Origin of the sequence: Acinetobacter sp. ANC 4779 (assembly GCF_004331055.1) — a bacterium.
GTDB lineage: Bacteria > Pseudomonadota > Gammaproteobacteria > Pseudomonadales > Moraxellaceae > Acinetobacter.
Map to the genome: position 1 here is coordinate 115,343 of NZ_SJNU01000006.1, position 57,671 is coordinate 173,013.

Here is a 57,671-nt window from a genome sequence, read left to right on the forward strand (position 1 = left end):
TGCCGGACACTCGCTAGGCGGCTCCATTGCCACTGTTTATGCATCACAATATCCATTTGATACGCAAAGTCTGTTTCTACTCAATAGCGTAGGGGTTTACAAACAGGCCAATACTGCCTATACCCAAAACCCTTATTTTTTAAAGCATCTGATTGTGTCTAAACCGGGCGATCTGGACGATGTCATGGCTCAAGTGATGCAAAACCCACCGGACTTACCTATTTATTTTAAAAAAGCACAAGAAAAACTGCTGATTTCTCAGTCCGTACAAACTCGCAAAATGATTGACCAGTTGATTACGCTGAGCCGTATTTATACCCCTGAATCTTTTGCCCGAATGACACAAACTATTGAAGCACCCACACTCATCCTGTGGGGCAAGCAAGATAAAATTATTAATGTCGAAGCCGCAAATGAATTACAATCTTTATTAAAGCGTGCCGAAACCCCGGTTATTTTAAATAATGTCGGGCACATGCCTATTTTAGAAGCAGAACAACAAGTGGCAAACTACTATTTACCTTTTCTCGCAAAAACCCAAAAGTTAAAAAACCCACTTACTGATAAACTCATCCCATTAAATTAGCTTGCAGAGACAGTATGCCGAAACACCCGATGATTGAGCAATTGATTGAAGCTCATCTTGACTTTTTAGAGCAAGAGTTTTCACATACTGCCACTATTCAAAGCGAATTTTTAAATTTCTATCAGTGGTTTAGAAAACAAACCTTGCAGGATATCTGGTCATTTGAGCAAATCAATGCACTCTTGCAGCAGCAGGTTTTAGCTACCCCTGCAAGTAGTTTTTTAATTGAGCAAATTACCGAACATCTTCGCTTTGCCTTAATTCATCCTGCCAATGAAAGCACTCAAATTGTGGATGTGATTCCGGTATTGACTGTCGATAAAATTGCCCAATATGTCGCGAGTAAAAGTGCACATCGTCAGCGCCTGATCAAAACAGTAGTCAACAGCCCTGCTTTTTCAGCCATGATCACGCAATTAATTCAACATTCCATTCAGGATTATTTGGATAATTCGGTCATGGCAAGACGTGTTCCCGGTGTATCGCGTTTTATGAAAATGGGCAAATCGGTTTTAGAAACCGTAACGGACTCAAATCTGGATGAGACCATTGGTCATTATCTGCAAAAGAATATTTTAAAGCTCAGCCAAATGAGTGAGCATGTTTTAAATCAGCATTTTGATGATGAAAAGCTGTACCACTTTCAGGCCAATCTGTGGCATAAAATTAAAGACATGCCTTTAACGGTTTTGAAGAATTATATTGAAGTTCAAGACCTGCCGAATACGGTGGGCTTAGGACATGAAATTTGGGATCAGCTGCGCCAGACAGAATACCTAAAACAACAAGTTCATGATGGAGTTTATGCGTGGTATAGCCGAAATCAGCAGCGTAGTTTTGACCTGTTACTACGTGACTTGAATATTGATGAAGCATTAATTCAACATGAACTACAGCAATTATTAGCACCAGTGATTCAAAAGCTAGTTTCATCAGAATACTTAAGAGAACGTGCAAGAGCATATTTAGAAAAGTTCTATTATGCAGAAACCGCACAGAAGATTTTAAATATTCAGTCATAAAAAAAGCCGCTTAAAGCGGCTTTTTCTTTATTCAACTTATCAAAAATTGGCCACAAAACTGATGCCATAACGACGGCCATCTAAAACCTGATCGCCATCGGCATCTTCTGCTTTTTCATCCAGAATATTATAAACGCCAAATTTACCTTTTAAGCTGGGGGTAAACTGGTAGTTAAAGCCTACATCCAAGAATTGATATGCTGGTGTCGGATCGGACATGGTTGCACGACCTAAGTAAGAAGATGTTTCACTACGATAATGTAAGCGTGTCCAGACATCTAAAGCATCATTGATGTTGTAATCTACGGTGGCATTCAACATATGCTTCGGTATTTGGTTTAATGGCTGACCTTTTAACTCCCCTGATTTTTGCTCAGTTTCGGTATAGGTATAGTTGGTATTTAGATTTACCCCTTCAGCAAGTTCGGTGTCAAATGAAGCCTCTACACCTTGCATGGTTGCTTCATCTACATTAATGCGTGAACTGATAAAGTTCCACAAGCGGAGATTTCCCGTCGCTGCATCAATGCGATCAAAGGGGTCTGGACAGGTCCATGTTGCCGAATTACTGTTGCTTCCATTTGGAGATGAGCAATTGCGTATTTCTGTAATTTTATCTTTATATTCAGTATAGAATGCGGTTAATGAAGCTTTAGACTTGTCGCCCTGCCATGCAGTGCCAAGTTCATAGCTCAACGATTTTTCCGGTTTTAAATTATCATTGCCCATAATAAAGGCACTGCCTTTACCGGTCACCGAATGTACATCACCTGACGACTGTCTTAAGTCGGGTTGTTTATAACCGGTAGATACTCCACCCTTAAATGTCCATGCATCTGTCGGGTTATATACCCCATACAAACGGGGCGAGAAGTTGCCATCGTAATTTTCATCGTGATCGTAACGCAAACCCGTGGTTAAGTTAAAAGTATCGGTAATAGACCAAGTATCCTCTGCAAAAACTGCAAATGCCCAACGCTCTAATTCAGTCACAGGCATTTCTAAATTTTGATTGGTTGCTTTATCAACCAATGACTCGTTTTTAAAATATAGACCCGAAATTAAATTGTGATTACTCAACTGCCAATTCCACTGTGTATTGGCAAGCCATGTTTCAAGTTCAATTCCGCTTAAACCTGAAGTAGTATTTTCACGATCCGGATTTTTTGATTTTTCATATTGAATATAAGAACTGCTGTTCAACACATCGCTATATCGACCATTATGCGTTAAACCAAAGACTTCCCGATAATTTCGACCGTATGAATCTGCTCCCGTGCTGAGAATGGTTTGCCCCGCAGTAGATTCAGATTCCTGTTTGGTGAAATTTGCATCAAATTCCAGGTCATGATGATCATTGATTAAATAAGTCAGTCGAGAACTTAGACTTTCCACTTCCGTACCACGAAAGCCGCCTACATAGCTGTCTTCTTCACGTTTTTGCTTATTTAACCCAAGCTGCATGCCCAGTTTATTTTCAATTAAAGGCCCGGTTAGATAGACCGATGCATTTTTGATATCTCCAGAATGATTTGAATCCTGTAAAACTGTTCCCAGTTCCGCTGTTCCCGACCATTCATCACTGATTTTTTTGGTAATAATATTGATGACACCTCCCATCGCATCACTGCCATATAAAGTAGATGCAGGTCCCCGAATCACTTCAATACGTTCAATCGATGCAATCGGAGGCAAGATATTTTTTTCAAAGCCCCTGTCATCGCCATTTGGATTGACGTCTTTAGAATATTGACGTTTACCATTGACCAAAAATAATGTGTAACTTGAACTCATCCCCCGAATACTGACCGTTTGTGCAGAACCGGCTCCCGAAATCACCACCCCCGGCGTATTTCTGAGTACGTCAGTAATATCATTATATTGTCTTGCTTCTAATTCTTCCTTTGTAATCACTGTCATTGATGCAGGAGCTTTGCTTACATCCTGTTCATAACCTGCTGCTGTAACAACGATTGTTTCTAACTTGACCGGAGTAGAGACAGAAGATGTATTTTGATCAGCTGCAAATGTAACTGAAGCGAGAACAGATAAAATTGAAAGTGAGAGTACAGATCGAACAATACGCTTGGTCATTCAAGTTTCCCCAAGTGGCAAAATAATGGATAAGTAATGTAATTTTCGTTGCACAGTGTAACAAAAAAATATCTAAATGCAATTAATTATAAGAATCATTCTCATTTATTTCTAATTTCAGGCAAAAAAATAGCCTCTAATATTGAGGCTACTTTATTTAATTATCTGGACTTATTTAAAATAAGCACCTTCGGTATTGCTGTGGTCAGTTTGGTCAACGACACGTGACAACTCTGGAATATGTTGTTTTAAAGTAGTTTCAACACCTTGTTTCAAGGTCAAGTCAATTGATGAACAACCTTGGCAACCGCCACCAAATTTCAATACAGCAGTCAGGCCATGTTCTTCATCTTCAATAATTTCAACCAAGGCGCAGTTACCGCCATGTCCTGCAAGACCCGGGTTAATTTCAGATTGCAATACATACGTAATACGCTCTTCAATTGAAGCATCCGCGCCTACGCGTGGCACTTTTGAGTTCGGTGCACGGAAAGTCAATTGACCACCAAAACGGTCTTTATTGTAATCAATCACCGCATCCAACAAATATGGAATTGAAGGCGCATCAATATATGCAGCAAAGGTTGGATAATCTTGTTTATAGTCTGTAGGAATCACTTCTTCAGGTGCACTATATGCCATACAACATTCAGCACGAGGCGTACCTGCATTTTCCACAAAAATACGTACAGCAATGCCCGGAGTATTTTGTTTATCAAGCAAATCAAACAAATACTCTTGTGCCGTTGGCGTAATCAATAAATTTGGAATTTCTTCTGCAACTGCAGCGCTGATGTTATCAGTCGACATAATCATATTTCCTCAAGCTGAAGTGATCATTTTAACTGAAGATGCGGGGTAATAAAAAAAAATCAACTAAAATTGTCGGAATTATTATAAAAGTTCATCTTAACACTTCATTTAATGGCATTATTGGTTATAAATATTTAAAAGTTGAACTTTCACTTTATGCTAGATCTACCTTTTAACCATACTGTTTGCCTGATCCTGATTACAGTGGCAGTCTCACTGATTGCATTTTCAAATCAGAAGGTCATGAACCGTCTTATTTTTTGGCCCCCTGCAATGCAGCGTGGACAATATGACCGCTTTATTACCCATGGTTTCGTCCATGCCGATGGCGGACATCTGATCTTCAACATGATTACGCTATTCTTCTTTGGGAGTGTGATTGAAAGTTTTTACCGACAGTATTTTTTTGATCTGGGCTTTGTATTGTTCTACTTAGGCGGCCTGATTGTTGCCATTATTCCCAGTTATCTCAAACATAAAAATGACCATCAATGGGCAAGTTTAGGCGCTTCCGGTGCAGTTTCGGCAGTTTTGTTTGCTTATATTCTATTTGAACCATGGAAACTGATTTTTGTTTTCTTTATTCCTGTACCTGCAATTATTTTTGCCATTTTATACGTGGCTTACAGTATCTGGTCAGGCAAGCGTGGCAATTCCCACATCAACCATAGTGCGCACCTTTGGGGAGCTGCATACGGCGTAATCATGACCATCATTCTTGAACCACGTGTTATGCCACACTTTTTAAATAAGTTGATGCAATTACCTTTCTAAAGCTTATTGTTGAATGAGTAATATGCCAAGATGCTGAATTTTCAGCATCTTTTTTATGATAAAAATAAAATAATTCCTATTTGTTAATGATTATCATTTTAATTAATTAAATTCTTTGCTACCCTGTTGTCTAAATTTAAGCGAAGATTACTTGCGAATGAAAACCAAAGTATTATTTTTAAGCGCCATTTTGGCTTTAGTGGGATTGAATAGTTTGGCCCATAGCGCAGGTTTTAATCTAGTAACAGAAAAGCAAAATATTGCACTCAAACAAACACCGAAAAAAATTGCCGTCTATGAACTCTCCATTTTAGATACCTTAAATGGCTTAAACATTCAGGCTCAAATTGTGCCTAAAACCACATTTACAGGTCGCTTAGCCCAATATAACCAAGATCAGTTTGTTAAAGCAGGTACACTTTTTGAACCTGATTTGGCTCAATTAAAACAGTTGCAACCCGATTTAATTTTCGTGGGTGGTCGTTCAGCGAAAACACTGGAAAGCTTGCAACCGATTGCCGCAACGGTTGACCTTTCTCCCAAGACTGACCAGTACATGATTGATTTGAAAAATCGCACCTTGAATCTTGCAAAAGCCTTTAAGCGTGAAGATCTTGCGCATAAGAAATTAAAAGATTTGGATCAGTTACAGCTAAAAGTGAAGCACCAGACTGCAAATAAATCAGCAGTTATGCTCTTTGCGGCCGGAGATCATTATATGCCGCATGCAGCAAATGACCGTTTTGGTTTTATCTATGAGTTAACGGGTTTTAAATCTGTGCTTCCACTGACTGAAAAAACTGATGCTGCTCGTCCTGAAGCGGGATCAATTGAGGCTTTAGCGATACAAAAGAAAAATGCTGAACAGCTAAATGCGGCTATTCAACACAATCCAGATTATTTGATTGTGCTGGATCGTGGAGCGGTGAATACCCAGAAATATGCCAGCAAGGAAGGTATTAAAACCCATTCTGTTTTGGGTCAGTCTCAAGCGGTAAAACATAATCGCGTTATTTTTGTGAATGCCGATGCCTGGTATATCACTGGCGCAGGTCTGGACAATACTGCATTCATGCTGAAAGAAATCGCTGAAGGCATTTCTAAATAATACTGAGATGATAAAATTTATACATTAAGAAGCTTTGGCTCCTTTGTATTGGGTCTTTTGAAAAAGATTCACACAATTTTGTCATTAAATGCTACCCATCAAATCAATTTGGCATAGATAATGTAGACATCCGTATATTAATGATCAAAAAAACGAGATTTTTTGCATGTCCACTTCATTAGATGGTCTTCAATTTCCGATTAATCCAGCCAGCAATAAACCCAGCACCTCCCAGACAGGTAAGGAAATTATTGCTGAAGCTTTATCTATTGTTGACAACAAGTCATCAATGAATGCACTTGCGGAAAAAAACTGGCGTAAGCGTTATCCTGTCTATTTTAAAGCCTTGGTTGAACAAAGTATTCGTAACATCAATAATCCGATTACCATTGCAAAACAAGGCTTACACAAGGCCCATCACAGTTTTGACTTCTATAGAAATGGTCAGCGCTATTTGCTTAAAGACATCATGAAGGATATCGATACAGCCAATTTGCATACAGTTCAGCTAAAAGGCGAAAGTGAAACTGCCCCTGAATGGTATGTGCCTTATAAAGGTCAAAACCTGCAAGGTCAGGCTTTACTCGATCAAATTCAAATCTGGCAAGATGCAGGCATTATCGAACCTAGCCATGCAGATGCTTTGCGTGCTGCACATGCACATCCTGAATGGTTTGATCTTTCTGATCGCACTATGGTCTTATTTGGTGCAGGTTCTGAAGCTGGTCCACTGACTTGGTTGTCTAAATGGAAAGCCAATATTGTGGCGGTCGACTTACCCAACAGCCGTGTTTGGGACAGAATTTTAAAAACCATTCAACAAGGCAATGCAACTCTATATGCACCCTGTGCGGAAAAATTGGCAGAAGATACGCCAACTGCAATACTGAAAGAAAAACTGGGGGCGGATTTACTCACCCAAACACCTGAAATTGCCCATTGGCTGATCCAAAGCGAACATCAGCTAGACCTTGCAGCGATTGCCTATTTGGATGGCGAAAAGCATGTGCGCGTATCTATGGCCATGGACAGCATCATGCAGTTTGTCAGCGAGCAAAAGGCGGACACCAGCTTAATGTTCATGTGCACCCCAACCGATGTCTATGCCATTCCTAAAGAAGTTGTAGAAGCTTCAAATCTTAAGTCACTCCAGCGTTCAAAATCACAACGTATTCTCAGTGAAAGCATTTCGATGCTTTCTGCAAAGCACTTTTTCAAAAAAAATCTGGATGCATTAATTCGCTGTGAAAATGGCCATGACTATGGGGTTGCAGATTGTCTGGTGGTGGAGCAAGGTCCAAACTATGCTTTGGCAAAACGCATTCAGCAATGGCGTGCGATTTTGGCGCATCATGATGGACAACGTGTCAGCATCAATATCGCCCCTTCTACCACTACGCATTCGGTGACTAAAAATCCGTTATTGAAAGCCGCATTTAATGGGGCAAGTTTATTTGATGTGGAATCATTTCATCCGGAAACCACCAACGCGCTGATGGCCGCATTATGGATTTATGACTTGCGTCATCCAGAATCGGTAGCAAATCCGGAAACCCCTTTAGATCATCCCTTAGAGTTGATGATGAAAGGTGCCAATCATGGCGGTTTATGGCGTGTGGCTTATTTGGCCCGTACCGCGCTGCCTTTTGCTGCACTGTATGGTTTTGCCAATGAAAAATTTCCGCTTAAGAAGATGTTAAAAGTGTTTAATAAATAAAATTATTGGTGATTACTTTAGAATAGTAACCTTTCTCTTTTCAGAAAAGGAAAACACTTTTCATTGGAAATTTTTATAAAGAATAAAAAAACGCTGCAATTGCAGCGTTTTTTTTATTTCAAATAGATATTTTAAACAAACTGTAAGAACAACCAGAACAAACCACCCGATAAACAGATTGTAGCGGGTAAAGTGAATATCCATGCAGAAAGAATAGTTTTCACTGTCGCAAAGTTTAGTCCGGATTTATTGGCCACCATGGTACCTGCCACGGCACTGTTTAACACGTGTGTAGTGGATACTGGCATACCAAAGCCATCTGCTGCTGCAATGGTTGTCATGGCAACGAGTTCAGCTGACATCCCCTGACCATAAGTCATGTGGGCTTTACCAATACGTTCACCCACAGTCACCACAATGCGTTTCCAGCCTACCATTGTTCCAAGTCCTAGTGCCAGTGCAACCGCCACTTTCACCCAAGTTGGAATGTATTGCAGGAATGAATCTAAATTGTCGCGGTATTCTTTCACTGTTTTGGTTTGATCGGCTGACATTGCAGGAAGCTGTTCAGCTTTATCTAAACGCTTGAATGCCGTCGTGCTTAAGTACATATCATTACGAATAATCGAAACTTCTTTTTCTGGAATATCTTTTAAATCATTATATTGCGCTACACGATTACCCAAATGATCAGTCAGACTTGCCAAAGCAGGCACAACTTCCGGTGACATTTCCTTAGTCTGAATATAGCTGGTCAGGACTTGACGCGCTTCGCCATCTGAAATGCCGGAATGATTTGCATAAATAGCAGTCGCTGCTTGGTTAGATAATTGATCAAATGACTGAATATGTTCATGATCTAAATTCTTATTTAAAGAATAAGCCAAAGGCACACAACCAATCAAGATTAGCATGATGAGGCCCATACCTTTTTGACCATCGTTTGACCCATGCGCAAAACTTACACCGGTACAGGTGAAAATCAGGATGGCACGGATCATCGGTGGAGGTGGCTTATTGCCTTCAGGGGGTTGAAATAATTCTATTTGTTTTTTAAAGATTTTTTTCACTAATAAAAATACTATTGCAGCAAAAACAAAACCAATTAAAGGAGAAAACAACAAGGCTTTACCGACCTTAATCACTTGGTCCATGTCTACGCCACTGGCACCATTACCCATGTGCAGCAGGTAATTCATAATGCCCACACCTAAAATCGAACCGATTAAAGTATGCGAACTTGACGCTGGAATCCCCAGGAACCAGGTACCCAAGTTCCAGAGAATCGCAGCAATCAGCATGGCAAAGACCATGGCGAAACCTGCGCCAGAGCTAACATTCATGATCAGCTCTACCGGCAGCAAAGCAATGATGCCGTAAGCCACTGCCCCACTTGCCACCATTACCCCGAGGAAATTACAAAAACCTGCCCACATCACCGCAACAGGTGCAGATAAGGCATTGGTATAAATGACGGTCGCTACCGCATTGGCAGTGTCATGAAAACCATTAACAAATTCAAAGCCTAAAGCGATGAACAATGCAGTCGCTAAAAGAATAACCGAATATAAACTGAGTGTTGGAACATGGGCCAAATCGGATGAAAGTTGAAAGCCGATGTACACCAAAGTTGAAATAATAACCGTGAGAAACACCGGCATAAAAAATTTCGGTGTAGGAACATGCACATTCGTCGATTTCGCTGATGCGGATGGCACCTGATCTTGGACGGGAGGAATATTAGAATTCATGCAGACGGTTCAAGGAGATAATAAAATCCCCTTATTGTTCAGTTTAATTGTGACAATTATATGACAAAAGGCTGCCTTATAAAGCCAAATTTTCATAATTGGCTTAATTTAACCCATCCAACTTTATCTTGATGAGCGGAACTGTTTTAAATCCATCACTTTGCATTATTTAAAGCTAAAAATAGTTTGTGCCTCAATATTTCAAAATAAATGAATCCCTATATACAAGATATTTCTAATAATCAGATTGCCCAGCTGGTCGTTATCTGTTGCTGATCATAGCCTGCTGATATTTCAATTCGATGAAAAATTCAGCAGCAATGGGCTTATTTTAAGCTGTGCCTCACTATGTCGGCTGAATATTCCTCAAAGGCAGAGTAATTCTGCTAAAATGATGCCCATTTTGTATTCCATCGGATTGGGGTTATTTATGTCCACGCTTGCCACCCTAAAAGAGCTTCTCGCCAAACGCATCCTGATTATTGACGGTGCTATGGGTACCATGATTCAACGCCATAAACTAGAAGAAGCGGATTATCGTGGTGAGCGTTTTGCTGACTGGGCCTCTGACCTCAAAGGCAACAATGACCTTTTAGTTCTGACTCAACCGCAGATTATTCAAGGCATTCACGAAGCTTATCTAGATGCCGGTGCAGACATTATTGAAACCAACAGCTTTAACGGCACCCGTGTTTCGATGTCTGACTATCATATGGAAGAACTCGTTCCGGAAATTAACCGTGAAGCAGCACGTATTGCCAAAGCGGCTTGTGAAAAATATTCAACACCAGACAAACCGCGTTTTGTTGCCGGTGTGCTTGGCCCTACATCGCGTACCTGTTCGATCTCGCCCAATGTAAATGATCCGGCATTTCGTAATATTAGCTTTGATGAACTCAAAGAAAACTATATTGAAGCTGCACATGCCTTAATTGAAGGCGGCGCCGATATTCTGCTCATTGAAACGGTATTCGATACGCTGAACTGTAAAGCGGCTATTTTTGCCGTCAAAGAAGTCTTTAACCAGCTCGGTTATGAATTGCCGTTGATGATTTCCGGCACCATTACCGATGCTTCAGGTCGTACCTTAACCGGTCAGACTGCAGAAGCGTTCTGGAACTCGGTACGTCATGGTGACTTGTTATCAATCGGCTTTAACTGTGCCTTGGGTGCAGATGCCATGCGTCCGCATGTTAAAACCGTTTCAGACGTTGCCAACACTTTTGTTTCAGCGCATCCAAACGCAGGCTTGCCGAATGCTTTCGGTGGCTATGATGAAACACCTGAAGAAACTGCCGCATTTCTTAAAGAGTTTGCAGAAAGTGGCCTGATTAATATTACCGGTGGTTGTTGCGGTACCACTCCGGATCATATCCGTGCCATCTATAATGCGGTAAAAGATATTGCACCGCGCCAGATTCCCGAGATTAAACCTGCTTGTCGCCTTTCTGGTTTAGAGCCGTTCAACATTGATGAAAATTCTTTGTTCGTCAATGTAGGTGAACGTACCAATGTGACCGGTTCTAAAAAATTCGCACGTTTAATTCGTGAAGAAAATTATACCGAAGCTTTGGAAGTTGCTTTAGATCAAGTCCAAGGCGGTGCACAGATTGTCGACATCAATATGGATGAAGGCATGCTGGATTCGCAAGCAGCAATGGTGAAATTCCTCAACCTGATTGCCTCTGAACCGGATATTTCCCGCGTACCGCTCATGATTGACTCCTCAAAATGGGAAATCATTGAAGCGGGCTTGAAATGTGTACAAGGTAAACCGGTTGTAAACTCGATTTCCTTAAAAGAAGGTTATGACGAGTTTGTACACAAAGCACGCCTGTGCCGTCAGTATGGTGCTGCAGTTATTGTCATGGCATTTGACGAAGATGGTCAGGCTGACACCGCTGCGCGTAAACGTGAAATCTGTAAACGTTCTTATGATGTATTGGTGAATGATGTCGGCTTCCCTGCCGAGGACATTATTTTTGACCCGAACGTATTTGCAATTGCCACCGGTATTGAAGAACACAACAACTACGCAGTCGATTTCATTGAAGCAACCGGTTGGATTAAACAAAACCTTCCACATGCGATGATTTCTGGCGGCGTATCCAACGTATCTTTCTCTTTCCGGGGTAACGAACCGGTTCGTGAAGCCATTCATGCAGTCTTCTTGTACCATGCCATTCAAAAAGGCATGACCATGGGGATTGTAAATGCAGGTCAATTGGCGATTTATGATGACATCCCGGCTGAATTAAAAGCTGCAGTTGAAGATGTTGTACTGAATCAAAACCAAGGTGAAAGCGGTCAGGATGCCACTGAAAGATTACTTGAAATTGCGGAACAATACCGTGGCAAAGGCGGTGCTCAGCGCGAAGCGGAAAATCTGGAATGGCGTGAACAGTCTGTTGAAAAACGTCTTGAATATGCACTGGTTAAAGGCATTACCGCTTATATTGATGTCGATACCGAAGAAGCCCGTTTAAAAGCGAAGCGTCCTTTAGATGTCATTGAAGGTCCATTGATGTCGGGCATGAACGTGGTCGGTGACTTATTCGGTGCAGGTAAAATGTTCCTGCCGCAGGTGGTAAAATCTGCCCGTGTAATGAAACAGGCTGTCGCTTGGTTGAATCCGTACATTGAAGCAGGAAAAACCGCAGGTCAGACCAAAGGGAAAATTCTGATGGCGACTGTTAAGGGTGACGTGCACGATATTGGTAAAAATATTGTCGGTGTGGTACTGGGCTGTAACGGTTACGACATTGTTGATCTGGGCGTAATGGTGTCTGCAGAAAAAATTCTGCAAACCGCGATTGATGAAAAAGTCGACATTATTGGTTTATCCGGTTTGATTACACCGAGCTTGGATGAAATGGTTTTTGTTGCCAAAGAAATGCAGCGTAAAGGCTTCCATGTACCCTTAATGATTGGTGGTGCGACGACGTCTAAAGCGCATACCGCAGTGAAGATTGATCCACAATATTCAAATGATGCGGTGATTTATGTAGCAGATGCTTCACGTGCAGTCGGGGTTGCAACCTCTTTACTTTCTCCTGAAATGAAACCTGAGTTCATTAAAGGCTACCGTGAAGAATATGCCAAAGTGCGTGAGCGTATTGCCAACAAGCAACCAAAAGCGGCAAAACTGTCTTATGCAGCTTCAATTGCCAATGGGGTAAAAATTGACTGGGCGAACTATGTTCCACCTAAGCCAAATATTCTGGGTCAGCAAGTTCTAAAAAATTACCCGCTTGAAACGTTAGTTCCATATTTTGACTGGACTCCATTCTTTATCTCGTGGAGTTTGGCAGGCAAATTCCCTGCAATTCTCAATGATGAAGTGGTGGGTGAAGCGGCAACAGATTTGTACGAACAAGCGCAAATCATGTTGAAAGATATTGTAGAGAACAAGCGTTTTGATGCACGCGCTGTGTTTAGTCTGGCTCCTGCAAAACGTACCGCTGCAGATACGGTTTCAATTTACGATGAAAATCAAACTGCAACACACAAGTTTGAGCATACCCGTCAGCAGTCTGACAAAGTTTCCGGTAAACCAAACTTCTCTTTAGCAGACTTTATTGCGCCTGAAGATACCAAGCTTGAAGACTACTTGGGTGGTTTTACCGTATCGATTTTTGGTGCTGAAGAAATGGCGCATGAATACAAAGCCAAAGGCGATGATTATTCTGCAATTTTGGCACAGTCTTTAGGTGACCGTTTTGCAGAAGCTTTTGCCGAGCATTTGCATGAACGTATTCGTAAAGAGTTTTGGGGTTATCAAGCGTCTGAACAATTGTCGAATGATGAACTGATTAAAGAGAAATATGTCGGGATTCGTCCTGCACCGGGTTATCCGGCCTGCCCTGAACATTCGGAAAAAGCGACCTTGTTTAGCTGGTTAGATTCAACCAATGCCATTGGTACAGAACTGACTTCTAGTTTTGCAATGTGGCCGCCTTCAAGTGTCAGCGGCTTCTATTACAGCAACCCGCAGTCTGAATACTTTAATGTCGGCAAGATTGCACAGGATCAGCTGGATAGTTATGCAGAACGTAAAGGTTGGTCAATGGATGAAGCGAAGCGTTGGTTAATGCCAAACCTAGATGATTCGATTGAGATTTAAGACTTGATGTAAAAAATCCCCTCTGAATGAGGGGATTTTTTTTGAATCTCCCTCTTGCGAAGCAATACTTCTCATCTTTGGAAAAGATGGGAAATGTCATTTGATCAAAAGAATTATGTGACAACTCCTCCCTGAACAAAATTTAAAGCACTTCTTTAAATGAAGTGCAAGAAAGAGAAGTTGGGAGGGATTAAAAAATAGTGTAAATTCAACTATACTAAGTCATTAAAATTAAAATATTTTTTTCAATTATGGATCAACTTAATACTAGAGAAATAGCCTCAATTGCATGGGTATTCGCATTTCTCATAGCTGTAGTATTTTACTCTTTAAAAAAGGCCCATCTCAGATCTTCTCTTATAGCTGTAATTAAAAGCTTTTTCCAAATAAAAATAATTACTTCTATTTTATTAATTACTATATATCTAATTTTGATCTTAACCCTTCTATATCAACTTCAGATTTGGGATTTTAGCCAAGTTAAAAATACATTTTTTTGGTATATAACATTTGCTATGGCTACTTTTTTTAACATAAATTATATCAAGGAAAACTCGAAGACTTTTTTTATTAAAACGCTAAAATCATCAATAAACTTAAACATTTTTCTTCAATTCATCATTAACTTTCATACATTCAATTTTTTCTTAGAACTTCTTATAATTATTCCATTCATTACCATTTTAACTATCTTCAGTGTCATTGCTAATCAAAGTGTAGAACACCAAAAAGTTAAGAAATTTTGTGACTCGTTATTAGCTTTTATTTTTCTTATATTTTTTATCCATTTTTTCATTCAAATTTTCCAAAACTACTCAACTTTTACAAATTATCAAGCATTACAAGATTTCTTAACACCTATCATTTTGACAATCCTTTATTTACCTTGCCTTTGGTATTTTCTCTTATATATAAAATATGAGGAAATTTTCGTACGGCTTCATTTTTTTATTGATGATAGAAAACTTATTAGGATTACAAAATTCTTAATTATTCTTAATTTTAGAACTCAAAAAGATTTGATTGATGAGTGGTTTCATCACATCAAGTTTCATAAACTTGAGAACTATAAACAACTTAGTGATTCATTTATTCTAGTAAAAAACAGAAAAATCAAAAGAAAAAAGTTAACTTATACACCACTAGAAAATGGTTGGAATATCTACAAAGCTGAAAACTACCTAAGTGAATTCAAACTCGAAGTTAAATATAGAGATATTGGCGATAATACTTGGTTTGGTTCAAAATTAGTCAAATTAGATAATAATATCAACCCATCCACATTGACATACTATCTTCTAGGCGATGAAGATATGGTATCACAATTAAAAATTAAATTATTTCTATATGACATCAATCTGATTGAAGAATATGTAAGTATCTATAGCAAAGCGATAAACCATTTACTAAAAAACTCACTTCAAAATAATTTAACCCAAGATCACATAGAGAATATTTATAACATGGAAAATTTTTCAGATATTATAAAAAGTAAGGTTATTGAATTTCATTATGAAAAATTTACTCACTCAATCACACCAACATGCGAATTATCATTTTGTATAAAAAATCCCTCCTAACCTCCCTTTAAAAGGGAGGAACTCCTTGAATTCTATGTCGTCATTAAATTTGTGTGAAGTCCCCCTTTATCAAAGGGGGATTTAGGGGGATTCTAATAACCCAGTAATCACGTCATAAATTACTTGAACCACCGCATCCGTTTCGTTCAAAATCTGCTGATTATCAAACCTCAACACCCTCAAACCTAACTCTAGTAAAGCAACATCACGAATAGAATCGGCTTCTAAACCTTCAATTGTATAGTGCTGCCTACCATCACATTCAATCACCAAATTGGCTACTGGACAGTAAAAATCTACGATGAAATTTAAAATTGGTTTCTGTCTATAGAACTGCAAACCTAAAATTTGCTTGCCCCGAAGCCGTAGCCAAAGTAGTTTCTCAGTTTCTGTCATGTTGTTGCGTAATTCGCGTGAGGCTTGTTTTAAGTTTTTATTGTAGAGTTTCATTTTTATTCTCTTGTAAATCTCCCCTAACCCCTCTTTAGAAAGAGGGGAATGTCATTTGATCAAAAGAATTACGTGACCGCTCCTCCCTGAAGAAGATTTAAAGCATTGCTTTAAATGAAGTGCGAGAAAGGAAGAGAATCCACCACTTTTAACTTTTCAAGCCTGCAAATTCATCACTTTCTACAACATAATAGAGCCATAAACTTATCTCCAAAATCAATGACTATAAGTGTTTCAACGCACTAAAATGATTATTTAAAATCAGTAAACCGGTAAAGACGTATTACTCACCAGCTCCAGATAATTTCTTACCTGATTTCTACCATGGCGTTTAGCCAAATATAAAGCTCGATCGGCTAGACGAATGATCTGTTCTTTATTTAAACTGGTTTGAGAGAGTGCTACACCAAAACTTGCACTCACTTTTAAAATATCTTCTGTTTCTAGCTGAATTTCTTCCTGCTCAATTATTTTACGACACCGTTCTGCAATCTCAATCGCTTGCTGTAAATTTTGTTCTTTTAAAATCAGAATAAATTCTTCACCCCCAAACCGCCCCACAATATCCTGATCCCGTGTAATGGAAGATAAAATGGCAGCAACGCGTTGCAAAACCATATCTCCAACTTCATGACCATGTTGGTCATTAATCAGTTTAAAATGATCAAGATCCAGTAAAATTACAGCATAAGCTGTTTTTTTCTTGCGTTCTAAAGCGCTGAGTTGTTCACCAATATAACGACGATTAAACACATTCGTCAGCACATCAGTTTGGCTCATTCTTTTGATATTTTTTTCACGCCGACGCCATTGCGAAAGTAAAATTTCAAAAAACAAAATCGAAACCAGCAAGATCGGCAGATAAACTTCCGCCATACTTCCGATCCAGAATTCATTATGATAAAACTCGCCATCAGTAAGTACATCACTAAACACAGGCGCGTAACGAATCACGCCATTAAAAGTTAAGTAACTAATAATGATGATAAAAATAAGAGCAGGTATCGCAATACTATAAATAATTTTGCGTGAATAAAATACCAGTCCAATCAGGACGATATTGATAAATCCGGCAATGGTCGCGGGGCTGTAAATACCGATGGTATAGCCCGCATAAATCATCGCGCCCCCAAAGAACATCGGCGAAAAATAAGAAATAACTCTCCGGAATTTTCTATTTCTTTTATATCTGAAACTAAAGCCAGCTATAACGATAAAAATGATTAAAGTGATAAACACACTGATAATACGGATTAAAAAAAAGTCCGCATTAATCCAGACAGCATTTTTAGCGGAGAAATAACTGACCAGATACCATTTAATTGCACTGACTTGGCAAAATGCCCCAAAAATCAGTAGTAAAACCCCTTTATCAAAATTAGGCCAGTTAATAATTAAATTATCAGATTCGAGTAAATGAAACTTAAATCTGCCCCAATAATAAAAAATCAGCGTAGGTATTTTTTTAAACAAGTTCATAGACTTACTTACTATATTTATAATTTATAAAATTTTTATTGCTTTATATTTATAGCACAAAAATCATACAATCAAGACTTATATCCGCTGAATAAACAACACTCCGTCTAAATGATCCACTTCATGCTGCACAATCCTTGCAGGAAAACCCTTATAGATCGTTTCTATAGGTTCACCTTGCAGCGTTAAATAACACACTTTAACTGTTTCCGCTCGCGCCACTTGAGCACGCTCATTTGGGACACTTAAACAACCCTCTTCACCCAGAACAGTTGCTTCAGACCTTTCTAAAATTTCAGGATTCACCATCACCACCGCATCCATTTCAGGCGCATCGGGATAACGCAGGTTAGGATGTGAAGCGACAATAATCACCCGTTTAGAGACATAAACTTGAGGAGCGGCAATACCTACACCATTACGCTGCGTCATGGTGGCAAACATGGCTTCAGCAAGTTGATTTAACCACTCACTATTCAGCTCAGACTCTGCAACTTCAGCCGCTGTTAAAGTCAAAATTGCTTCACCACGCTGTGCAACAGGTAAAATAGTACTCATAGATTCTTCCCGACTTAACGATAAAACTAAATTCAATATGATTTTAAATCACAAATTTTGTATAAATTTTAGCGCTAAAAAGCAGACTTCGTATTCTATTTTTGATACGTGTATTTCACCTTTTCTGTAAACCCAGGCAAGCTATGCGACGTGAGATATTTTAAGCACATTTTAATTTTACTTGGTTATAATCATTTTCAAATTCTTTATAAATATAAAATAATGACTACCGCCCAACTGCTTCTCGGTGTTCTTTTTAGTTCTATAGGCTTAGGCTATTTCCTGTATGGAAAAAAGCAGAAAGTTACTGTGCCCTTAGTATGTGGCTTGGTACTGATGATTTTTCCCTATTTTGTGGAAAATACCACTATGCTCACCACAATCGGCATCATCCTCTCGATTTTGCCCTACTTCGTAAAACTCTAATATCCACACAGATCATGAAGTACTATTCATAAATTTAAGTTGTAGTACTCCAAAGAAAGATTGATTTTTCATATAAATAACAATTGATTAAAATCAAAACATTACTACTATTTGTACATGCGATGACCCATACAACCAGCACGGAAGCACCTGCACGTCTAAGCAGTGAAGATAAACGCACCCTTGGACTTTCATCCCTCGGTGGCGCACTCGAATTCTACGACTTCGTCATTTATGTCTTTTACGCCAAAATCATTTCTGAACTGTTTTTCCCAACTGGCTTAAGCCCTTTTTGGGCGATGCTGAATACTTACGGTATTTTTGCCGCGGGTTATTTTTTCCGCCCACTCGGTGGCGTGGTTATGGCACATTTTGGTGACCTGATAGGACGTAAACGCTTATTCAGCCTGTCGATTTTACTCATGGCACTTCCAACCTTAATGATTGGGGTAATGCCGACCTTTGAAAGCATTGGTTATGCGGCACCTTTATTGTTGTTACTGATGCGCGTGGTACAAGGGATTGCCATTGGCGGTGAAATTCCTGCGGCTTGGACTTTCGTTTCCGAGCATGTACCAGCAAAGAAAATTGGGTTTGCGAACGGGCTACTCACCGCAGGCCTATCTTTAGGGATTTTACTCGGCGCCCTGATGTCTTTATTTATTTCAATCAAGTTTTCAGAAATAGAAATTCATGATTGGGCTTGGCGCATTCCATTTATTGCAGGAGGTATTTTTGGTTTAGTCGCACTTTATTTACGGAGCTATTTAAAAGAAACCCCTGTATTTAAAGCGATGCAAGCACGTAAACAACTTTCCAAAGAAATGCCGGTAAAACAGGTTTTAGCAGAACATAAAACCGCTGTTGTGATTGGGATGCTCTTTACCTGGTTCCTGACTGGCTGTGTCGTGGTGCTGATTTTAGCGATGCCTAACCTCTTGGTCGGTGCTTTTGGTTTTGAACGCGCCGATGCCTTTAAAATGCAAAGTGCCGCAATTGTCATGCAAATGCTGGGGTGTATTGTGGCAGGACTGTTGGCCGACCGTTTTGGCGCAGGCAAAGTGATTTTATTCGGCTCCCTCGCTGTCGCGATTATTGCAGGTATTTTCTATAACAGCCTGGGACATGTCGCTCCCTCCACCGTGTTCATGCTATACATGTTGCTCGGTTTGTTCTCGGGAACTGTGGGCATGGTCTCTTACAGTATGGTGAAAATGTTCCCGGCGCAAATCCGCTTTTCGGGCATTTCATTTTCCTATAATGTTGCCTATGCCATAGCCGGCGGTATTACTTTGCCATTGGTGCAATGGCTAAGCCTGTATAGCAATATTGGCGCAATGTATTACATTTGGGTAGTCTGCGCGGTCTCGTTCTTTACTGCGATGCTTTATAGGAACAAATTTGAAAAATAGGATGTATCAGCATCTGCAATTTCTACAGCGCATAATCCGGTAAAAGATTAATCATTCATAAAAAAGCCCTTCGATTAAAGGGCTTTTTTATCTTCCTTAAGCAGAGAGATTTTTCTTTAATTCATCTTCAACAATCTGGATTTCCAAATCACTAAATTTACGAATTTCCCCTTCCGCATGTTTTTCCAGCATACCGGCAACCAAAGGAACTTTAACTTTTACCTGCCAGTTTAAGGTAATGTGAATTTTCTGGTCATCTCCAGTTACTGATCGTTCACAGTTGGCTTCTAAAGGCAGATTTGCTCCCAATTCTATGGTCGACGTTAAAGCTTCCAAATTAGTGATATCGGTACGCTTCAAACGGAAGGCATCTTTAAGCAGTTTTTTTGCGATATCCGGAATATTTACATCTAAATTATAGGCACGGCGTAAAGTATAAGTACCGCCATGAATCCTAGATTCAATAATTTCTAATTTTTCACCAGGAATACGTCTGCACACAGCTTCGTGCAAAGCTGTATCTGCTGCAAGTCGTTTAAAGTCGTCAATTGAAACGCCCTGAATTGTAGAGTTCACAGTAAAACGATGTGCCATCTTTCTATCCTTGTTTTTTATTGGTTGTTTTGAATACTTATAGACCATTCAATCATCACTAAGCTAGTGCATTTGGTCGCTGTTTATTTAATTGAATTTTAGTGACGCTGTCATTGACCGCCCATAACCAACTATTGATCGTATATGCCACAGCGTATTTCAATTTGTTCAGAACAGGAAATACTGAAGAAATGGTTCCTATATTCAATGATCGCATAAAACTGTTCAGCACCATCATCCAGCCCTGTCGCTGCCCATGTGCTGCCTTTGGGAAAATCATTGAGCCACTCAGCCTTATAAAAATCTGAGACTGAATCAAATTGAATATAGTGTTCAGGTGCTGCTTGAATCCGTGCTGCCATTTCATCAAATTGCTGCAATTGATGTTGGATAAAATCTATCAGCATATGCGCCATCCAAGCATGCTATCCAAAGCTATTTATACACCCTTAAAATGCGTGATGGCCTGTTTCTTTTTCACTTGTTGCCACTGCCACCAGCCAAAAGCCGCCAAGCCGACAAAGGCGGCATACAATCCCGCAGTCAGGAATAAGTCTTTATAAATAAACATACCCACATAAATGATATCGACGAAAACCCACAATACCCAGGTGGCAATATGTTTACGACTGGTCCAATAGGTGGCCAGTAAACTAAACGCTGCCAATTGTGAATCCAGCATCGGCACAGCTGCATCGGTAAAGTGCTTTAAAGTTAAACCGAAAATCAAGCCGCCCACTGCTGCAAGTGACATTTGCAGAATCACTATTTTACACGCAATCGGTTCAATCCGAATTTCATGATCTTGCTGTTTGCCCTTCAACCAGTGATAGAAACCATAAAAGTTCACCACTATAAAAAAGAACTGCAAGATGGTTTCGCCATACAGTTTAAATTCATAAAATAAATAAGCATAGAGAACAAAGGCTGCGAAGTTAAACCACCAGCACCACATATTCCGTTTAATGGTTAATGTCACACCAATAAGACTAATAATGACGGCAACAATTTCTAAAGGTGACATAGCAATAAACAGGTGAGCAAAGTGTGTTTGCTATTATGAAAAAAATAGCGCTGAACGCAAGATAAATTATACCAATTCAACCCTGTAATCTGACAGATAGCTAACCTTTTTCGCACTATGCCTATTCATTTCAATATGAATTGAAATTAGACTGCTTAATTGACAGTTTTCTAACGACCGTTTAAAAATATAAACAATGATCCAGATAGAAGAATAAAATGTCACAACAACAAGGAAAAGTCAGCCGGGAAATTCGCGGGTCGCTGTTTTTGATCGGACTCGACCGGGCGACAAAAAGAAATGCCTTTGATAGCCATCTGATTCAAGACTTGTCACTGGCCTTAACCGAATATGAAGATCATCCCGAGTTACGCTGTGCAGTCATCTTCGCTCATGGAGATCACTTTACTGCGGGTCTGGATCTGGTTGAGTTGCAACCGAGGCTAAGTAGCGGCATATTTAACTACGATGAACATCAGATCAATCCGTGGGGAACCAGCGGACGGCAGCGAAAAAAGCCGGTGATTGTTGCAGTGCAAGGTTTTTGCTATACCGCAGGTATAGAGTTGATGCTCAATGCCGATATTGTGATTGCTCAGGACAATAGCCAGTTTGCACAAATGGAAGTACAACGCGGCATTTTACCTTTTGGTGGTGCAACAGTTCGTTTTGTACAAGCTGCAGGTTGGTCTAAAGCTATGCGCTACTTGCTCACTGGAGACACATTCGATGCCCAAACGGCACTTAACTTAAACCTGATCAATGAAATCACCACTGAAGCGCCTCTTAACCTAGCGATTGAACTGGCAGAACGTATAGCTCGAGCTGCACCACTTGCCGTTCAAGCCACGCTAGCCTCTGCCAAAGAGGCCGCTGAACATGGTACAGAAATAGCATTTGCCAATTTACAACAACATCTTACTCCGTTATTAACCACTCAGGATGTACAGGAAGGTATTATGGCAATGCTGCAACGACGTGCGCCCGAATTTAAAGGTCAATAATTTCAAACTTAATTATTGATGGCAACCGATGATTATGCGGTCGTTAAAACTTAAGCCAATGACTTTAATCAAACATGGCTATGTGCATCTTTCATTTCGAATTTGTGCTCTTCCCCGAAACGGTCGACATGAGCATAAAACACCCCATAACGTCCAACATAATATTCCAAAGACTGATCGTAGAAAGTCCAGTAAATAGACCATTCTTCTAAATCCAGCTTGCGAATCTTGGTTTGGGTTTTGGCCGGCATTTTTCTTAAGACCTCTTCTTGAACCACAATCGCCTGACTCAAATTTCGTTCAGTTAAGTGGCGCTCAAAAAATATTTGGCAGACATCATCAAATAATTGTTGCTCGTATTCCTCCACTTCATCTACACGTGCTTCCTGAGTGGATAATGGCTTCATTGATGTAGATGCAGTTTTATCTAAATCGGCGAGCTGCTTGATTTTGAATTGTTGAAAATGTTGATTAATCTGAAATTTAAAAATGACTTTCCAGAGTCCAATAAACGCAATAAAAAGACTCAACCACAAGAGTATTTTCACCATAGCCACACTCTCACGAGTAAATAATTGTTATTTTTATATTTATAAAACAATTTGAGTAAAAATCATACAATTTTTAAAATTATATATTATGAAAAATTTTTCTTAAAAGACGTTTCCTTTCAGGTTGTCTATTGCCTATGCTCACTATCCGCTTGCGATCTGGCTCGCTTTGCACAGTCAATTCAACAAAAACCTTGCACGTCATGTGGACTTTTTTGCATGAGGGGTTGCACTCTATTCCGTGATTATGACTTCGAATAATCACCCGAATATAGAGCTAAAAATCCCCTCAACAGCGATCTTTTTACTACCTTAAAATAAAAAATAATCAACTTCAAAATCAACTATCTAGCTGATAAAAATGGCTTTCCCTCTGCACTGTTCAAATAAGCAGTTGTAACTTCGTTCACCAGCACAATCAATCAAATAAAAAATCCCGAATGAGATCCTCAACCGGGATTTTACAAAAAATTTGACGCCAACCACTTTTCATTATTCGATACGAATGATTTTACCGTGATCATCATGATGAACCATACTGATTTTTTGCTGACGTCCTTGCTCAATCTCCTGAACAGGTAAATCAAAATGATCACCATAATCGGTCATGGTTTTGACTGGAGTCTTGTTTACGACTTTGGAGGGAATAAAATTTGTCCACAATAATAATGCGACCACACAGGCCAATAATGCACTTATGCCATGTTCAATACCCAAACCAAAAGCTGAAAACAATTGATGAATCAAGTGCTGTTTTTGCAAACTCAAGACCCCAATCACAATTAATAATGGACGCCATAAAAACAGCCACACAGCCCACATCATGGCCGTAGAGGTATTGGAAGCATAACGTTTATGCCAGGGTAATAAACGGCGTAAATCAATAATTAAAGAATTATTTTTCATTCCGGATGCTCTGAATTATTGACGGTTGAGGTACGCATACCGCGATCTGGACTGACCCAGCGTGCACGCTTGCCATCCCTGCGCAACAACACTTTTGGAAATGCCACAATACTGGCCGACAGCGTAATTAACCAAAATACGAACGGATACCAGATCATCCAGAAATAATTTTTCCCCAGCCCCGGTTCATAACGACTGTCCATCCATTTGCTCAAAGCAAACTGCAACAAGCAAGTTGCCCCAAGTAACATGCCGGTTCCGTAAGGCAAAAATGGCGAACTGATCCCATTGATTCCAAGCGGAATAACAAAATGAATTAACCAAAGAATCGCCATAAACAGCATTAAATAAGACCACACCAGCGTCAGGATCAGTTCAAACAGCAAGGGCCATAAAAAATTCAGCTGCGGTTTAAACAGTACATCCATATTTTTAATTAAGACTTGTGCCCCACCCATCGCCCAACGCAGGCGCTGTTTCCACAAACCATTCAAGGTTTCAGGCATTAAAATCCACACCAAGGCATTCGGCTCAAAATGAATGTTCCATCCGGCGCGTTGCAACTTCCAGGTAATATCAATATCTTCGGTCAGCATGTCGGGTGACCAATAGCCGACGTCATGCACTGCACTTTTACGAAATGCAGTAATTACGCCAGAAACCGTAAACAGTCGACCAAAACTGCGTTGTGCACGTTTGATCATCCCCACGATAGAAGAAAATTCTCCGACCTGAATACGACCAATTAAAGTGGACCGGGTACGAATCCGTGGATTGCCTGTGACAGCAGCGACCGTTTCATCCTTCAGAAAATGACGCAGCATCCAGGTTGCTGCATGCGGATCGAGTAAGGCATCACCGTCGATGCCGAGCAAATATTCAGCCTCGGTCAACAAGCTTCCTGCCTGTAAAGCCATGGCTTTGCCTTGGTTCTGTGCCAAATGCACCACACGCAGCTTTTCATGCTGTGCAGCCAAACGGTTTAAGACGTCTGCGGTGTTGTCTGAACTGCCGTCATTAATCGCAATGACTTCGAAGTTTGGATAATCCAGTGCCAAGGCGTGAGTTAAGGTTTCTTCAGCGTTATCCCCTTCATTAAAACAAGGCACTAGCACGGCTACTTTGGGATAAGCCGCCAGTGGTTTTGGCTGTTGATATGGTGGATCTTGTCGTTCTTTCCAATAAAAAATCAGTGCACCTATCATCCATAAATACGACATGAACAAGGGATAATAAAAGACAAAGTGCAAAGCAGAATGCCAAAAGTGCTGGAGCGTTGACATATAAAATTCCTTTATGGAACAAGTTTGCTTGATTTCAAATCAAAGGCTTTGCGTAACACTTGCGTATTGGGATGATCTTGAATCGGATCATCTGGATAGTAAGCCACGTGCATTACACCTTGTTCATATAAAGATTGAATAGTTTGCGCCATCTCTTCTGATGGAACTTTCTGATTGGTTCGCCAGTTTACTGCCTGCAATTCAAAGACCGTTTTTTTGATTCCCTGTGGAAATTGCTTCACGCGATTGACAATATCTCGATAAAAAGCAGCGTTATTGGGTGCTTGCTCCATATAGGGCATCGCCATAATGGCGGTGAAATCGTAACGGTTGATGGACTGTTCTAAAGACTGTGAATACCAGTTTTCCGCATAGGGTTTTAATGCAACTTGCGCATATAAATTGCGTGCAGTGAGTAAAAAGGGTTGATATTGACGTACTTGTTGTGCCAGTTGCAGGGCAAAGTCATCAATGTATTTGGTTTTATAAGCGGTCCATTTTTGCAGCTCAGCATCATTGCTGCGAATTTTGGCTAAGTCGGTCGGCAAACCAATAGCTGCATAAGCTTTTAAGGCTTCAGGACTGGCATCTTCATAGTCCGACAATGTGGTATCGTCGTGGAATAAAATACCGTTAAAAGGCACAGATTTGGCCAAATCCTGATAAATCCCGCTAATGGTTTTGCGCGCCTCCGGTGAAAAAGGGCTTAAACGACGATAGCCCATATTCAGATGTTCTGAATCTTCCCTGTGCTGGGTTTCAACCACATCTTGGGACACTGGATTATTTTTAGGTAATTCCCAGGCCAATAATGGCATCCACGCATATACGCGCCCCACTTGAGTACGGGTCTGAATTTGCCAGGCAACACGGTTAAACAGGTCTGCGCGCATCGGCAAATAATGATTGGGAAAATATACCATATCCGCCGAGCCATTGGCATCAGGATCGGAAAAGGCCTGTAAATACACGGTATTCACTTTCATCGCCACAATCCGGTCCAGTAAATGATCGAGATTACGTTCCTGCTGAATCGGATCTTTGTCGTAAATGTAATCTAAATCGACATGCATAATTTTTTGCGGACGATTATTGTCGCCCAAATGTTGCTGTCGATTTTGGATTTCTCGCGCTAAATCTGCTGTGGTCATATTGCCTTCAATCAAAATACGATTGAGCTGCCCCAATGAACTTTTCGCCGAATCTGCGCCATCATCCAGACTGATGGCAACAGGCATACCCAACTGTTTAGCAATCTTTACGGTCTGCATATTATAGTGACCATAAGGCCAGACCATCACCCGTGGTGATTTCAAACCATGGGCAATGAGTAATTGGTTATTCTGTTTTAAATCATTGGAAATACGCTGTTGATAGTGGCTGTCATCTTCATAGCTTGCAGATTTAGCATTATATAACCGTGTAACAGCCGCAGGTTCCAGATTACCCTGTGGGTTACCTACAATCCCCCGATGCAAGTTATAACTATGACTGGCGATTTCCACTAAACCACTGTCTTGCATCTCTTTCAATTCTGCCCAGGACAGCATTTCTTTACGTTGAATCTGCTCACCTGAAAAATTAACATTTTGATCACTTTTAGGTTCTAACCATGAACCGACCACTGCCAGAACCACAGGAATTTTATTGGCTTTAAGAATTGGATAGGCATTTTGATAAAAAGATGCATAACCATCATCTACCGTTAATAAAACCGGTTTTTTAGGCAGGCTATATTTCCCTTGATGAGCTTGGATAAGCTGATCAACATTAATAAAGTGAAAACCATTTTTTTTCAGCCAATCAATATGTTGCTGAAATTGGGTGGTACTCACTGCATATTCAGGAATAAGTGCACTTTTAGTGTTGATAATTTCATGATAACCAATCACCGTTAGGGTTGGACTATGTGCTGGCGTTTGACTCCAGGCTAAATGGGGCATCTGCAATAAAACTGCAGAAAGAGAGGTGGAAAGCAAAGTTGCAAGCAAGCGAGGTTTCATTAAAAGGTGCTCAAAAAATCATTTTATTCTCTGAATCCCATCCATCGCCTATCCCTAGGGTGCTTTCCTTTTTATGATGTGTGACATTCATGAGTTCAATATGCTTTTTATCCCACTAAACTGAAATGAATCTTAAAAAATAATAGCGTGATGAAAATAAAAGTTTTAAAACACAACGACATGTCTATTTTTTAATCATTCCAGTAGACTTAAATAAACGACTTAGATTGATAAGAACATGGCTTTAAAATATGAATGCAGTCAGATTAAATAACCTACCTGTTGCTCTGATTAATGCTCCTGACCTCAGGAACGAAATGCTTGGTATTGGTCTCGACCTGTGTTCTTTGCAGCATAGAGCTGAACATCCGCTGCTTTCATCAGTTCGTGAATATCGGCATAGGGATGATTTTGATCCATCCAGGATACGCCCATACTCAAGGTCACATAGGGCTTTTGGTCAGGCCTATTTAAATGTTCTAACCGTGCTTGTCTTACTGCATTTAAAACCTTTCGCAATACATTTAACACCACCTCACTGGGAACATTATGCAGAATAATTGCAAACTCTTCTCCACCATAACGTGCTACATAAGCTGAAGGTGGCAAGGCGCGCTGTATAATTTTAACCAAATCCTGCAAGATCACGTCGCCCTTCAGATGGCCATAGTAATCATTATAATTTTTAAAAAAATCTACATCTAGCATGGCAAATGCCAAAGTATGATTGGTGTGATTTTTTGTTAGGGTAAATAAACGCTGAATTTCAGCATTTAAAGCACGCCGGTTAAATGCACCTGTTAATGCATCAATTTGAATTTGTAACTCTAACTGTTGATTGAGCTGATTTAATTGCAAGGTGCGCTCTTGTACTTTCTGATCTAGAGAACTATTTAGCTCGAGTAAATTATTGTTTAGTTGCTCAACATAATGAGTATGCTTCGCATAATTTTTGGATTGCTGAAACATAATGAGCAAGGCATAAAAACTCGTTGAAATAAAAGTCAGATTAAATGACTCGATTAAATTTAAGGTTAATAAAAAGTCATGTACAAATGTGACACATAATAAAATAACCGCCCATAAATTAATGCTGGAATACTTTTGTTTATGTTTCAGGTTTAAATAAAAACCATAGGCAAAATTACAGATAACAACCAGACTAAATAAAAAACTATAAAATGCTAAATACTCAAAAATTTCCGGTTCAGTAAATAAAGTGATAATAATATCAACAATAAATATCGACATTGCGACAAAATAAACAATTGGATGTAAATAACGCCAATTGAGCAAATGCATATAAGTAAGAAAAGATGCGATTGTAAAATAAGTAAACAGATACTCTAATCGTACTCCCCAAATCCAGCTAAGATTTGTAAATGTGGTATAGGCATAAGGTGCTGAAAATAAATTATGTAAGGCAAGGAACAAAATAAAAATGCCAAACACAAATACTCTAATGCTGCTACGATTAATTTTTCTTTGGAAAATTGAAAACATCAGGGTGAATATACTTAAGCCTAATACTGCTCCACATAATAGGCCAATACTCATCATGAGCTGCTGAAACTGCTGGGTAATGGTTTTCCCAAGGCCAATACGCATTGGATTTTCTAGACCGCCATGCAGAGGATTAAAATTTGAGGCTTGTATGGTGATGGTGAAATATTCTTTCTTCGCCACAAAAAATGCAATTCTGGATGCATTTTCAGTTTGATGACTAATTTTATCTTTTCCCACTTCACCCACACGCAATAAAAAATCCCCATTCAAATACATCCGGTAAGCACCGAATTGATTGGGAATAAAAATGGCGATTCGGCGTCCAACATATTCTTTGGGTAGCTTGAAATGCCCAATAAAAGTACCGTAGTTTTTATTGGTACCTGTCAGCTCTTTAAAGGAAATCGGTAAATTCACCGGTTCAGACTTTAACATTGCACTGGGTTTAACAATCAGCTGTCGAGGATAATACTGCCATGATCCTTTTAAGGGAACGGTACTGTTTTCAGTAAACTCAACTTGATTGAGCAATTTTTGTTGTAAATAATAAGATTCAGCTGCGGCATCATCCTGCGCCCATGCATGTTTTTGCCACGAGAAGACGCATAAACATGCAATAAGAAAAATTTTCAAAAAATGTATTAAATTATGGCTCTTATCCAAAAAGCGAATCATCCTTAAATTACGCTTAAACAATAACCAATGTAACGATAAAAAAAGAAAACTCAAACAATTTTTCATCTATTTTGCAAGATTCATCCTTGTATCTTGCAGAAGATTTATTCATCAGAAATCAATAAATATTAATCACGGGTTTTCACGTCAAACAATTCAATTTCAAAAATCAGGTTTGAGTTTGCAGGAATAATTTTGCCCATTTTTCGTTCACCATAAGCCAAATGCGCAGGAACCAGTAATTTACGCTTGCCACCTACTTTCATGCCCATAATGCCCTGATCCCAGCCCTTAATCACACGACCAGTACCAATCACTGTTTCAAAGTAATTGCCACGGTCAATAGAGGAATCAAACTTGGTGCCATCTTCCAGCCAGCCTGTGTAGTGGGTGGTAATCAGTGCGCCTTTAACCGCTTCCTTACCTTCACCTACTTTTAAATCAATAATTTCTAATTCATTTGTCATGGTCATTTACCTGATCGGAGTACTCAATTTTCAATGGCTATTATAAACTGGATTGCATTGATTTCCTGATGATTTAAGGTTTCAATATTTAAAAACTCAGCTCTTGAATATTCGAATCGTTGAGTAAATAAGCGGTCAGTTTTTTATGATTTTCAGCGGAGCCGATTAAAATCCAGCGGCCACTTATTCGATTTTCGGTTTTATGTTGCACACTGCGAACCACCTTCATGTCATAAGTTCTAAATAAATCTTCATATTGATCTAAAGTCTTGTGTTGATAAGGACAAATAATCCGATAGGTGCGGGCATGACTCCGGGCTTCTATACGTTCCTGAACATAGATCAGAAAAATAAGCACGATTAAAACAATGAAGGTGGCAAAAAGACTTAACAATTCATAACCAGCACCTGCAGCCATGCCCAATGCAGCCGTCATCCAGATGGTGGTTGCTGTGGTAATTCCGGAAATACGGTTTTCATCTTTAAAAATGACCCCTGCCCCGACAAAACCTAAACCGGTCAGGATATTGGCTGCAATTCGATCTGGACTATCAATACCAATTTTTAAAGACAGAATGGTAAATAGGCATGAACTGAGACTGACCATGATCATGGTTCTGAGTCCGGCAGATTTACTGCGATACTCACGTTCAGCACCAATGATGGCACCAATTCCCAAGGCAATCAGCAAACGATATAAATCATCAGACTGCATTATCTCCCCCTTTCATTGTTATTGTTTTAAGGTATACGCAATTTTGTCATCAGGATGCAAGCCTAAACCCGCATCCTGCTTATATTTACTGTAACTGTTCCCATTCAACCACAACTTGCGCATGCTCGCCAATCAGCGTCCATTCACCATCCATGACGTTTAACTGTAACTGCATGGTGCGTTGACATAATTGTGGCAGTGCATCTGTGGTTGCTGTAGAAAGCTTCCAGACCTGAACATTACTTAAGGTTTTTAATTTGCTGTTGCGCTTATACCATTCATCGACTGAAGAACCATAAGTTATCACTGCAACTTGCTTGCAACGCGCACTGGCTTTTTTAACTTTATCTTCATCTGGACTGCCGACTTCAATCCATTTGACCAATTGACCAGTTAAGTCTTTTTGCCACAAGGCCGGTTCATCGGTTTCAAACAGATCTTTGGTAAACTCTAAAGCTTCATCAGCAAAACGCGCATAGGCCAAAATGCGTACCATCAAACGCTCAATGGTTTCAGATGGATGTTGAGCCATGGTCAGTTGATAATCAGCATATTGATGATCATCCATATTGGCAATATTCAAATCAGCCTTATAAATTGTTGCTTTAAGCGCCATAAAAGAGTCCTCAAATTTGGCGCTTAGCATATAAGATTTGGACTACTTTTGCTGAGTTGTTTTATCCGTTTCATCCAAATTCAGCTGACATTGAAATAATTGATCTTCAAAGTGTTGCCAATCGCGCTGATCTTGCACAATGATTTCAATGCGGTTATCAATGCCCTGTTCTGAAGACTGATAGTTAAATTGCTCCGGATTAAAATTAAAGGTTTTCCAGCCCTGATTGGTATTAAAAATACCTTTAATTCGCAGCCAATTCTTTTGTTCACACAGTAAATCCAGCAAAGCATAAAAATCGAATTGCCAACGTTTGGGTAATTTCCAGCCGGCCACACTGTAGCCTTGTGTGGTCTCGACATAATGATAGGGCAACTGTTTAATCTCTGGCAGAGTTTGCCCGCTAGAAAATGTTTTTTGAATTTTAAGTAAGGGCTGAATCTTACGTTCAGTCGCTACATAAGGCAGATCAATTTGTTTAAGGGAGATTTCAGACTGCCCACTCATGAGCCAACTTTGCTGATAGGCCTGATATTCTTTCTTTAATACGTTCAAAGCCTGGTGATCTGCAAAATCCATGCAATCCGCATGGGATACTACAATCATCTGCGCAGCTTTTAACTGATCTGCATACAGATTTTGCTTGCTCCACTCACGATCATGCAAACGTGAACCATCCACCACCGTCACTAAGGCTCTCATGGCAATACTTTGTTGCCAATGCGGTTCGGTGAGCTGTTCCAGTAATTGTGCAGGATGTCCCAAACCGGTCGGTTCGATAAATAATCTGTCCGGTTTTGTTTCAGACAATAAGCGAGATAGCGCAATTTGCATGGGTAATTGACTACTACAACACAAACAGCCGCCCAATAGCTCCTTGACTTCATAGCCTTGGTTTTGCGGTAACATCTGCTGATCAACCCCAATTTGCCCAAACTCGTTCATCAGCACTGCCCAAACTTCATTTTCAGGCTTTTGACTGAGTAAATGTTGAAGCAAGGTGGTTTTTCCAGCGCCCAAAAACCCGGAAATGATATGCGTAGGGACAGCTTGTACAGCAGAAATCAGTTTCAAAACTTGCTCGCTATTCATGGAAGAAAAATTAATCAAGGCAGTGATAAAGCAATTCACATAATCGAACTGCATAAGACTCCACTTTAATTTCTTCATGGATATATGGCAACGTATCCGTACTATTTAAAAAAAATTAAACAACGTGGGTATTAAATTTTACTTATATAAATGAATTAAATATCTGAATTAAAATCAGCACTATTACGCTCTTTTTACTGTATTCCACGAGCAAATTGCTGAACAACATTCTTATAATTTGAAAAACTTATTTACATTTAATCTATTCAGCAATGTTATTAAAACCGTCATTCACTGGTGGTTTGTTTATTTTAAGTAAAAAACAAGCGCTCAGAAAGCTGATCTAGAAATATTTCTATACATTTTTTATGCATTCTTTTAAGTATTTTTTACAGTAAATGTACAACAAATACTTACTTGTGATTTTTATGTTAACTGGCCTGTTTCACTTTGTTGCTTTGATTGCTCCGCTGTCTCAGGCTCTTTAGCATGAGCGCTGTCCATATTTTTGTGATGATAAATATGGATTCAATAACTTTTTAAAGAATAAAGGATGCTTAAAATGAAATTAACTCAACTATTACTTGCTTCAACTTTTACCATTGCTGCTGCAACCACGTTTGCCGCTAGTGCGGATAAACAAAGTACAGAAGAAAAAGTAATTGTTTCTACTCAAGAACAACCTGAAACTGTAAGCTCTGAAAACGCTGCAGCCAAGCCTACATCAGCTCAACCGGCTTCAGAAGTCGCTGTAGAAGAAGCACCGGCTAAACCTGCGCAATAACATTCCAACTCGATCTCTAAATTATTACCCCCACCTTGTTCGCTCAAGTTCATACTTTAGAGATCAAAGCTGAATTATGCTAATAATTCAGCTTTTTTATTTTAGGAAAGATTTCTATAAATGATAGAAATAAATGATCATTCATTTAAAAAACCATATAGTTAAATATCCATATAATTATTAATTTTCAAATATTTAAGATGCCAACAAAATTCTCTGTGTTTTGTTTTCATTCAACATATCTACTATGGCATAGCTTGTTTAGAGCCTGAAATTCACCGTTAATACAGTTAAATGTGAATTGATTGAATGGACATTCGCTATGAGCAACAAAACAAATTACACCACTGAAGTGGCAATCTTGGGCGCAGGTCCTGTTGGTTTAACCATTGCGAACTATTTAAGTAAACAAGGTGTTCAAGTCACTATTATCGAGCAGCTGGATAGTTTGATTGACTACCCACGTGCCATTGGTATTGATGATGAATCTTTACGTACCATTCAATCACTTGGTTTGGTCGATCAAGTATTGCCGCATACTACCCCGAACCATGCGATGCGTTTCTTAACCCCTAAAGGTCGTTGTTTCGCTGACATTCAACCACTTACCCGTGAATTTGGTTTCTCACGTCGTAATGCATTTATTCAGCCTCAAGTAGACAATGTGTTACTTCAAGGTTTAAAGCAATACGATAAAACTGAAGTGCTTTTTTCACGTCAGCTGAATGAATTTACCCAGGATGCAAATGGTGTAACGCTTAAAATTCAGGATAAAAACCAGAAAGAAGAAACAATTCAAGCAAAATATTTAATTGCCTGTGATGGTGGCAACTCGATTGTACGTCGCACTTTAAAAATTGCTTTTGATGGTAAAACTGCTCCAAATCAATGGATCGTAATCGACATTGAGAATGATCCATTAGCCACACCACATATTTACCTATGCTGTGACCCGGTGCGTCCATACGTGTCTGCTGCGCTTCCGCATGGTATTCGTCGTTTCGAATTCATGGTAATGCCAGGTGAAACTCAGGAAGAACTTAGCCAGCCAGAAAATATCGCAAAACTGCTGTCTAAAGTTTTACCCAATGCTGAAAATATTGAAGTAATTCGTCAACGTGTATATACGCATAATGCGCGTATTGCCGATAAATTCCGTGTTGACCGTATTTTGCTTGCCGGTGATGCAGCACATATTATGCCGGTATGGCAAGGTCAGGGTTATAACAGCGGTATGCGCGATGCCTTTAACCTAGCTTGGAAAGTTGCGCTGGTGGTACAAGGTAAAGCAACTGCTGATTTATTGGACTCTTACCAAGTTGAACGTAAAGATCATGCCAAAGCAATGATTGATCTTTCTGTGATGGCAGGTCATGTACTTGCACCACCTAAAAAATGGCAAGGTTTTGTCCGTGACGGTATTGCCTATGCATTAAATTATATCAAGCCAATCAAACAGTATTTGCTTGAAATGCGTTTCAAACCAATGCCGAAATATAACGCTGGTGCCTTGCTTGCAGATGGTAAAAAGGAATCGCCAATCGGTAAAATGTTTATCCAGCCGCATGTGAAACTTGAGTCTGGTGAAAAAGTTTTACTCGATGACGTCATTGGCAACGACTTTGCCATTATTGCCTGGGGCGTGGATCCGCAATGGGGACTCAGTGCGACCACCCTGCAAGTCTGGAAAAATTTAGGGGTCAAATTTATTCAGATCATTCCTGAAGTTCAGTTTGGCAATGAAAATCGCAAGAAATTTGATGGCGTGATTACGCTAGGTGATATTGGTACCGATATCCGCACCTGGTTTGGTAAAACATCAGATTCGGTTGTCATTTTACGCCCTGACCGTTTTGTGGCAGCACTTGCAATTCCACAAACTTTAGACCACGTGAGCCAGCAGCTATTCAAAAAGCTTCATGTAAAATAAACACTCAACTGTATGATATTTAGAATCTGACCACGCAAAAGCGTGGTCTTTTTTTTAGATGATCTAAGTTAAATGTAGCAAAAATGGTATCACGTATTTATTTTTTGAAACCACGGTATATCTTTCATCGAATTCCGGCTTCCGATGAGTTGAATAAAAGGCTTGAACTCCTCCAGATAAGGTAAGAGTTTGAAAGAAATTGCAAAGACTAGCCAGTAAGCCAGATATAAATCTGCTGCTGAAACTTTCTCGCCGAGCAAATACGGATTGGCCTGTTGCATGACCTGTTTTAGGAAAGCGAATAACGTTTCCTCATGACCAAAGGCCAAGCCGATTTTTCTCTTTTCAATTTGTTCTTTAGACACATCAAGACTCTTTAAGTCCATATATTCGGTCAAGGGGCCATGACAGAAGAACCTCCATTTCAAATATGCTCCACGTTTGGGATCATCTAAGCTAGGTGCCAAACCTTTTTCACTGTATTTATCTGCCAAATAGGTAAATATTGCAGCTACTTCTGATATCACGACTCCTTGATCGACCAGACACGGCACTTTCCCCATGGGATTAATCTTTAAATATTCAGCTCGATGCATTTCTTCATAGGGAACTTGTATCTGTTCAATCTGATCTTCAATTGCCAGTTCTTTTAGCAAAGGAAAAAGCGTCATTACACGTGATTGTGAATTGTTATACAGTTTCATCATTTTTGTTCAATCTATCTTGTTGTTTTAAATATAAGTATAAAGCGCTAAAACAGTTTGTGCATTGTGCTTCTGTGCATCGTTGTTATACACAGAATGGGGAGAAATGGTTCTGTGAAACACTGTGATGCTGCGCGATATCTTTTAATTATTAAAGCATTGCGCAACATCGATGATTTTAATTTTTAAAAAAACCCCATATAAAACTGTTCTTTCAATATTTTCAAAATCAGTTCAATCACTTGATTTTTTTGACCTTTTCGGTAACTGGCATACAGGTCAATCATCGGCAAAGGCTCAATGGTGTTTTTCACTACAATTTTGTCACCCAACAATGGAATGACATAAGCCGGTACCAGACTCCAACCGACACCCATTCCAACTAAATTCACATTCAATAAAATATTGGTTGATTGCTGTACCACATTCACATTCAGTTTCGATTGCTTAAAGAAATCGGTAATAATTTTATAGAGTTGAGGCGAAGCAATTTCATCACTCACAATAAAATCTTGATTATTAAAACTCTTGATACTGACGAGACGCTGCTCGGCAATCGGGCTATCTTTCGGCACAATTAAAGCCAAAGGCTCACTAAAAATTTGCACATGCTCAAGTTCACTTGATTCATCAATATAGCGAGTAAAAGCAATATCAATATCGCCTTTCTTTAACGCCTTGAATTGATTGGCATCAGTCATACTGTGAAAGTTAATTTTGATATCAGGAAAATGTGCCCGAATATTCGGCATGATATATGGAAAAATTTTCATTTCCGCTACCGGAACAAAGCCAATATTCAGCTGATCTTTGTTTAAATTGGCAATTTGACGGGCATTTTGAATGGCCTTTTCAGCATGTTCCAGACTTAGAAGTGCCTCTTTTAAAAATGCTTTGCCTTCTTCGGTCAGTTCTACTTTACGATTCGACCGAATCAGTAATTGCACGCCAACTTCCTGTTCAAGGTCTTTAATTTGCTGGCTTAAAGAGGGCTGTACCGTGCACATACGTTGTGCAGCTTTCGTAAAATTCAGCTCTTCTGCCACTGCAACAAAATAGCGTAAATGACGTAATTCCACAGCCGTACCTCTTTATTTGGGTTGTTTAAGTGATGCTGCAACTGTGTATTTATAGACACATAAGGTTGCCACAGTAATGACAGCACAGAATAGATAAGTCAGTTGATAACCATAATAGGCAATGATCAAACCAAGAACTACCGAACCAATAGCCATGCCCAAATCAAACAAGGTGAAAAAGGTCGAGACTGCATGCCCCATTCGCTGCTTGGGCACAGACTGAATCGCTAAAGTTTGAAAACAGGGAAATAATGAACCATAACCAATCCCAATAAATATCGCAGATAGCCAAAGAATCCATTGGTTTGAAATAAAACTCACCACCACCAAGCCTAAAGCAAAGAAAATAAACGAAGGATAAATGACGGCGCTGGCACCTCTACGATCATAAATTTTTCCAACCCACGGTCTTACTACAATCATGGAAATAGCGAATACAATAAAAAATAAACTGGTATAGGCGAGTAAGTCCTTAGATTCACTATATGCGGTAATGAAGCTCATAATACTGGAATAGGCAAATGCAGTCAGCAATGCGACAAAGCCAATCGGAACTGCACGCATTTCAATAATATCATGCAAACCCAACCGTTTTTCTTCTACTTTATTTGGTAATTTATCGCATTTATTTTCTTGTACCGGCACCATTAAGCAAAAAATAAAGCCCAGGCAGATCACAGCACTTAAAATGGCAAACAGCATCATAAAGTCGGTAAATTGAAGCACGGTTAAGGCAATCAACGGGCCAAATACCACGGCAAGATTAGTCGACATGACAAAATAGCCCATCCCCTCACCTTTACGATGATCCGGAATATAATCATTGGCAATCGGCACGGTCACGGTGGTTAATACACTAAACCAGATGCCGTGAACAAAGCGGATAATCAGTAAAGTCCACATGCTATCTGCAAACAAATAGCTAAAAGAAAAAAGGACAAATAAAAACTCGGAACCGCGAAAGGATATCTTTTTTCCCAATTTTTCAACAATCAATCCGGAAAATGGGCGAACTGCAATTGAAGACAGCAGAAATAAGGTCAGTGCCAAACCTGCTTCTTTGACCGTCCCTCCTAAATCCTTCATGATGTAAATCGGCAAAATGGTCAAGAGCGCATAATAATACGTAAATAAAAACAGGTTATTAAACAGACACAATAGAAAAGAGCGATTCCATAAACGCCCGGTACTCGTTGCAGACATAATGACCCACTTCCGTGTAGCGCAGCGCTACTTTTGAATCAGAACGGGTTGCATCAGCAAACCCACTAGATTTTGAATATACGTTTCATCCGGCATACGATTGAAAAAAATAATCTGATAATGAATAGGACCATACAGCGCATCCAGCATCAGCTCAAATGGATAGTCAGCAATAATTTCATGACGTTGAATGGCGATTTGAATCAGCTTGCGGGTTTGCTCACGGCGCGGCAATAAATACTGTTTAAAGAATTCACCTGCAGCTTCACGATGCTCTGCCATGACGACCAAGAGTGCCCGTCCAACAGGATGATTCAATGCATGCGACAACTTTAAAAGTTGCTGATTCAGATTAAATTGCAAACTTTGTTGAAAATCCAATTCAAATACACAAGCGGTGTGCTCTTTAAACGCATCGAAAACCAAATCAGACTTATGCTTCCACCAGCGGTAAATTGTTGATTTTCCCACCCCTGCACGTGCAGCAATATCTTCTACAGTTAAATGGCTGTAGTCATATTCTTCTAATGCTGCGACAACAGCTTTCAAAATACATTGCTTACGGCGTGACGTTTTTTCTACTTCTACTTCAGTCATGAAATCACCAAAACGAAACGATACGTATCGTTTTATAATATGCCGATTGAGTCTAGTTGTACAGACATCCCCCTCATTTCATATCAAAAAAAAGACCGCTGAGTAGCGGCCTTTTTTCATTCAATGCTTATTATCACTGTGAAGTTTTCTTATAAATACTACACGATGGATGATGATTTTCTTGAAGACGTGCCACTTTGCGCTGTTCAGCCGCTTCAAAACGGCAACGCTTCCAGTCATTATCTAAATTGAGCGCTGGAATCTGTTGTGGCTTACCATTTTCATCTACAGCAACCATAGTGAAATAACAGCTATTGGTATGGCGGACGGTACGTTTTTGAATATTCTGTGCCTCTACACGAATCCCGATCTCCATAGAGGTACGCCCTACATGGTTCACGCTAGCCAGGAAAGTGACTAATTCTCCCACATGGATCGGTTCTTTAAAATTGACTTTATCAACCGATAAAGTCACCACATAACTCCCGGAATAACGGCTGGCACATGCGTATGCGACTTGATCCAACAATTTTAAAATTGTTCCACCGTGAACATTACCTGAAAAGTTAGCCATATCTGGGGTCATTAAAACCGACATAGTTAATTCAGACTGGTCATCTAATGCTGGAGCAATTTGATCTAATGGGGACATCGCGTTCTCTAGACTCTCGGATAGACAATAGTATTAAGCCATTATTATATCGTTTTTCCACGAAATAGAATGTCAAAATCGGCAATATAATCATCATTATTATTTATAGTGATTTTAGTATCATTCAAAAAAATATATAACTGTTTATTTAACATACTGTATCTACTATATTTTTAATTTATCCTTGTTTTATAGAATAAATACTCAAAAATTGACTACAAAAAATACACGCGCATAAATTTTAAACCCTTCCATTTTTAAATAATGAGCTGGTGAGTATAATTAACACTCAATAAAATCTATTTACAGATATTCTTTTAAGAATTTAAGGGTGCAATAATAGAATACAGCCTATTCGATAATATTAAGCAACGATTTTACGTAACATCTCTCTGGAAATATTGCCATAACTGAGCACATTCTGTTGATCGAGCTGTGTTTCAATACTTAAGGTACCATCCGCATTTTCTGCAGTTATTGTAAAAACAAGATGTTCCATTGTTGCCATTTTGACTTTATCCCCGATGCTGAGTGTTTCTATATTCATCCTGCTGTTATTCATTTAACTCACCTTACAAAAATATATTTTCATATTGACTCTAATAAAGTTGAGTTTATTGACTTTTCACTCAGCGGTAAACTTAAATCATTGAACAAAAACATATTAATATAAAAATATTATAGTATGAAACTTTTAGACACTTAATTAATTTTACTCAGTAATATCAATTGATTAATTTATCTTTACACTAAAATCCAGCTTAATTTGCATACTTATCAATCGAAATTAAAATACTTATGACTGCATTAAAAACAGGAACAAGGCTTCATGATAAAATTTATACTTGGTTCTTAGCATTCCTTTTTTCAATTTATTTAAACTTCCCACTAATCATGCACACTCAATTGTTGAATTGGAGTTGCAGTTCTAGAGTGTTTTTGACTGAATACAATTGAAATAGCATTTAATTGATTTTGTGCTGCTATTGCGCCCGCTCGTATGGTCATTTCACGGCCTCTGACATCAAAAATATGTGCTTTTTCTCTTAAATCAGGCTGAATTACAATATCTGCATGTTTCAGCTCTTCACTGGCCAAATGGTTTTGCATAATATTAATATTTTGGTTAAATAAGCCCCAAAGATTACTGGTTTCGGTATGCATCGGTTGAGCCAAAATGTCTACTGCAATAATAATATCTGCACCCAGATCACGTGCCACATCTACAGGTACAGGACTGACCAGGCCACCATCGACATATTCATCTGCACCGATTTTAGTAGGAACGAACATGCTGGGAATAGACACTGAAGCACGTACTGCCTGCCCGGTGTTGCCATAATTAAAGACCACTTTCTTGCCTTCTTTTAATTGTGTCGCTACCACATACATCGGGGTTTTAAGCAATTCTAACGGGGTATTGTTTACTTGTTGATTAACGTAGTTTTCAACTTTTTTGCCGTCAAAAAAACCTTTTATATCCAGTTTTACATCACGCACATCCTGGGCTTTCATATTCAAGGCAATATCACGCAATTCGGTCGCAGTTTTACCACTGGCATAAATAGAGCCAACAATACTTCCTGCACTGGTCCCTACAATAAAATCAGGATGAATCCCTTGTTTTTCCAATACTTGAATGACACCAATATGCGCATAGCCCCGCGCACCGCCACTCCCGAGCACCAAAGCAACAATCGGACGATTTTCCTGTTTTTTTAATTTTTTAAAGTCAATGCGGTCGGCATGTACTTGTGCATCTACACTGGGAGATTCAGATAAGCCTGTAGAACCTACAGTAAGCTTAGAATATGGAACACTTTGGCATCCCGCTACACTTACTACAGCTAAAGCAATATAACCAAATTTGATATTTATCATGAACCACCCAAAGATTAATAAGCTTATCTTTTAAAAGTCGTACAGTTTAAGAACTATATGTTTTTCACATTGTAGTATTTCGTTAAACTGCCATCAAAAAATACTAAACTTTAAAAGATCGCTCCGAATGAATTTGCCTATGCCATCTCTTCATTATCGCACTATTTTCCTGACTTTTCTAAAATTAGGTTGCCTCGCATTTGGTGGGCCAGCGGCGCATTTGGTGTTTTTTCATCACACTTTTGTGAAGCAATTAAACTGGTTAGATGACCAGCAATATGCCCAACTGCTGGCTTTGGCACAAATTTTACCTGGCCCAACCAGCAGTCAGGTAGGTTTGGCGATTGGCTATGTAAAAAAAGGCTACTGGGGTGCAGTGCTTGCATGGTTAGGTTTTACCTTACCTTCAGCAATCTTAATGACTATGGTTGCAGTATTGGGTCAGCAATTTTTCCCGCTGCTTTCTTCAGAATTTTTTCATAGTATTCAACTGATTGTTTTGGCTGTAGTGGCTTGGGCGTTCTGGCAGATGCTGGGCAATTTTTGTAGCCGTCTCTGGCAATACATTTTAATGCTGGGTTCGACCTTATTTATTTACACTGTCCCGCTGCCAATGAATCAAATTATAGTAATTTTTATAGCCGCCTTGGTGGGAATATATTTAAGCCCCAGATTGTCTAAAATCAAAGAAAATAAAACAGAAAAAGATTCTTTCAGCATCGCTATTTTTTTTCCTCAAAGATCTCATGCCTATCTTTGGTTAATTCTATTCATACTGCCTTTTTTCATCTTTCTCGTTCTGAACTGGCAGCACAGCAGTATATTGCTGCAAACTGTAGAAAGCTTCTATCGTAGTGCCTCTCTGGTTTTTGGTGGCGGACATATCGTTCTACCTTTCTTACATCAGGATTTCGTTGCAACGGGTTTAATTCCTGCCGAGAAATTTGATTTAGGTTATGCTTTTGCCCAGCTCATGCCTGGTCCTTTATTCAGCTTTGCCAGTTATGTGGGTGCACTCCTACCTTTAACCCCATATCCGATTCTCAATGCCTGTATCGCTACCTTAGCCATATTTTTGCCTTCCTTTTTTCTTGTTTTTGGAACTTTGCCCTATTGGTCATGGTTAATGAATCAAACCGATATTCGTCATGCAGTGGTGGGAATCAATGCGGCAGTGGTAGGTCTTTTACTGTGTATGGTCATACAAATGGCACAACATTATATTGTAAATATTACTGATCTTATCTTTGTTGCTGTAGTCATCGCCTTACTCAAAACCAAGCTGCCCGTCTGGTTGAGCTTAATTGGTAGTTTTATGACCTACCAACTCATTCTGACCTTTTTATAATGTTCAATAATAAAAAAGCCCTAGATTGCTAGGGCTTTTTAGAAATACATTCAGACTTATACAAAAAACTTAAGAATCACCTGAATGACGGTAGCGTTAATTAAATCGACAAAGAATGCGCCACATAATGGAACAATCAAGAATGCCTTATGCGAAGGGCCATACATATTGGTAATGGCCTGCATATTCGCTACGGCAGTAGGTGTCGCCCCCATACCAAAACCGCAATGTCCTGCAGAAAGTACGGCAGCATCATAATTTTTGCCCATAACGCGGAAAGTCACAAATGCCGCATAAAATGCCATGGTTAATGTTTGAGCACCCAGAATAACCACCAATGGGCCAGCCAAATCAGACAATTGCCATAACTTCAAAGACAGTAATGCCATAGCGAGATAAAGCGATAGAGAGGCATTTCCGAATACATCAATTGCACGGTCGAAAATTCTAACTTTAAATATCCCTTCCAGCACATTTCGCAGAATTACACCGCCTGCTAAAGTCCATACAAAGGTCGGAAGCTCAAACCAGCTTCCTTTGCTAAAGCCAGTCATGAATTCAGCAAAAGCTAAACATGCCGCAAACATACCTAAAGTGGTAATCGCATTATCAGCCGTAATTAAACGCACCTGATGCGGATATTCAAATTGGGTAAATTCAGTTGAATCGGTATCGGCATTCAGTGTTGAATCACGGTCTTCTCTTTGCTTATTGCTACGTGGCTGGGCAAGTTGATGACGGTTAATCAACATTTTGGCCAAAGGACCGCCAATGATGCCACCAATGATTAAACCAAAAGTTGCACTGGCCATACCCAAGGCTAGAGCACCTTGAATGCCATGTTCAACTTCTAGAATTTCACCCCAAGCACCTGCCGTACCATGCCCACCCGTCAAGGTAATCGAACCCGCAATTAGGCCAATTAAAGGATCGATTCCTAGTAAAGTCGCTAAGCTAATACCGACAAAATCTTGCACGATAATAAATGAAGCCACACAAACCAGGAAAATCACCAGACCCAAACCACCTTCTTTTAACTTGCTAAAATTTGCACTTAGACCAATAGAGGCAAAGAAAATCAGCATAAAACTGGTTTGGAGTTCAGTACTCGTAGAGATGCTCAGACCCCAAATATTGTGCACAAATAGTGAAGCAATTGCAGCCACTAGGCCACCGGCCACGGGTTCGGGAATATTGTAACGTCTTAAAAAATCAATTTTATTGACAAGAAACCGTCCCAATAAAAGAACGATTACCGCTGCAATGAGCGTATAAAAGGCATTAAAAGTAAATTCCATCATCATTGTCCATAAAATAGTTGGATTCTTTTTGTTCTATAGCCTTAGTATTTCTTGAAAGAAAAAAAGCTCAAGAATCATTTGGTAAAGACCAAATAAAATAAAAGCTGTACAACAAAAAGGAATATAGAAAAATTCATTTTGATGAAACTACGAACAAGGAGATTATTTTTTCATAAAGATGAAAAATATAAAAAAGACGACGCAAGTTACCATATTGTTGGAATTCAAAGAAAGAACATTTCCTTAAATCCCTACTAACCCGCTTACTCATGAGAGATCGTCTCATTTAAAGCTTCTAGTCCTCATCATGCCAATTTCTGCAGGATATGCAAAAATAGACATGCATTTTCAGCGATGATAAAGCTATCACGCCAAGTAATGTTCAAAAAAGGATATATTATCCAGATTTTCTAATTAATGTCTCTGTTTTTTTACAATTTTGCTTATTGCGAAAAATCAGGCTGTTTAAAGTCTATTTCTTATAAATTAAAGATTTTTTATAAACAACTCATCATATTGTGAAAGCATAAATAAAAAGAGGCGAATAAATCGCCTCTTTTTTATTAGATATTTCTAAAATTTTTGATTAGAAATTATATTTCGCCATTAAACCTACACGGTTATCTTTAAATGACTGTCCAGCAAAGGTATCACGTTTGCCATTAAGGTATTCAATACCTAAGTCAATAGGCTTAACCGGTGAATAGATAAAGTTAATCCATGCTTGTTGTACTTCTTCATTCGCTGCAGTATTAAGTCGTGCGTAGTCAGTACCATCATCGGCAAAGTGTGCACCATATGCCAATGTTGAACGTAACTTAGGCGAAATTTTATAAGTTGCACCGACCTGAACAGCATTAAACTCATTCTGTTCAACACTGTTATTCACAGGATCAACTACATAAGCTGAATTACTGCCATATAAATAATTGCTGTTACCCACTACATGTGAAACATCTGCCGATACTTTTAAAGGATCAGTGATTTGATAATTCACCCCTGCAGCTATACCCCAGGCTGTTTGTTTCTCATCTGCAGCAGTTGATTTATAATTCTCAACTAACGCACGTGCAGAAACAGAACCTTTGCCTTCTGCAAAGCCCTGAGTTAATTTTGCAGTTAAGTTTGGCAGGCTGTATTTAATATCTGTAGCAGAACTATCACCCTTTTCTGCAGATATAAGTAACTGAGTAGCAGGAGCGAGCTTAAGGCTATAACGTACTTGAGGCATACGTGCTGTGCCACCACCGATATTGGTATTAAAGTCAATCATTTCTGGTGCATGATTAGACAAGAAGTTAGATGTGGTTTGACCAAATAACCAGTTGTTATAAGTTAAATAAGCATGACGGATACGTAAATTTTCAGTCGCACTTGCAAAGTCAACTTCAACTTTACCACCGACTTGTGCGTCCCCTACTGGGGTATTAAAATCAAGACCAATACGGGTAGTTTTCGCTGTCGCACGTAATTTATCTTTTGTCGTACCCGTACTAGTATGAACCGAGTTAAAATCGTTATCCGCACCTTCAATAATATAGTTGGCATCGCCACGAATGAAACCATATAGGTTTACACTTGAACCGGCTTTAGTTTTAAAGCCCGTTGTTAATTCAGGTTTAGCTGCTGGTGCGGCTGCAAGCTGAACAGGTTGAGCTTTAACTTGCTCAATTTGAGTTTGCTGCTGTTGTTGAACTTGATGTTGCTGTTGCATTAAAGATTTTAATGTTTCAACTTCTTGACGTAGTTCTTGAATTTGTTGTTGTTCAGTTTTTCCTGCATGTGCTGTGCTTACCATTACAGCAGTCACTGCTAATGCTAAACTTTTAGCCATCAATTTACCGTTGAGTAAGCGACTCATTCTAATCTCCAATTTAAATATTTCGCATCCGTGCATAACTGACCCTTAAAAACCCGAAAAATCAATGAAAAAATCATGATTTAAAATTATAAAAAGCTTTAAAAATCATTGCATTTTCTGCTTATTAGTACAGTGAAAAAGCTTAATGTATTATAAAAGTACAACATATGTAAGCTATATGTAGCCCTCAATCTATCAAGTTCTCTGCTTGATTAAAATCAGTTTTCTTAAGCAATGCTTGAAAAACAATCTTCTTTTTAGCTCTTTCTTTAAAAATAGTGAACAGATTCTTTAGCTTAGCAAAAAACCATACAAAGTCTCATGTTTAAATACTAGACTAATGTATATAGGGACTTAGTTCCAAAAAACTCATTTCAAAAAGAGTTTTTATGAATTTGCAACAAGTTCGCCATGTTGATGATGCGATTACTTCACGTCATTTCGTACGGGCTTTTTTAAATAAAGCGGTTGATCCGCAAATTATTAAAGACATTTTAACTGTGGCGAGTCGGGCACCCTCAGGCACCAATACACAACCTTGGAAAGTTTATGTGCTAACTGGGAAAAAACGTGATGAAATGATTGAACGGGTATATAAAGCACAAATGGAACTGACTACCCAGCCAGCACTTGCCAATCAATCCAAAGAGGCTTTTGCCGATTATCCAGAAACGTATATTTCACCGTTTATTGAGCGACGCCGTGAAAATGGCTGGGGTTTATATCGGTTATTAAATATCCAAAAAGGCGAAAAGAACAAATGGCGCGTCAACAATTGCGTAACTTTCAGTGATTCGATGCGCCTATCGCTCTATATTTTACCGTGAATAAGATTATAGGGATTGGCTCTAAAATGGATATTTCCATGCTGATTCAAAACATCATGATCGCGGCTAAAGCACGGGGTCTGGATAGCTGCCCTCAAGTGGCCTAGAATCATTTTGACGCCATTGTACTGGATGTACTGAATGCTCCGGAAGATGAAGAATTGGTCTGTACCATTGCCTTGGGTTATGCAGATCCGGACGATATCGTAAATAGCTTTATTACCCACGTATTGCAGTTGAAGAATTTACTGTATTTCTGGATAAGTAAGTGGGATAAATAAACCGGTTCAATTCATCTAACAATAAAAAGAGACCTTTAATAACGTCTCTTTTTATTACATTTTTTGTTTGAGCTTTTAAGCTTAAGTTTTTGCTTGCTCATGGGGTGTAGGCGGATTTAATTGCATGATCGCCAGCAAAGTGACAGCTACAAACATGAGCATCACTAAACCCATATTTAAAAGTGAATTCCAAATCAGGAAGTTCAGGATCACACCACCGAGTAAACCACAGGCAAACTGCATGCTCCCCATAATGGCACTGGCGGTTCCTGCACGCGACCCTTGTTCCGACATGGCCAAAGCCATCGCATTCGGTCCTGTAAAGCCAATCCCCGCAACCGCCAAAAACATGCCTGAGAGTACCATCCACAATGGGATCTGACCGATCAGACCGGCAATGGATAAAATAGATGCACCTATCAGTTGAAGCATGCCACCTATTTTCAAACGAGCGAGTACCGAAAATCGATGCGCCAGTTTTTTATTTAACGTAGATAACAACATAATACCAAAGGCATTTAAACCAAAGGCATAAGCGAATTGCTGCTGATTCAAACCATAATCATCCATCAATACCGAAGCCGATGAACTGATATAGCAAAATAATACGCCACCCGAAAAACAGCCCGCCAGCATCGGCACTCTAAAACTGCGATCAATAAAAATGGTCGCATATAGCCTGCATATCTGGTTGAGATTCAATTTTAAACGGCGTTCAGGCGTCAAGCTTTCTTTAAAGAAAAAGTGGACGCACAGCAAGCAGACCACACCCATCAACATTAAAAAGACGAAGACTGCCTGCCACGCAAAAAACTTCAATACGACTGCGCCTAGGCTTGGCGCAATAATCGGTGCAATCCCCATTACAATCATCATACTGGCAAAGGCTTGTGCAGAAGCTTGCATGTCCAAACGGTCACGAATAGCAGCCCGGGCAATCACTACCCCGACACAGCCCCCAACGGCCTGTAAAATACGCGCTGCAATTAAACTCCATTCATCAGTTGCAAAGACACATAACAGACTTGCTACGATATAAAGCATCAAACCAAAATACAGGGGCGGTTTACGGCCAATTCGATCGCTCAAAGGCCCATAAATCAGTTGTCCCAATGCCAGACCTAAAAAATAGGCAGGTAAAGTATTGGCCACTATTTGTGTACTAACCCCAAAATCATTTGCCATTTGCGGTAAGGCGGGTAGATACATATCTATGGATAAAGGACCCAAAGAGGTCAATAAAGCCAATAGAATGATCCAACTCGTCGCATACTGCTGTCTATCTATAATTTTCGACATCTGCTGTTATTCAAATTGAAGACTGTATATTTTCAAGTCTATACCGAACATAATAAAATTTCTGCTAAAGATAAGTGAATATTCATCTTATATTCATCATATAATCCGCATCGAAAAATAAAGCACTTTAAGGATTGGGGTTTGAATACTTGGTTGGTTCAGCTGAAAAAAGCAACCTATAACACCACATTTCTATACACAATACGTATGTTGATTATCTTTGGGGGAACTGCATTTTTTCCTTATTTAATCGGTAATCAAATACTTACTATTCCTCTTTCATTAGCAGTGGTTGCCGCAGGCTTAGGCGACATCGATGATCGCTTCTCGGTCAGAATAATGAATATGATTTATACCTACATTGGTTTTTTCATTACTGCCACTGCCGTACAGCTTTTATCTCCTTACCCCTTTGTGTTTGCGTGTGGCTTTATTGTCGCCTGTATCGGATGGATCTTATTGGGTTCATTGGGTAGAAGATATGCGTCAATATCATATGGATGCTTGGTGGTGACAGTCTATGCAATGCTGGGCGTACATCTATTTGAACCATGGTATGTACAACCAGCCCTGCTTGTTTCTGGCGCGGTCTGGTACGGTTTAATCTCTACGATCTTTTTTTTACTCTTCCCTATCCGCAGAGTACAAGATCAATTGTCCCTTTGCTATTCATCCTTAGCCGATGTGCTCTTTGCAAAATCAAATTTGTTTGATGTTGAAATGACAGCTCAAACATATCAGCGAAGTATGATTAGTTTGTCTTTTGAAAATAGTCATTTGGTGAGCATGTTCAATGAAATGCGTAGCACCTTATTAACTCGGCTGAAAGGTGACCGTGGCCGACTAGATACACGTCGAAGCCTGCAATATTATTTTGTAGCTCAAGATATACATGAACGTGCTGACTCCTCCCATTTTGATTATCTTAAACTTACCCAAATTTTCCAACATAGCGATATCATGTTCCGCTTTCAAAGGATCTTTTCTTTACAAGCAAAAGCCTGCAAGGATTTAAGCGATAGCATTTTACATGGTCATTTTTATAAACATAATCCAGAATTTGAAGTCAAGTTTCAAAACTTAAGAAGTTCAATCGAAAAACTTCGGGATGAGAAAACTTATGATCTAAGTTGGATTAATTCTTTAAGCTCTCTTTATCAAAATCTGAAAGCCATTGATCATCAACTGAATAATATCGAAACAGAACAACATATAAAACATGACCATGACAAATCTCTAGACCACCAATTAAATGATGATGACTTAAAAGGCTGGTCTGATATTGTGATTCGAGTCAGGCAAAACTTAACACCCGAATCTATTTTATTCAGGCATGCGATTCGTTTATCTACTGTTCTTTTTGTCGGTTATGTTCTGGTTGAGATTACCAATATTCCATCGGGTTTCTGGATTTTATTGACCTCAGTCTTTGTCTGTTTACCTAATTTCAATGCCACCAAACGTCGTTTATATTTAAGAATTTCAGGGACTTTTATCGGCATTATTATTGGTTATATTGTGCTTTATTTTGTACCTTCTTTGGTCGGACAACTATTAATACTCACGATTAGTGGTGCACTCTTCTTAGTATTGCGTAGTAAGCAATATGCGCAAGCTACCGCATTTATCACGATTTTAGCCTTAATTAATTTCAACTTTGATGGCGTAGGCTATGAAGCAGCTATTCCACGTTTAATCGATACAATTATTGGCTGTTTCCTCGCATGGCTCGGTATTCTGTTCATTTTTCCAGATTGGAAGTTTCGCAACTTACCAAGAACGATTCAGCGTTCCTTAAAATCGCAAAGTGAATATTTAGCAGAAGTGATTACTCAATATCGTGAAGGTCGAAATAATAGTTTAAATTATCGATTGGTGCGTCGTGCTGCCAATAATACAGATGCCGAGATTGCCTCACTCATTTCCACCCTTGAAACAGAGCCTGACTATGATCCAACGCATAAAGCTTTAGCATTCGAATTTTTATGTTTAAATCATACATTCTTAAGTTACATTGCCGCATTGGGCGCTCATCGTGAAATAATCGAAGCACCTCAAATTCTGGATTTACTTGATTTGGCATTGAAAGATATTGAACTTACTTTTTTGAGTGATGAAATGCCAAACCTCAATAGTTATACTGTCTTAAATACAGTACAGCAGCACTTAAATGAATCTGATCTTGATGTTTCTAAATCACTCATCGTTATTCAACAGCTTTCATTGATGTTTAGCATGTTGCCGCAATTGAACCATTTAAAACAACAGCTGTGCAGACCGAAAATCAATGATTTTGCAACGTCATAAACTTAACGATATAGATGCATAAACTATATAAAAAATATTTTTCCATAGTAGACTTCATTGAATACGTCTTTAAATCCATAAACGTATTCAAATGTTTTCAATATGTTTGACCTGAAAGTTTGATAAGGATTTAATCTTGAATAGCTGGCTCATTAGACTTCGTAAAGCAACCTATAACACAACATTCATGTACAACATCCGCATGATCATTGCTTTTTCGGGTACAGCCTTTGTTCCTTATCTTTTAGGTAACCAACTCCTCACCATCCCGTTGACCTTAGGCGTGGTCGCAGCTGGATTAAGTGATATTGACGACCGTTTTTCGGTTCGTATCATGAACCTGATTTATACTTATATCGGCTTTTTTATTACCGCCAGCTCGATTTACTTCTTATTTCCTTATCCGATTTTATTTGCCTTAGGCCTGATTGTTTCCTGTATTGGCTGGATTCTGCTGGGTTCACTGGGGCGTCGTTATGCCACCATTTCTTATGGTTGCCTGGTCATTTCAGTTTACTCGATGCTAGGTGTGGAGCTATTTGATAACTGGTATAGCCAACCCTTGCTTTTGGTGGCAGGTGCGGCATGGTATGGGCTGATTTCAACCATCAGTTTCTTGTTATTTCCAGTTCGCCAAGTACAAGATAAATTGTCGCAGTGTTATTCATCTCTGGGAGATTTTCTGTTTGCAAAATCGAATCTGTTTGATGTCGACATGACCCCAAACAGTTATCAACAAAGCATGATTGAGCTGTCTTTGGAAAATGGCAAACTGGTCGGCATTTTCAATGAAATGAAAACTGCGCTTTTGACCCGTTTAAAGGGTGACCGTGGACAAAAAGATACCCGTCGCAGCTTGCAATATTATTTTGTCGCGCAAGATATTCATGAACGTGCCGATTCAGCGCATATTGATTATCAAAAACTGGTTAAAATTTTTGAACATAGCGATATCCTGTTTCGCTTCCAACGAATTTTATTCATTCAAGCCAAAGCCTGTAAAGATTTAAGTTACAGTATTTTGCACCGTGAAACCTATCAGCATAACAAGCGCTTTAAGCCTGCCTTTGCCAATTTAAAACTCTCTTTAGAGAAATTACGTGCTGAACAACAATATGACCAAGTCTCGATCAACGCACTATTTTCCCTGTATCAAAATTTAAAGTCGATTGATGCCCAACTGCGTAATGTAGAAACCGAACGTTATATCAAGCTTGATAAAACCAAACATATTGAAAACCAGTTGAAAGATGACGACTTAAAAGGCTGGGATGATGTGGTGATCCGCATCAAACAGCACTTAACCCCGGAATCTGTGCTGTTTAGGCATGCAATACGGGTCTCGATTGTTCTGCTTATTGGTTATATTTTTGTTCAAGTAACCCAGATTGAATATGGCTACTGGATTTTACTGACTGCCCTTTTTGTCAGCCAACCGAACTTCAATGCCACCAAACGTCGTTTACGCCTGCGTATAGTCGGGACTTTAGTGGGTATTATTCTGGGTTATGCGGTTTTGTACTTTATCCCGTCAATTGAAGGTCAACTCTTATTATTAGTGTTGAGTGGCGTGCTGTTCTTTGAATTGCGCAGTAAACAGTATGCCCAGGCCACCGCGTTTATTACCATTCTTGCGCTGATTAATTTTAATCTGGATGGAATGGGCTTTGATGCCGCTTTACCCCGCATGATTAATACCTTAATTGGCTGTGCTTTGGCATGGTTTGGAGTCAGTTTTATTTTCCCCGACTGGAAGTTCCGCCGTCTCTCACGCACCATGAAGCGCTCATTGAGTGCGCAAATTGACTATCTTGCAGAAGTGATCGAACAGTATAAATATGGGCGTAATCACGGTCTTAAATATCGTGTGGTACGTCGTGCTGCAAACAATAATGATGCTGAAGTTGCCTCGCTGATTTCAACCTTAGCCACAGAGCCGGATATCGATCCCACACAAAAAAGTCTGGCTTTTGAATTCTTATGTTTGAATCACACCCTGCTAAGCTATATTGCCGCGCTCGGGGCACATCGTGAAAAAATACAGGATCAGGAAGTGTTAAACCTTTTAGATCTGGCTTTAGAGAATATCCAAGGTTCTTTATTAAAAGATGAAGTTCCCGATCTGACAGCACAAAACCTGCTGAATACGATTCGTCAACGCTTAAGCCAAAATAATGAAGATGATCAGAAATCGCTGATTGTTTTACAGCAATTATCTTTGATGCTAAGTATTCTGAAACAACTCAGTCGCTTAAAGCAAAGCTTGAGTCATGATCGAGATGATAAGGCCACCGAATTGGCCTCATTATAATTCGAATGATTTTGGAACAATATACTCACTGAATGGGTATAAATAATGCTAAACTTTTTACAGTTCTAGATTTGTTAATTCATTATGACCGCGAAAAATTTATACGCTTATACCCTACAGCCTGTGAACTATGAAATTTCAGAGGCTGAACAACGACAAGCTCAACTTGCTATTTGGCGTAGTACCAACAAAATTGGCACCAAGACTTGGATAATTATGGCGGTTGTGGCTGCGCTATCTATTGTTGGTATTATCCTGTTAAAGAACTATTCGACTATTTTTTGTTGGGTTGCTTTAGTCTGCGTCGTGGCGTACTTCCTCATCCGTAAATTCGGACTGGAATGGTATGTGAAACGTAAAATGAATGAGTTCCCTGTGCAGGAAATTAAGGGCATTCGTTTAGGTGTGCAACCCCACGGGCTGATCATGCGTCAAAAAATGGGTGCACAGGAAGGTATGGGTGCAATTGGCTGGAAAGATATTTATGAATGGTATAACACGCCTGACTTTATGTTGATTAATTTCAAGGTTAAAGGTCAGCAAGGTGCTTATATTTTGCCAAAACGCATGGATTCAAAGAATTTTTCATTCAATACCATCCGCAAGCATTTAAAAGAAACAGTGGGCGAAGCGAAACAGGTCTAAGCTCTGTTTTAATCAAAACGATTTAGCTAAAAACCTCCAAATTCTTGGGGGTTTTTTTAATTAAAATAATCATAAATGAGAATGAGAATAAATATTACCTGCAAAATCCTTATCATATTCTAGAAGTTCAGTTATAATTCGCGCTAATATCATCCACCTCCCGCATCTTCAGCTATGTTAAAAAAAATCTTTTTTCAGATCCACTGGTTCCTCGGGATAACCGCTGGCTTAATCCTCTCGATTATGGGGGTTACCGGTGCCATTTACTCATATGAACAACCGATTCAAAAATGGCTGAATCCAGATAGTTATACCGTACAAGCTGAAAATCGGGACAAGTTAACCCCTGCAGAACTGTATCAGTATTTTCATAAAGCTGATCCAGAGATGAAAATTAATAGCATCACTGTGGCCAAAGACCCGACTGCATCTTCCAGCATCAATATTGTCAAAGAAGGTGCACGTAAGGGTTATAGCATGATGATTAACCCCTACACTGCCGAAGTTTTACCAGAAATCAAAGGGCGAGAGTTCTTCCAGTTTGTTCAACAGTTGCATCGTAACTTGACCATTGGACCGGTAGGTAAGCAGATTACCGGTGCATGTACCCTGATGCTGCTGATTTTCATCTTCAGTGGTTTATACCTGCGTTGGCCTAAAAAACACTCTTTCAAACAATGGCTCATGATTAAACCACAACTCAAAGGTCGTAATTTCCTGTGGGACTTGCATGCCGTTGTGGGGACTTGGGTGGTTATTTTCTTCCTGATTATCGCGTGTACTGGCTTAACCTGGTCTTATGGCTGGTGGCGTAGCGGTCTGTATACCGTGATGGGTGTGGAACAGCAAAAAGAATCAAAAGGTGAAGCTCCACAGCGTGGTGCTGGTGAAGGCCGCAGTGAAGGTGGTGGAAATACCCCAAGGGGCAGTGAAGAACGTGGTGGCGCTGAACGTGCACAATCAGGTGAGAAAGGGCGAGCAACCCCTGAACAAGGTCCTCGTGGTGAAGGTCGTGACAAGCCGAGTCTAAGTCCTGAACAAATCAATCTGGCATTAACCCGGACATGGGCAGGCTTTAATGCCCAAGTCGGTCGTGATTATTCAAGCCTGACCCTCAACTTGCCGAAAAAAGCCAATGGCGAAGTTGAACTGAGTTTCGTTGATGCTGTTCCGCAACATGAACGTGCGCGTAATAAAGCCACATTTGACTATAAAACTTCATCCATTCAAAACATGGAAATTTATGAAGATAAAAAGTTAAATGAAAAAATCATGAGCAGTATGTTGCCGGTTCACAGAGGTAGTTTCTTTGGTCCCGTGTATCAATTTATGGCAATGCTGGCCGCTCTGTCTATGCCATTGTTCTTTGTCACCGGCTGGATGCTGTATCTTAAACGCCGCAAACAAAAGAAACTGACTCAGGCTGCGCGTAATAGCTTGACTGCTGTCAGTATGGATCCAAATGCCAAACCTTGGCTGATTGCCTACGCCACCCAAACCGGCATTTCTGAACAACTGGCTTGGCGTACTGCGACCAGCTTACAAGAAGCTCGGCAACCTGTAACAGTGAAATCAGTACAGCATTTAAGCAGCGATGATTTAAAAAATACTGAACAGGTCTTATTTGTCGCCAGCACGTATGGCACAGGTGAAGCACCAGATTTAGCTTCAGGTTTTGCCAAAAAGATACTTTCATCACAAGTGGATTTAAGCCATCTACACTATGCAGTGTTAGCCTTGGGCTCTCGCGAATATCCGGAGACTTTCTGTAGCTTTGGGCATGAAATTGATGCATGGTTAAAGCGAAATGGGGCACAGCAATTGTTCGCCACCATTGAGGTGGATAATGCCAACAATCAGCAAATTCAGGCATGGAACAGCGCTTTAGCCAAAGTCACCAAACTTGAGTTGCAAACCATGAATATCGAAAAAACATTCGATAGCTGGACATTAAGTAAACGTGATCTGCTCAATCCAAACAGCTTAGGTGCACCTGCATTTAATATCGAATTGAAGCCGACCCATGAAGTGATTTGGCAAGCCGGTGATATTGCAGAGATTCAGCCGGGTAATAGTTCTGAACGTATTATTCAGTTTATGCAAAAATATCAAATCTCGGCACAGACTCAAGTGGATTCATTACAAGTAAGTATTGAGCAAGCACTATGGGATAGAGATTTAACCATAGATATTGAACCTTTTGCCAATATGGAGCATTTACTGGAACAACTGAATCCCCTGCCTTCTCGTGAATATTCAATTGCCAGTATTCCATCACAACAAGTGCTGCGTTTAGTCGTGCGTCAACAATCAGATACTCAGGGGCAATTGGGCCTAGGTTCAGGCTGGCTGACTCAACATGCCGCAATAAATAGTGAAATTGCACTGCGTATTCGTACCAATGAATCCTTCCATCTGATTGATGACAATCGTCCGGTAATTTGCATTGGTAACGGTACAGGTCTTGCAGGATTGATGAGCCTGTTACATGCGCGTACCCGTCAAAATTACAGCCAAAACTGGCTGATTTTTGGTGAACGTCAACGTGAGCATGACTTCTTTTATCAAAGCACAATTGAAGCTTGGCAAACCACAGGCATGTTACAACGCCTCGACTTAGCCTTCTCACGTGATCAAGAAAAAAAAATTTATGTGCACCACAAACTACGTGAGCAAGCCCAAGAACTTAAAGTCTGGGTGGATCATGGTGCGGTAATCTATGTTTGCGGTAGTATCAATGGTATGGCCAGTGATGTTGATCAAGCCCTGATTGATATTCTGGGTGAAGGAACAGTCGATCAGCTTCGTCACGAAGGCCGTTACCGTCGTGACGTTTACTAAATAATTAAAGCCGATAAAAAACCGAGCCTTAGCGCTCGGTTTTTTATGCTTTAAGCATCCAATTTGTTTAAACTAACAACAACAATCACCCAGAGCCAGCGTATGTCAGACCTTCTAAAACGTAGCTTCAGTTTGATCATAGGCAGTTTCTTGGCACTGGATGGCTTATGGTTACTTTCACTCGATAAAAGTCATTTAGGCATTATTCTTCCGTTGATTATCGGTATGGGATTAATCCTGTATGCCCTATGTTTTAAGTGGATTCAAAAAGTGATCCAAGTCAGTCAATTACGCCAGACTTTATGGCGTTACGCCTGGACAGGATTCTTTCTGTGGCTTGGCACATTGTTAATTTTTTTCGTTTATCTGCAATATACGATTCAGCAGAACACGACAGCACAACCAGCAGCCGCAATTATTGTACTCGGTAGTGGCATAGAAAATGAGCAACCGTCTCCAACTTTAAAACAACGTTTAGAGGTCGCCGCTACATATGCCAAGCACTATCCTCAAACGATCATGGTGATGACTGGAGGTTTAGGATTTAAGGAACAGATGACTGAAGCAGAAGTGATGTCTGAATATATGCAAAAACAGCATCAGATTGAGCCAGCGCGCATTTTATTAGAAGATCAAAGTACCAGTACCCAAGAAAACCTACGCAATGTGCAGCCTCTGCTTAGAGCACATCACATTAATCTGAATGAGCCAATTGTCATTGCGACCAGTGACTTTCATATTTTGCGCGCCAAAGCCATAGCCAAACATCAAGGCTATCAGCAGATTCTGACTATAAGTGCACCAACACCTTTGTATATTCGCTATAACTCGTGGTTACGGGAATATTTTTCTTTTCTTAGCGGCTGGTTATTGCAAGAATACTAAAATCAGTTCAAACGAATGCTGCGTGGCATAGGCAACTTGGTATCTCTAAATAATTCGGGTTTTTGCAAATAAATCTGATACAGATAATTCTTCATATCTAATAATAATTTTTCAGGAGCCACCAAGACATTCTGTCCTTCAGGCGTTAAATCCATCGAAACACAAGTATTTTCCTGACGTAAGAAAGGGATGACTTTTTCAATAAAATCTTTGAGTGAAATCTCCTGAATTTGATAATTTTTCCAATTATCCTTAATCAGCAACTTTGCCAGACTTTTATGTTGCCAAACTGCAAATGCACGCTGACCTGTAGGGGTAGCGCATAAAGCCCAGCCGTCATCATATAAAGCACTAACAGAACCTTGAGCAACGATCGTTTCAATGAATTGTTTATAAATGTCTTGAGCATTATAGGTATTATTTTGATTTTTTGACGCAGCTTTGCGTTGATATGGATTTCTCATAGTTTTTCAATATTTAAAATTATTATAGTCTTGAGATTCTATGAAAAAAACATGATTTGAGCAAGGAGAATATATGGTGGGCGCTGACGGGATCGAACCGCCGACATTCTGCTTGTAAGGCAGACGCTCTACCAACTGAGCT

Annotated in this window: 47 protein-coding genes, 1 tRNA gene and 1 pseudogene (2 of these 49 running past the window's edge); 19 read left to right on the plus strand and 30 right to left on the minus strand. The window is 39.5% G+C overall.

Annotated features, from left to right (window positions below):
• Nucleotides 1-586: the 3' portion of an alpha/beta fold hydrolase gene (locus tag E0H80_RS08825; RefSeq protein WP_131365004.1), read on the plus strand. Its footprint begins 446 nt before the window's first position; only the last 586 of its 1,032 coding nucleotides appear in the window; its start codon lies off the left edge, out of view; its stop codon occupies nucleotides 584-586.
• A 14-nt stretch (nucleotides 587-600) separates the two neighbouring features.
• A complete protein-coding gene (locus tag E0H80_RS08830; protein ID WP_131365006.1) occupies nucleotides 601-1,608 on the plus strand; it encodes a hypothetical protein in 1,008 nt (335 codons plus the stop codon).
• A 39-nt stretch (nucleotides 1,609-1,647) separates the two neighbouring features.
• On the opposite strand, the gene E0H80_RS08835 is transcribed toward E0H80_RS08830, so the two are convergent.
• Complete coding sequence (locus tag E0H80_RS08835) at nucleotides 1,648-3,702, minus strand: TonB-dependent receptor domain-containing protein (RefSeq protein WP_131365008.1); 2,055 nt, start codon at nucleotides 3,700-3,702, stop codon at nucleotides 1,648-1,650.
• 171 nt (nucleotides 3,703-3,873) lie between these two features.
• Nucleotides 3,874-4,512 (minus strand): Fe-S biogenesis protein NfuA, encoded by a 639-nt coding sequence (gene nfuA / locus E0H80_RS08840; RefSeq protein ID WP_131365010.1) that lies wholly within the window; start codon nucleotides 4,510-4,512, stop codon nucleotides 3,874-3,876.
• A 159-nt stretch (nucleotides 4,513-4,671) separates the two neighbouring features.
• Here nfuA and E0H80_RS08845 point away from each other — a divergent pair, with 159 nt between their 5' ends.
• From E0H80_RS08845 to E0H80_RS08855, 3 genes are all read left to right on the plus strand, one after another.
• Nucleotides 4,672-5,289 (plus strand): rhomboid family intramembrane serine protease, encoded by a 618-nt coding sequence (locus E0H80_RS08845; RefSeq protein WP_131365012.1) that lies wholly within the window; start codon nucleotides 4,672-4,674, stop codon nucleotides 5,287-5,289.
• A gap of 157 nt (nucleotides 5,290-5,446) precedes the next feature.
• Entirely contained in the window at nucleotides 5,447-6,397 is a 951-nt protein-coding gene (locus E0H80_RS08850) for an ABC transporter substrate-binding protein (protein ID WP_131365014.1), read from the plus strand.
• Between the two features lie 166 nt (nucleotides 6,398-6,563).
• Nucleotides 6,564-8,114 carry a hypothetical protein gene (locus E0H80_RS08855; protein WP_131365016.1) on the plus strand — a complete coding sequence of 517 codons (1,551 nt, stop codon included), beginning with the start codon at nucleotides 6,564-6,566 and terminating at the stop codon, nucleotides 8,112-8,114.
• A 131-nt stretch (nucleotides 8,115-8,245) separates the two neighbouring features.
• Here the strand turns inward: E0H80_RS08855 and E0H80_RS08860 are convergent, their stop codons facing one another.
• Complete coding sequence (locus tag E0H80_RS08860; RefSeq protein ID WP_131365018.1) at nucleotides 8,246-9,865, minus strand: inorganic phosphate transporter; 1,620 nt, start codon at nucleotides 9,863-9,865, stop codon at nucleotides 8,246-8,248.
• A gap of 430 nt (nucleotides 9,866-10,295) precedes the next feature.
• Between E0H80_RS08860 and metH the strand changes: the two genes are divergently transcribed.
• Both metH and E0H80_RS08870 read left to right on the plus strand, forming a co-directional pair.
• Nucleotides 10,296-13,988 (plus strand): methionine synthase, encoded by a 3,693-nt coding sequence (gene metH / locus E0H80_RS08865; protein ID WP_131365020.1) that lies wholly within the window; start codon nucleotides 10,296-10,298, stop codon nucleotides 13,986-13,988.
• Between the two features lie 251 nt (nucleotides 13,989-14,239).
• Nucleotides 14,240-15,568, plus strand: coding sequence for a hypothetical protein (locus E0H80_RS08870; protein ID WP_131365022.1), 1,329 nt, complete (start codon nucleotides 14,240-14,242; stop codon nucleotides 15,566-15,568).
• Nucleotides 15,569-15,649: 81 nt separating this feature from the next.
• Here the strand turns inward: E0H80_RS08870 and E0H80_RS08875 are convergent, their stop codons facing one another.
• The 3 genes from E0H80_RS08875 to def all read right to left on the minus strand — a co-directional run bounded on the left by E0H80_RS08875 (nucleotide 15,650) and on the right by def (nucleotide 18,055).
• Nucleotides 15,650-16,018: an endonuclease domain-containing protein gene (locus E0H80_RS08875; RefSeq protein ID WP_131365024.1), complete on the minus strand. Its 369-nt coding sequence runs from the start codon at nucleotides 16,016-16,018 to the stop codon at nucleotides 15,650-15,652.
• Nucleotides 16,019-16,279: 261 nt separating this feature from the next.
• On the minus strand, nucleotides 16,280-17,140 hold the full coding sequence (locus tag E0H80_RS08880; protein WP_165494299.1) for a GGDEF domain-containing protein: 861 nt from the start codon (nucleotides 17,138-17,140) through the stop codon (nucleotides 16,280-16,282).
• A gap of 435 nt (nucleotides 17,141-17,575) precedes the next feature.
• Nucleotides 17,576-18,055, minus strand: coding sequence for a peptide deformylase (gene def, locus E0H80_RS08885; RefSeq protein ID WP_131365028.1), 480 nt, complete (start codon nucleotides 18,053-18,055; stop codon nucleotides 17,576-17,578).
• A gap of 222 nt (nucleotides 18,056-18,277) precedes the next feature.
• Between def and E0H80_RS08890 the strand changes: the two genes are divergently transcribed.
• Together E0H80_RS08890 and E0H80_RS08895 are read left to right on the plus strand one after the other, a co-directional pair.
• A complete protein-coding gene (locus tag E0H80_RS08890; protein WP_081408400.1) occupies nucleotides 18,278-18,481 on the plus strand; it encodes an amino acid transport protein in 204 nt (67 codons plus the stop codon).
• A gap of 122 nt (nucleotides 18,482-18,603) precedes the next feature.
• Nucleotides 18,604-19,893, plus strand: a complete 1,290-nt coding sequence (locus E0H80_RS08895; RefSeq protein ID WP_131365030.1) for an MFS transporter — start codon at nucleotides 18,604-18,606, stop codon at nucleotides 19,891-19,893.
• A 96-nt stretch (nucleotides 19,894-19,989) separates the two neighbouring features.
• On the opposite strand, the gene E0H80_RS08900 is transcribed toward E0H80_RS08895, so the two are convergent.
• The 3 genes from E0H80_RS08900 to pnuC all read right to left on the minus strand — a co-directional run bounded on the left by E0H80_RS08900 (nucleotide 19,990) and on the right by pnuC (nucleotide 21,511).
• Nucleotides 19,990-20,487 (minus strand): DUF2505 family protein, encoded by a 498-nt coding sequence (locus tag E0H80_RS08900; RefSeq protein ID WP_131365032.1) that lies wholly within the window; start codon nucleotides 20,485-20,487, stop codon nucleotides 19,990-19,992.
• Between the two features lie 131 nt (nucleotides 20,488-20,618).
• The gene (locus E0H80_RS08905; RefSeq protein ID WP_131365034.1) at nucleotides 20,619-20,894 is read right to left on the minus strand and encodes a hypothetical protein; all 276 of its coding nucleotides are present in this window, start codon (nucleotides 20,892-20,894) and stop codon (nucleotides 20,619-20,621) included.
• A 32-nt stretch (nucleotides 20,895-20,926) separates the two neighbouring features.
• Nucleotides 20,927-21,511, minus strand: coding sequence for a nicotinamide riboside transporter PnuC (gene pnuC, locus E0H80_RS08910; protein ID WP_131365036.1), 585 nt, complete (start codon nucleotides 21,509-21,511; stop codon nucleotides 20,927-20,929).
• Nucleotides 21,512-21,729: 218 nt separating this feature from the next.
• On the opposite strand from pnuC, the gene E0H80_RS08915 reads away from it, so the two are divergent.
• A complete protein-coding gene (locus tag E0H80_RS08915) occupies nucleotides 21,730-22,515 on the plus strand; it encodes a crotonase/enoyl-CoA hydratase family protein (RefSeq protein WP_131365038.1) in 786 nt (261 codons plus the stop codon).
• A 68-nt stretch (nucleotides 22,516-22,583) separates the two neighbouring features.
• Here the strand turns inward: E0H80_RS08915 and E0H80_RS08920 are convergent, their stop codons facing one another.
• The 9 genes from E0H80_RS08920 to E0H80_RS08960 form a co-directional block, all read right to left on the minus strand.
• Complete coding sequence (locus E0H80_RS08920; RefSeq protein ID WP_131365040.1) at nucleotides 22,584-23,066, minus strand: hypothetical protein; 483 nt, start codon at nucleotides 23,064-23,066, stop codon at nucleotides 22,584-22,586.
• 492 nt (nucleotides 23,067-23,558) lie between these two features.
• The gene (pgaD, locus tag E0H80_RS08925) at nucleotides 23,559-23,972 is read right to left on the minus strand and encodes a poly-beta-1,6-N-acetyl-D-glucosamine biosynthesis protein PgaD (protein ID WP_131365042.1); all 414 of its coding nucleotides are present in this window, start codon (nucleotides 23,970-23,972) and stop codon (nucleotides 23,559-23,561) included.
• Nucleotides 23,969-25,255 (minus strand): poly-beta-1,6-N-acetyl-D-glucosamine synthase, encoded by a 1,287-nt coding sequence (pgaC, locus tag E0H80_RS08930; protein ID WP_131365044.1) that lies wholly within the window; start codon nucleotides 25,253-25,255, stop codon nucleotides 23,969-23,971. The genes pgaD and pgaC overlap by 4 nt, the downstream gene beginning before the upstream one ends.
• 11 nt (nucleotides 25,256-25,266) lie before the next feature.
• Nucleotides 25,267-27,198: a poly-beta-1,6-N-acetyl-D-glucosamine N-deacetylase PgaB gene (pgaB, locus tag E0H80_RS08935; RefSeq protein WP_416224585.1), complete on the minus strand. Its 1,932-nt coding sequence runs from the start codon at nucleotides 27,196-27,198 to the stop codon at nucleotides 25,267-25,269.
• Between the two features lie 366 nt (nucleotides 27,199-27,564).
• Nucleotides 27,565-29,439 (minus strand): GGDEF domain-containing protein, encoded by a 1,875-nt coding sequence (locus tag E0H80_RS08940; protein ID WP_131365151.1) that lies wholly within the window; start codon nucleotides 29,437-29,439, stop codon nucleotides 27,565-27,567.
• A gap of 128 nt (nucleotides 29,440-29,567) precedes the next feature.
• Nucleotides 29,568-29,906 (minus strand): FKBP-type peptidyl-prolyl cis-trans isomerase, encoded by a 339-nt coding sequence (locus tag E0H80_RS08945; protein ID WP_067724328.1) that lies wholly within the window; start codon nucleotides 29,904-29,906, stop codon nucleotides 29,568-29,570.
• A gap of 88 nt (nucleotides 29,907-29,994) precedes the next feature.
• Complete coding sequence (locus E0H80_RS08950; RefSeq protein ID WP_131365048.1) at nucleotides 29,995-30,621, minus strand: MgtC/SapB family protein; 627 nt, start codon at nucleotides 30,619-30,621, stop codon at nucleotides 29,995-29,997.
• A gap of 85 nt (nucleotides 30,622-30,706) precedes the next feature.
• Nucleotides 30,707-31,237 carry a YaeQ family protein gene (locus E0H80_RS08955; protein ID WP_131365050.1) on the minus strand — a complete coding sequence of 177 codons (531 nt, stop codon included), beginning with the start codon at nucleotides 31,235-31,237 and terminating at the stop codon, nucleotides 30,707-30,709.
• A gap of 42 nt (nucleotides 31,238-31,279) precedes the next feature.
• The gene (locus E0H80_RS08960) at nucleotides 31,280-32,311 is read right to left on the minus strand and encodes a CobW family GTP-binding protein (protein WP_131365153.1); all 1,032 of its coding nucleotides are present in this window, start codon (nucleotides 32,309-32,311) and stop codon (nucleotides 31,280-31,282) included.
• Between the two features lie 580 nt (nucleotides 32,312-32,891).
• On the opposite strand from E0H80_RS08960, the gene E0H80_RS08965 reads away from it, so the two are divergent.
• Together E0H80_RS08965 and E0H80_RS08970 are read left to right on the plus strand one after the other, a co-directional pair.
• Nucleotides 32,892-33,113 carry a hypothetical protein gene (locus E0H80_RS08965; protein ID WP_131365052.1) on the plus strand — a complete coding sequence of 74 codons (222 nt, stop codon included), beginning with the start codon at nucleotides 32,892-32,894 and terminating at the stop codon, nucleotides 33,111-33,113.
• Between the two features lie 322 nt (nucleotides 33,114-33,435).
• A complete protein-coding gene (locus tag E0H80_RS08970; protein ID WP_131365054.1) occupies nucleotides 33,436-35,043 on the plus strand; it encodes a bifunctional 3-(3-hydroxy-phenyl)propionate/3-hydroxycinnamic acid hydroxylase in 1,608 nt (535 codons plus the stop codon).
• An 89-nt stretch (nucleotides 35,044-35,132) separates the two neighbouring features.
• Here E0H80_RS08970 and E0H80_RS08975 read toward each other — a convergent pair whose 3' ends face one another.
• The 7 genes from E0H80_RS08975 to E0H80_RS09005 form a co-directional block, all read right to left on the minus strand.
• Nucleotides 35,133-35,747 (minus strand): glutathione S-transferase family protein, encoded by a 615-nt coding sequence (locus E0H80_RS08975; protein ID WP_131365056.1) that lies wholly within the window; start codon nucleotides 35,745-35,747, stop codon nucleotides 35,133-35,135.
• Between the two features lie 185 nt (nucleotides 35,748-35,932).
• Nucleotides 35,933-36,826, minus strand: coding sequence for a LysR substrate-binding domain-containing protein (locus E0H80_RS08980; protein WP_131365058.1), 894 nt, complete (start codon nucleotides 36,824-36,826; stop codon nucleotides 35,933-35,935).
• A gap of 12 nt (nucleotides 36,827-36,838) precedes the next feature.
• Entirely contained in the window at nucleotides 36,839-38,029 is a 1,191-nt protein-coding gene (locus tag E0H80_RS08985; RefSeq protein ID WP_131365060.1) for an MFS transporter, read from the minus strand.
• A gap of 27 nt (nucleotides 38,030-38,056) precedes the next feature.
• Nucleotides 38,057-38,626, minus strand: a complete 570-nt coding sequence (locus tag E0H80_RS08990) for a TetR/AcrR family transcriptional regulator (protein ID WP_131365062.1) — start codon at nucleotides 38,624-38,626, stop codon at nucleotides 38,057-38,059.
• Nucleotides 38,627-38,759: 133 nt separating this feature from the next.
• Nucleotides 38,760-39,278, minus strand: coding sequence for an acyl-CoA thioesterase (locus tag E0H80_RS08995; protein ID WP_067868282.1), 519 nt, complete (start codon nucleotides 39,276-39,278; stop codon nucleotides 38,760-38,762).
• A 364-nt stretch (nucleotides 39,279-39,642) separates the two neighbouring features.
• Complete coding sequence (locus E0H80_RS09000; RefSeq protein ID WP_228259974.1) at nucleotides 39,643-39,840, minus strand: hypothetical protein; 198 nt, start codon at nucleotides 39,838-39,840, stop codon at nucleotides 39,643-39,645.
• Nucleotides 39,841-40,166: 326 nt separating this feature from the next.
• Nucleotides 40,167-41,159: a patatin-like phospholipase family protein gene (locus E0H80_RS09005; protein WP_131365064.1), complete on the minus strand. Its 993-nt coding sequence runs from the start codon at nucleotides 41,157-41,159 to the stop codon at nucleotides 40,167-40,169.
• Between the two features lie 139 nt (nucleotides 41,160-41,298).
• On the opposite strand from E0H80_RS09005, the gene chrA reads away from it, so the two are divergent.
• Nucleotides 41,299-42,507 carry a chromate efflux transporter gene (gene chrA, locus E0H80_RS09010; protein WP_131365066.1) on the plus strand — a complete coding sequence of 403 codons (1,209 nt, stop codon included), beginning with the start codon at nucleotides 41,299-41,301 and terminating at the stop codon, nucleotides 42,505-42,507.
• Nucleotides 42,508-42,563: 56 nt separating this feature from the next.
• On the opposite strand, the gene gltS is transcribed toward chrA, so the two are convergent.
• Together gltS and E0H80_RS09020 are read right to left on the minus strand one after the other, a co-directional pair.
• Nucleotides 42,564-43,805 carry a sodium/glutamate symporter gene (gene gltS, locus E0H80_RS09015; protein WP_131365069.1) on the minus strand — a complete coding sequence of 414 codons (1,242 nt, stop codon included), beginning with the start codon at nucleotides 43,803-43,805 and terminating at the stop codon, nucleotides 42,564-42,566.
• A 589-nt stretch (nucleotides 43,806-44,394) separates the two neighbouring features.
• Nucleotides 44,395-45,669 carry a DcaP family trimeric outer membrane transporter gene (locus E0H80_RS09020; protein ID WP_131365071.1) on the minus strand — a complete coding sequence of 425 codons (1,275 nt, stop codon included), beginning with the start codon at nucleotides 45,667-45,669 and terminating at the stop codon, nucleotides 44,395-44,397.
• A gap of 389 nt (nucleotides 45,670-46,058) precedes the next feature.
• Here E0H80_RS09020 and E0H80_RS09025 point away from each other — a divergent pair.
• A pseudogene (locus E0H80_RS09025) lies at nucleotides 46,059-46,764 on the plus strand (nitroreductase).
• Nucleotides 46,765-46,858: 94 nt separating this feature from the next.
• Here E0H80_RS09025 and E0H80_RS09030 read toward each other — a convergent pair.
• Complete coding sequence (locus E0H80_RS09030) at nucleotides 46,859-48,076, minus strand: multidrug effflux MFS transporter (protein ID WP_131365073.1); 1,218 nt, start codon at nucleotides 48,074-48,076, stop codon at nucleotides 46,859-46,861.
• Between the two features lie 141 nt (nucleotides 48,077-48,217).
• Here E0H80_RS09030 and yccS (E0H80_RS09035) point away from each other — a divergent pair, with 141 nt between their 5' ends.
• From yccS (E0H80_RS09035) to E0H80_RS09055, 5 genes are all read left to right on the plus strand, one after another.
• A complete protein-coding gene (gene yccS, locus E0H80_RS09035; RefSeq protein WP_131365076.1) occupies nucleotides 48,218-50,383 on the plus strand; it encodes a YccS family putative transporter in 2,166 nt (721 codons plus the stop codon).
• Between the two features lie 136 nt (nucleotides 50,384-50,519).
• Nucleotides 50,520-52,694 carry a YccS family putative transporter gene (gene yccS, locus E0H80_RS09040; protein ID WP_131365078.1) on the plus strand — a complete coding sequence of 725 codons (2,175 nt, stop codon included), beginning with the start codon at nucleotides 50,520-50,522 and terminating at the stop codon, nucleotides 52,692-52,694.
• 84 nt (nucleotides 52,695-52,778) lie between these two features.
• The gene (locus tag E0H80_RS09045) at nucleotides 52,779-53,339 is read left to right on the plus strand and encodes a YcxB family protein (protein ID WP_067868307.1); all 561 of its coding nucleotides are present in this window, start codon (nucleotides 52,779-52,781) and stop codon (nucleotides 53,337-53,339) included.
• Between the two features lie 174 nt (nucleotides 53,340-53,513).
• Complete coding sequence (locus tag E0H80_RS09050) at nucleotides 53,514-56,180, plus strand: PepSY domain-containing protein (RefSeq protein ID WP_131365081.1); 2,667 nt, start codon at nucleotides 53,514-53,516, stop codon at nucleotides 56,178-56,180.
• Nucleotides 56,181-56,282: 102 nt separating this feature from the next.
• Nucleotides 56,283-57,065 carry a YdcF family protein gene (locus E0H80_RS09055; protein WP_131365083.1) on the plus strand — a complete coding sequence of 261 codons (783 nt, stop codon included), beginning with the start codon at nucleotides 56,283-56,285 and terminating at the stop codon, nucleotides 57,063-57,065.
• A gap of 2 nt (nucleotides 57,066-57,067) precedes the next feature.
• Here the strand turns inward: E0H80_RS09055 and E0H80_RS09060 are convergent, their stop codons facing one another.
• Both E0H80_RS09060 and E0H80_RS09065 read right to left on the minus strand, forming a co-directional pair.
• Nucleotides 57,068-57,529, minus strand: coding sequence for a DUF2750 domain-containing protein (locus tag E0H80_RS09060; protein ID WP_067868316.1), 462 nt, complete (start codon nucleotides 57,527-57,529; stop codon nucleotides 57,068-57,070).
• A 74-nt stretch (nucleotides 57,530-57,603) separates the two neighbouring features.
• Nucleotides 57,604-57,671: transfer RNA gene (locus tag E0H80_RS09065), tRNA-Val, on the minus strand (it continues 8 nt past the right edge of the window).

Bases quoted from the DNA above. Each gene is read 5' to 3' on its own strand.
- E0H80_RS08830 (WP_131365006.1), top strand. From the start codon at position 601: ATGCCGAAACACCCGATGATTGAGCAATTGATTGAAGCTCATCTTGAC.
- E0H80_RS08835 (WP_131365008.1), bottom strand. From the start codon at position 3,702: ATGACCAAGCGTATTGTTCGATCTGTACTCTCACTTTCAATTTTATCT.
- nfuA (WP_131365010.1), bottom strand. From the start codon at position 4,512: ATGTCGACTGATAACATCAGCGCTGCAGTTGCAGAAGAAATTCCAAAT.
- E0H80_RS08845 (WP_131365012.1), top strand. From the start codon at position 4,672: ATGCTAGATCTACCTTTTAACCATACTGTTTGCCTGATCCTGATTACA.
- E0H80_RS08850 (WP_131365014.1), top strand. From the start codon at position 5,447: ATGAAAACCAAAGTATTATTTTTAAGCGCCATTTTGGCTTTAGTGGGA.
- E0H80_RS08855 (WP_131365016.1), top strand. From the start codon at position 6,564: ATGTCCACTTCATTAGATGGTCTTCAATTTCCGATTAATCCAGCCAGC.
- E0H80_RS08860 (WP_131365018.1), bottom strand. From the start codon at position 9,865: ATGAATTCTAATATTCCTCCCGTCCAAGATCAGGTGCCATCCGCATCA.
- metH (WP_131365020.1), top strand. From the start codon at position 10,296: ATGTCCACGCTTGCCACCCTAAAAGAGCTTCTCGCCAAACGCATCCTG.
- E0H80_RS08870 (WP_131365022.1), top strand. From the start codon at position 14,240: ATGGATCAACTTAATACTAGAGAAATAGCCTCAATTGCATGGGTATTC.
- E0H80_RS08875 (WP_131365024.1), bottom strand. From the start codon at position 16,018: ATGAAACTCTACAATAAAAACTTAAAACAAGCCTCACGCGAATTACGC.
- E0H80_RS08880 (WP_165494299.1), bottom strand. From the start codon at position 17,140: ATGATTTATGCGGGCTATACCATCGGTATTTACAGCCCCGCGACCATT.
- def (WP_131365028.1), bottom strand. From the start codon at position 18,055: ATGAGTACTATTTTACCTGTTGCACAGCGTGGTGAAGCAATTTTGACT.
- E0H80_RS08890 (WP_081408400.1), top strand. From the start codon at position 18,278: ATGACTACCGCCCAACTGCTTCTCGGTGTTCTTTTTAGTTCTATAGGC.
- E0H80_RS08895 (WP_131365030.1), top strand. From the start codon at position 18,604: ATGACCCATACAACCAGCACGGAAGCACCTGCACGTCTAAGCAGTGAA.
- E0H80_RS08900 (WP_131365032.1), bottom strand. From the start codon at position 20,487: ATGGCACATCGTTTTACTGTGAACTCTACAATTCAGGGCGTTTCAATT.
- E0H80_RS08905 (WP_131365034.1), bottom strand. From the start codon at position 20,894: ATGCTGATAGATTTTATCCAACATCAATTGCAGCAATTTGATGAAATG.
- pnuC (WP_131365036.1), bottom strand. From the start codon at position 21,511: ATGTCACCTTTAGAAATTGTTGCCGTCATTATTAGTCTTATTGGTGTG.
- E0H80_RS08915 (WP_131365038.1), top strand. From the start codon at position 21,730: ATGTCACAACAACAAGGAAAAGTCAGCCGGGAAATTCGCGGGTCGCTG.
- E0H80_RS08920 (WP_131365040.1), bottom strand. From the start codon at position 23,066: ATGGTGAAAATACTCTTGTGGTTGAGTCTTTTTATTGCGTTTATTGGA.
- pgaD (WP_131365042.1), bottom strand. From the start codon at position 23,972: ATGAAAAATAATTCTTTAATTATTGATTTACGCCGTTTATTACCCTGG.
- pgaC (WP_131365044.1), bottom strand. From the start codon at position 25,255: ATGTCAACGCTCCAGCACTTTTGGCATTCTGCTTTGCACTTTGTCTTT.
- pgaB (WP_416224585.1), bottom strand. From the start codon at position 27,198: ATGCCCCATTTAGCCTGGAGTCAAACGCCAGCACATAGTCCAACCCTA.
- E0H80_RS08940 (WP_131365151.1), bottom strand. From the start codon at position 29,439: ATGATTCGCTTTTTGGATAAGAGCCATAATTTAATACATTTTTTGAAA.
- E0H80_RS08945 (WP_067724328.1), bottom strand. From the start codon at position 29,906: ATGACAAATGAATTAGAAATTATTGATTTAAAAGTAGGTGAAGGTAAG.
- E0H80_RS08950 (WP_131365048.1), bottom strand. From the start codon at position 30,621: ATGCAGTCTGATGATTTATATCGTTTGCTGATTGCCTTGGGAATTGGT.
- E0H80_RS08955 (WP_131365050.1), bottom strand. From the start codon at position 31,237: ATGGCGCTTAAAGCAACAATTTATAAGGCTGATTTGAATATTGCCAAT.
- E0H80_RS08965 (WP_131365052.1), top strand. From the start codon at position 32,892: ATGAAATTAACTCAACTATTACTTGCTTCAACTTTTACCATTGCTGCT.
- E0H80_RS08970 (WP_131365054.1), top strand. From the start codon at position 33,436: ATGAGCAACAAAACAAATTACACCACTGAAGTGGCAATCTTGGGCGCA.
- E0H80_RS08975 (WP_131365056.1), bottom strand. From the start codon at position 35,747: ATGAAACTGTATAACAATTCACAATCACGTGTAATGACGCTTTTTCCT.
- E0H80_RS08985 (WP_131365060.1), bottom strand. From the start codon at position 38,029: ATGTCTGCAACGAGTACCGGGCGTTTATGGAATCGCTCTTTTCTATTG.
- E0H80_RS08990 (WP_131365062.1), bottom strand. From the start codon at position 38,626: ATGACTGAAGTAGAAGTAGAAAAAACGTCACGCCGTAAGCAATGTATT.
- E0H80_RS08995 (WP_067868282.1), bottom strand. From the start codon at position 39,278: ATGTCCCCATTAGATCAAATTGCTCCAGCATTAGATGACCAGTCTGAA.
- E0H80_RS09000 (WP_228259974.1), bottom strand. From the start codon at position 39,840: ATGAATAACAGCAGGATGAATATAGAAACACTCAGCATCGGGGATAAA.
- E0H80_RS09005 (WP_131365064.1), bottom strand. From the start codon at position 41,159: ATGATAAATATCAAATTTGGTTATATTGCTTTAGCTGTAGTAAGTGTA.
- chrA (WP_131365066.1), top strand. From the start codon at position 41,299: ATGCCATCTCTTCATTATCGCACTATTTTCCTGACTTTTCTAAAATTA.
- gltS (WP_131365069.1), bottom strand. From the start codon at position 43,805: ATGGAATTTACTTTTAATGCCTTTTATACGCTCATTGCAGCGGTAATC.
- E0H80_RS09020 (WP_131365071.1), bottom strand. From the start codon at position 45,669: ATGAGTCGCTTACTCAACGGTAAATTGATGGCTAAAAGTTTAGCATTA.
- E0H80_RS09030 (WP_131365073.1), bottom strand. From the start codon at position 48,076: ATGTCGAAAATTATAGATAGACAGCAGTATGCGACGAGTTGGATCATT.
- E0H80_RS09045 (WP_067868307.1), top strand. From the start codon at position 52,779: ATGACCGCGAAAAATTTATACGCTTATACCCTACAGCCTGTGAACTAT.
- E0H80_RS09050 (WP_131365081.1), top strand. From the start codon at position 53,514: ATGTTAAAAAAAATCTTTTTTCAGATCCACTGGTTCCTCGGGATAACC.
- E0H80_RS09055 (WP_131365083.1), top strand. From the start codon at position 56,283: ATGTCAGACCTTCTAAAACGTAGCTTCAGTTTGATCATAGGCAGTTTC.
- E0H80_RS09060 (WP_067868316.1), bottom strand. From the start codon at position 57,529: ATGAGAAATCCATATCAACGCAAAGCTGCGTCAAAAAATCAAAATAAT.